The sequence below is a fragment of the Methylobacterium sp. WL120 genome (assembly GCF_008039465.1).
Lineage (GTDB): Bacteria > Pseudomonadota > Alphaproteobacteria > Rhizobiales > Beijerinckiaceae > Methylobacterium > Methylobacterium cerastii.
On the sequence record NZ_VRUT01000013.1, the window covers coordinates 1 to 49203 of the forward strand.

Consider the following 49203-nt stretch of genomic DNA (forward strand, 5'->3'; position numbering starts at 1 on the left):
TTCATGCCAGCCTTCTCCGCTTGGCCGGCTGCGCTCGCCAGACCAGCTCCGCCGGCCAAGCTACCCGTGGCGGAGCGGCCCACCGTGCACTAACTTTACCCTTGGACCACCTCGTGGGGGCCGATCAGTCGGATTTGCCGGCACCGCGAAGCAGGTGCGTCGCTGGTTATCCGAGCGGCGCGCAGGCTCGGCCGGAACGACCATCCGGTCGTCGCCAGCACCGGCTGACATCCGTGTTGCGATCTCCACCGCATCACCCCTGGCCTCATCCAAGCAACTGTCCTGGTATCTCTTGCGTGAGCCCGAAGACCTCGCCCCCGAGGCAGCCGCGGTCGTCGCGCGTGTCCTGCAGGATCCCGAGGCGGCCAAGGTCGTCGATCTCGGTCGCCGCTTCTGCCGGATCGTCCGGAGCCGCTGTCATACGCCGCCATCGGGAAGATCGGATGTCACGGCGTTCGATGAATGGCTGGGCGACGCCCAAAACTGCGGCGTCCGCATCGTCGAGAACTTCGCTGCCAGCCTCGGTCAGGACGGAGACGCCGTTCGGTCCGCGCTGACACTCCCTTGGAGCAGTGGACAGGCTGAAGGGCAGATCACGCGTCTCAAGCTCTTGAAGCGCGCCATGTACGGCCGCGCCATCTGATCCTCCCCCGGTTCCACGGACACCTCTGATACGCTCCTTGCGGGCGGGGAAGGTGTTTGATGGCCAAGACGAGACGCGAGTTCACCCCAGAGTTCAAACGCGAGGCGGTAGCGCTGCTGGAGAGCAGCGGCCGCCCGCAGATGCAGATCGCGGCCGAACTCGGGATCCAACCCTCGATGCTGAGGCAGTGGCGCACGGGGCTGATGGGTGGCTCCCTGCCGCCGCGGGCAGCAGGTTCACCAGGCGCCGCATCCGCGAGCCCGGTGGCTTCCCCCTCCGACCAAGCGGCCGAGATCGCCCGTCTGCGGCGTGAACTCGACCGGACGCGCATGGAGCGCGACGTCCTAAAAAAAGCGATCGGCATCTTCGCGGAGATGCCCAAGTGACGTTCGCCTTCATCGAGCAGCATGCGAGCACCTGGCCGGTGCGTCTCATGTGCCGCGTGCTCGAAGTCTCTCACAGCGGCGACTACGACTGGCGATCCCGTCCCGAGAGTGCGAGGTCGGCGTCCAACCGTCGCCTTCTCGACGACGTCCGCCGAATCCATGTCGGGCATCAGAAGCGCTACGGCTCGCCTCGGGTCCATGCCGTCCTGTGCGCAGAGGGGCGAACGACCAGTCGTGGGCGGGTGGAGCGCCTGATGCGCCGTCATGGCATCCGAGCCCTGGCAGGACGTCGATACCGGCCCTGCACGACCGACAGCCGTCACGATCTGCCGATCGCGCCCAACCTCCTGAAGCAGCAGTTCTCGGCCGCGCTACCCAACACGGTCTGGCTGGCGGACATCACCTACCTGCCGACCGGAGAGGGCTGGCTTTACCTGGCCGCCGTCCTCGATCTCGCCACCCGCAAGATCGTCGGCTGGTCCATGCGCGAGCACATGCGGACCGAGCTGACCTCGGCCGCCCTGATGATGGCCACCCAACGGCAGCGACCGGGGGCCGGCCTCATCTGTCACTCGGATCGCGGCAGCCAGTACGCCGCCGAGGCCTACAGAGCGCAGCTCGCCGACATGAAGGCGACGCCCTCCATGAGCCGGACAGGCTGCTGCTACGATAACGCCCCGATGGAGAGCTTCTTCCACACGCTCAAGGTCGAACTCGTCCACCAGAGACGATGGGCGACCCGGGACGAGGCCCGACGCGACTTGTTCGCCTACATCGAGGGCTACTACAATCGGCAGCGCATCCACTCGGCCCTCGGATACATCACACCCGAGCAAGCCGAACGGAACGCGAGCTAAACCCCGTGTCCGTGGAACCGGGGGAGGATCACGAAGCGATGGCTCTGCACCTCGAAGAGATCGCCCAGGCTGTCGCCCCCGGCGCGCATGCCGTCCTGCGGCTCGATCAAGCCGGCTGGCACACGACCACGAAGCTCGCTGTGCCCGCCAACATCACGCTGCTGCCGCTGCCCGCCCGCTCCCCCGAACTCAACCCCGAACTCAGCCCCGTGAAGAACCTGTGGCAGTTCATGCGTGACGACTGGCTCGGCAACCGCGTCTTCACATCCTACGCCGACATCCTCGACCACTGCTGCGACGCCTGGAATACCCTCATCGACCGCCCCTGGCGCATCATGTCGATCGGACTGCGCGCCTGGGCCCATGAGTTCTAATCAGTGAGGATTGGTATAACTTTACCCTTGGACCACCTCGTGGGGACCGATCACGGCCTACGACGGCAAAGCGATTCGGTTGCGGCAGAGCAAGACGAAGGTCCGGGTGGTGATTCCGGTCAGCGCCATCCTGAAGGCGGCCCTCGACGCGACGCCGCGGCACAGCCCAATCATCGTGCTGAACTCGGAAGGCCGTCCCTGGACCAGCGATGGATTCTAGTCGTCCTGGGGAAAGGCGGCCAGGAAGGTCGGAATCCAAGGCGTCACCTTCCACGACCTGCGCGGGACTGCCGTGACGCGATTGGCGCTGGCCGGTTGCACAGTGCCGGAAATCGCGACGCTGACCGGCCACAGCCTGTCGGATGTGCGCTCGATCCTCGACGCTCACTACTTCAACCGGGATCCGAAGCTCGCGCTCGCCGCGATCGAAAAGCTCGAAAGGAGAACACATTCTCCCGACCAAGCACCCGACCGTGCCGTTACGTTCTAGCGGCTAATTCGAAAAAGTTGAGTGTTACCAAGTGGCTGGGGGACCTGGATTCGAACCAGGACCAGAGGAGTCAGAGGCCTCTGTTGATCCCAATGATTTCAATGACTTAGGTCGAAAAAATGTGTCTGGGTGTCCACTGAACCTAAAGGGCTTTTTCCGCAAATGAGCTGGGAAATCAGCCCCTGTTATTCACGCCAACTCGGGCTCGGCCGTTTGCTTGGAACGACCTTTGCCCGATCCATGGAGATCCGCAAGCACTTTTGCATTCGAGCGCTTCATGTCGGCGGTGCGATGGTACGTCGGCGTAGCGTATGTGGTGCGCTGACCCAGGATGTCGGCGATCTCCCGATCGGTCTTTCCGATCTCACGAAGGTCGGTCGCAACCGAGTGTCGAAGGCCGTGAGCCGTGAGGCCCGGCTTCACCTTGCCGGCCAGCTCCAGCCTCGCGCGCAGCTTTCGGAACGAGGCGTTCCAGCCGCCTTCGGTCCAGGGACCATCGGTCGACACGAACATGAACTTCGGATGCGGAAGGCGCTGATCGAGGATCTCGGCCAGCGGCTCGGGGCAGGGCACCGTGACCTCGACGTCGCCCTTGCCGGTGACGAAGGAGATCATGCCATCCTCGTAGGATGAGTTCTCCATCCGCCGGACATCGCCCAGGCGGGCGCCGAGGTAGCGCATGAAGGCGAGAGGGGCCTTGAGCTGGATCGGAGCGGCTTCCAGCATCGCCTCGCGCTCTGCGGACGTCCAAGGCCGGTTGCGATGGCGCTCACCGGTCGGCTTGCGGATCTTGTCCACCGACGTCGCCGGGTTGATAGTGGTGAGCCCCAGGCCCTTGCCGACGTTGAACACGCGCGAGATCACCTGGACGACGTAGTTGGCGAACCGGCGCTTGTGCTCGTCGAAGGCTCGATTGCGCAGGCCGGTCACGAGGGCCGAGTCCATGCGCGCCGTCGGCATCGGCCGGAGGCGATGGCACCAGACCATGACGCGCTCGTAGTCCTCCTTCGTCACCGGCTTCAGGTTCTTGAACTCGGGCGTCTTGCGGTACTCGTCGAAGAGGTGACCGAGCGTGCCGCGAACCGAAGCCTTCGCCTTGTGGGCCTGATCGATCCTGTCGAACTCCAGAGCGAACTCTGCCGTGCCAAACGGCGCCAGGATCCTGATCCCGCTCTTGCGATGGTAGTTGTAGGTCACGCCGTCGCGCTTGTCGTGGAAGCGCTTCAGGCCTGCGATCTTCATCATCCGTCCATCTCCTTCAGCCAGTCCTTCTGGAAGGGATCGGATGCGACCCTCCCGCTGAGGAGGTCGATCCACCCGTTGAGCTGCACAACATCGTAGCGGTGCAGCCTTCGATCGTCGCGCCCAGGTGGCGCGAGAGAGATTGCCGGTATCGGGCATGTCCGCTCGAACACCTGGGCGGTCACGCCACAGTAGGACGCCGATTCCGCAAGCGTCAGCAGCCGACGAGCCGGCAGATTGAGTACAGCTTGGGCGCCCATCAGCCCCACCCCGTCACGTCGCCGCCGGCCGACGCCAGCACATCGTAGCCGGTGTCGGTGATGCGGAAGTCCGTCAGGAAGCGGACCGGATCGGCTTCGAGCCAACCCCGGCCGACGAGCCACTTCACAGCTCGGTGGCTTGCTGCATCCTGCGCTTCCGCTGGGATCGCCATCCACTCCCGGCTCTTGAACAGCCGGAGGACTTCGATGCGGTGTTCGGCGGCGTTGGTGGCCATCATCGCTTCCGTGAAAGACCGAGGACGCGGCGCCCGTATGCGCTGCACCGTCCTCGTGGGTTGCTGCCTTGGTTGAAGGCGGTTGCCGCTGCGCACCAGTTGCCATGGGCAGATGCGAGGGCTCGGCGAAGGACGCGCATGCCGGCTTCGATGCCGGTTGCGCAGCTGTGAAGGTTTCCGCCGACACCGACGCCACGGGCCGTCTGTGGCTTCACCTGCATGATCCCGCGAGCACCACCACCGGTGACATTGCAGCGGTAGCGGCTCTCCACCATCACCACGCCATGGGCGAGGGCAGGGGGAACGCCATGCGAGATCGCAGAGCGGGCAACAGCGGCTTCGAGGCCGTCGGCTTTGGCTTGGCTCACCGCCAGGAGGGCGATGAGGGCGAGGGTCAATTTCTTCATTTGCATTCCCCTGGTTGGGTTTCCAAAACCAGGGTTTGCATTATGAATTCGGTTTTTGCATGACTGCAAGTCAGGCGGCAGATTTCGCCTTCGCCTCGCAGCCGCAGGTGGTCACTTCGCGCCACCCGGCGATGTCGTCGAGGATCGGTCGGCCGGACCACTCGTGAACCCAGACGCCCCGGTGCTCACACCACCGAGCCAGCTGGATCTTCCAGGAGTTTCCGTCCCACTTCTCCAGGAGCACCTCGACGAGCTTATTGCTCGGCGGGCGCCCGTTGTGCCGAAAGGTTTCGAGGATCATGCCGCCTCCAGGATGCACTCGTTGGGTAGGAGCTTCCGAAGCTGACGCCAGCCGATGAGGTTGCCGTGCTCGCGCGGTCTCAGCCACTGGACACTGCCGATGGATCGGATGGTGAAGGTGTCGTCCGGCGTCGCCTGGTGCTCGGTCGGGCTGGCGTGGATCGGCGCAGACCCAACGAGAAGGTCGTAGCGCTCGATCTCCTTCTCGACCGACCCGTTGCCGTCGAACGGAGCGTATGAGATGCGAGCGCAACGGGCGACCGACAGCTTCTTCAGGACGTCGAGCGGGTAGAGGTTGCGCTCGAAGTCCTTGACGTAGGGCAGGTGCCACTCGCCGGGCTTGACCTCGTAGGGCGTCGAGTAGTCCGACACACGCCGGACCTCACGGGCCACAACCTGGATGTGAGGCTCGGCCGCGTGGTGATCCCGGAGCGCCAGGAAGTTCGCCCACTCGGTCCCCGACACCAGGGAGTCGACGAACATCCACGGCTCCAGCAGCCGGTTGATGATCTGCTTCGCGTAGCCGGCCTGGTGGAAGCCCTCGGCGAGCTTCACCATCAGATCGCGGCCAATGAGCCAGGCCTTCTCGTTCTCCACCGGGAACTCATGCGGAAAGCCGAACACCGGCCCGACATCGACGCGCTCGCTGGTTTCGTTGTAGGCCTGCATGCCCTTCTGGGCGGCACCCCAGTGAAGGGGGATGAACGGCTCTTCCATGACCTCCTTGATCATGGTCTCGACCGGCACCGCGCGAGACGATCGCGTGTTCTTGGACAGCTGCCGGTGGGTGTTCAGTTCGGCCAGAATGATGCGCGGAAGGCGCATCTTGATCGTCCGCATCCTCTTGCCGCTCGGGCTGATGCTGTCGGCGATCATGCTTGCGCTGATGTGGTTCAAAGCTGGTCCTCCGACTGAAGCATGGCGTTGAGCATCCCGGCCGCGACGAACAGCGCGAAGGTGATGCTGGTGAATTCGCGGACAGCTTCGAGGGCCAGGCTCACTTGATCACCTTCAGGTACGAGGGCAGCTCGCGCTTGGCAGGCTGCTGCGGGACCGGAACCGGGGCCGACGCCATCCGCTTGGCCGGAAGCATCGGAACGCCCGTGGTCGGGCTGTTGCTGGCGATCGTCTCGTCGGGCGACAACAAGTCGTCGAGGACGCGCGGATGGGCGCGGCGTGTGATCTCGAAGACGCGGTCCTCGGGGTCGGTGACACGCTCGTCGATCACCAGCATGCGGACTTGCGAGCCCATGACGTGGAAGATCGGGGTGGTCTGGCCCTTCGCGAAGTGAGCGATGACCAAGGGGCCGGCGTGCTCTCGGATGTCGTTCATCTCGATTCCTCGTTGGTTTGCATTGGTAGCATGGTGGCAGCGTAGAATGCAAACGAAAAGGGCCACCCGAAGGTGGCCCAGTTCGCATGCTTGCAAGCCCTAGAAGTAGCGCTCGTAGTAGTCGTCTTCCTCTGCCTTACCCCAGGTCTTGGTGACCCAGGCGGTGCCGAGGACGATCAGGACGCCGACGGCGCCGGCCAGGATGTGGCCGAGGTGCTCGTTGTAGCCGCTCATCAGCTTCAGCAGCGGGTCGCCAGCGATGATGCCGCCGGCCGCCCAGCCGAGAACCGCAGCGCCGAACCACTTCAGGACGGGGAAGCGCTCGATCATCGCCGAGATGCCGACGCTGAATGCGATGACCATGGGGATGGAGATCAGCACGCCGAGGGCGAGAAGGACCATGTGTCCGTGGGCGAGGGCGGCGATGGCCAGGATGTTGTCGAGGCTCATGCCGACGTCTGCCAGGGTGATCATCGCCACGGCGCCCCAGAAGGTCGTGGCCGCCTTCTTCTCGTCCGTCACGTCGTCACCGTGGGTGAGTAGGCTGATGGCCACGTAGAGCAGGTACAGGCCCGCTGCGATGCTCAGTCCGTAGATCGACATGAGCCAGGTGGCGATGAACGCCAGGCCGATGCGGAGTCCGACAGCAGCAGCGGTGCCGAAGACGATGACCTTGCGCTGCTGTTCCTTGGGGAGTTGCCGGCTGACCATTGCGATGACGATCGCGTTGTCGCCGGAGAGAAGAAGGTCGACCCAGATGATGCCGAACAAGGCGGCGAAGAATGTCGCGTCCATGATGCCCTCTCAGTAGCCGGAGACGTCGCGGAAACCGCGCACGATGGTGCCGAGCCAGCGGCCGTAGCCCTCCGGCCAGAAGAATGCGTAGAGGAAGAAGATCAGGCCGCCCGTGAAAGGCACGACTGTTCGCGCCTGCAACGTGTTGGTGATCTGGACTGCTTTCGATGCGATGTCCGTCATGGGATCCTCGATGTGAGAAGGGCGGCCCGAAGGCCGCCCCAGGAAGGTTCAGAGGGTGAGGGCGGTCAGCCCATCAGCGCCACGCCGTCGACCCCGAGCAGCTCGGCGCCCTTCATCAGCACCTTCTTCTCGTCGTCGCCGATGTCGCCGACGTCAGCGACGTCCACGCCGATCAGGAACACGTCCTCGCGGTCCTTCAGGTCGCGTGCCTGCATCGCCTCGATGAAGCGCTGGTTCTGCATCCGGCCGGACCGGGTCTCGCCGCGATCGAGCGCCTCGTTGATGGCCTTCTCGACCTCGAACGGCTGGTAGCTGGCCTTGATGATCGGGTTGGCCGAGATCACCTGCTTGGACTTCTTGATCTCCTTCTCCTCGACCTCGCCGTCGGCCCAGGTGACGTTGGCGGCGAGCGATGCGGCGGCAGCTAGGAACTCCTTGTCGCCAGCGTAGGTACGGATGGCCCGACCGGTGTCGCCCATCAGCTTCTCGAACATGCGTCCCAACATTTTCACTCCTGATTGATGCGACCGCTCATCCGGTCGCGAATTGCATACCTGCAAGCGCTGGGATCAGCGCTTGATCTTGCAGCCGGCGTTGCCCTTGTAGGAGCAGAGGATCTCCGTCATCTCCAGACGTCGACCCTGGTTCTCGACGCCGCCCGGAACCTGCGCGGTGCAGGACACGTAGCCGTCGCCGTCGGAGTCGGTGCCCGAGCAGCTGAGGAACTTGCCGCCCACCGAGTTGGCGAACTGCAGGCCGCCGTAGTTGGCGGTGTCCTTCTGCTTCGAGTCGAGTTCGGTCTTGCAGGCGCCGAGCGCCAGAGCCATGCCGACGACAGCGCCGACGGTCAGAAACTTGGTCATTGGATTTCTCCGGGGTGGCGGCAGACCCTCATCCGATCCGCCGTTGATTTGCATTAGCATCGCATTTGCATGCGTGCAAGCGAAAAGTTGAACTATCTGCGGCGACCTCGGCCGGTCAGACGGTTGAACAGGTTGATGAACTTCCACATGCCCATGCCCATCAGGCCGAGCACGGCGATCAGGCCGATGAACTGCAGGATGTCGGGGGTGCGTGCGATGAATGCCCAGATCATGTGATGCTCCTCAATCCGCGCCGCCACCGCCACCGCCGTCGCCACCGCCGGATCCTCCATCGGAGTAGCCGCCGTTGTCGTGGCTGGTGTGCGAGTGGCTGTGGCTGACCTCAGCCGCCGGCTTCGACGTGTGGCCGTAGTCGTAGGAGTGATCCTGGTGACGCGGCGGCGTGGGCTCGTGGTGCCGATCGTGACCGCCCGAGCTGTAGGTCTTGCTCGGGATGTTGTCGGCGTTCTGCATCAGGTAGATGGCCGATGCAGGGTTCGAGGGGCTGACGGCCCACTCCTCTTCCTCGCGACGTCGGCGGGCGCGATCCTCCTCGTCGCGCTGCCGGCGGCGAGTGGCGGCTTCCTCGGACCGACGCCGGTAAGCCAGGTCGCGGAGCCGCTGCTCCTCGCTCTGGTCGGCGTAGAGCAGGCGAACCTGCTCGATCGGCATCGACTTGAGGTCGGCGTTGGTCTTCAGCTTCGAGCGCTCGGTCTGCGCTTCGCGTCGCTCCTTGCGACGTCGTAACCAGTCGAACATGAAATCCTCCTATGCGGTTTGCATGCTTGCAGGCGTCAGAGGCCGACGGCCTGCTTGTAGAGTTCGAGGATGGCCTCCTCTTCGAGCCGCTGGTCGCGCTCCATCTTGCGCAGCCGGAGGATGGCGGTGAAGGCCTTGAGGTCGAAGCCCCGGCCCTTCAGCTCGTTGCGGAGATCCTTCATGGCACCGCGAGCGTCGTCGATCTCTTCCTGCACGCTCTCGGCGCGCTCGCAGAAGGTGACCAGCTCTGCGCCGGAGACGCTCGACTCGTTGTCGACCAATTCGGGGGTTTCGTCGGACATGGTGGATCCTCAGTGGCGGTTGCGGGGGAAGCAGCGATAACCGTCGATCCGTTCGCCCTCCCAGAGGGGCGCCTTCTCGGCGATCACTTCCTGGGCCTTCATGAAGCAGGCCTGGGGCGTGATGTTGTGGAGCGTGATCAGCTCCTCGCGGCAGTGGTCCTGGAACTGACTGCCGGCCAGTGCGAAGCAGACGTAGACGACGAGGTTCATCGGCGCCTCACGTCTTCCAAGACCGCTGCAGCGATCATGCAGATTGCGGAGGGGATCAGCAGAGCTGACCACCTGGGATCGGCGCTGATGTTCATCAGCATCGGGGCTGCGAGAGCGCCGGAGGCGAAGTACAGGGCGCCCATCAGAACGCCTTGCCGTTCGCCAGGAGCCGCGTCTCGACCTTGTGGTCCTCACGCACGGCGTTGAACGCCGCCTTCTCCGAGACCGCGCCCGGCAGATCGAGACCGTACTCGGCGGCCATCTCTGCGATCGAGCGAAGCACCATGGCGAAGGCCACGGCCTGTCGGGGAAGGGCAAGGATGAGCGCCAGAGCGGCGCCGGCTTCCTCGCTGAGACCCAGGGCTCCGGTGGTGTCAGTCACCCGAAGCACCGCGTCTGCCAGCTCGACCTCGACGCCGCCACGGTGGGTCAGCTTGTCGTCCATCAGGTTCTTGCGGTTCGCCTCCAGCGCCTCCGAAAGCTCGGAGTGGATGAGGGCGATCTTCTCGCTGATGATGGTCTTGGTCGGCAGCAGCGGCTCGCCGGTCACGATGTTGGTGTGCCATCCGGCCTTCACCATCGCACCGTGGCTCTGCTCGACCAGGACGCGCACCGCGTTTGCGATGGCATCGTAGTCCGGTTTGAATTCTTGCAAGTCAGACTGCATTCGATCCTCGCTCTATGGAATGAGATCAGGTATGACGCCAGTAACGGCCGTCCGCTTGGCGGTTGTGCTGAGCTTCTTGTGGTTCCAAGCGCGGACTACAAGCTCAAGGTACTCGTTGTATTCGTTGCGCTTCTTCTTGTTCTCCTGCATGAGCCGAGCGCGAAGGATGAAGATCGGATCCGACGAGGAAAGGTACTCTCCAGTCAGGAGAGATTTCATGAACTTCTCGACCTCGGGCTGGGTGCTCTTCTCGGCGATGATGTAGAAGATCGCTCCCATCACAGTCGGAGGCATCAGCAGCTTCGCGGAAGTAGAGTCGATTTGATCCATCACAAACCGAAGTGCATCCACGTTCTTGATCGTAAAGTCGCTGACCTTCTCTCTGTCAGGCGTTATGTTGTTAGACGGGAACCGGTCCTTCGCCTTGTACTGTAGAATGAGCGATGAAACCGACTTGAAGTTTGGCGGCACGTTGACATCGTGCATCTTGATAAGGTCTCCAGATGTCCTGGCGGCCTGCGCAGAGTCGACAGTCATACGGGTTTCGCGCTTGTATCCGAACGCAACATTTGCCGTGACAGACTTGCCGCTCTCAGAGATGGCAGTCAGTCTGTTTTGACCGTCGTTCAGCTTTCCATCATCGGATACGATGACTGTTTCGCCGTTCAGCCCCCACAATCCCGAGGCTATCGATTCCTTGATCGCCTTGATGATCGAGTTCTTCTTGGTGCGGTTCGACTCGTTGTTTGCCAGCAGCCAATCCGCGATCTCCTTCGTGATCGTGATTTCGCGGGTGAAGCGGTAAATCTTCCCGATCTCGACGATCGTGAGGAAGGTTGCAAGTGAGGGTTTCGCTTGATGCTTGTAGACCTCGCTGCTGATGAAGATTTCAGTCGGCGGCAAATTCAGCGCCAACCGCTTGATCTCACTCGGGGAAGTGGGGATGCGAACCTTGGAAAAAGTTGACATGGCGTTCTCCGAAGAACTGGGTCACAGGATACGATGCAATTTGCATGCTTGCAAGTGATTTCGGCCCCTCACTCCGAAAAATGAGGGGCCGTCTCAGCGACTACGAACAGCCGGTCGTGCTGCCGCAGCTGTCGCACTTCATGCAGGTGCCGTTGCGGACCAGCGTGAAGTTGGAGCACTCGGGGCAGGCGTCACCCGAGTATCCCCGTAAACGAGCCTCCGCTCGCTTGTCGGCCACCGCAGCGACGGCCGGCGTGGCGACTGGCGCAGCCTCTTCGACGACACCACCCACCGACTCGGGGGATGCCTGCTCCTCGACCTTGCCGACCGTGGTGCTCGACGCCTCGGGGGTGACGTGCGCCAGGTCGTTGCGGCCCAGGTAGGTGATCGCCAGGTCGCGGAACACGAAGTCGAGCACCGAGGTCGCCGACTTCACCCGATCGTGCCCCTGGACCATGCCGGAGGGCTCGAAGCGGAAGAAGGTGAAGGCCTCGACGAACTCTTCGAGCGGCACGCCGTACTGCAGGCCGACCGAGATCGAGATGGCCAGGGCGTTCATCACCGACCGGAAGGCTGCGCCCTCCTTGTGCATGTCGATGAAGATCTCGCCCAGGCGGCCATCGGGGTACTCGCCCGTCTTGACGTAGAGCTTGTGCCCGCCGACCACCGCCTTCTGGGTGTAGCCGGTGCGGCGGTTCGGCAGCTTCTCACGCTCCCGGATCCGCTTCTCGATGACCTTGACCACCTCCTGCACCTGGACCGTGGCCGATGCTGTGGCGATGGCCGGAACGTCGACCTCGTCGGACAGCAGAGCCGAGTTCAGCGGCTGGGAGAGCTTCGAGCCGTCGCGGTAGATCGCGTTGGCCTTCAGAGCCAGCTTCCACGACTTCAGGTAGGCCCGCTTCACATCCTCGACCGACGAGCGGTTGGGCATGTTGATCGTCTTCGAGATCGCACCGGAGATGAACGGCTGAACCGCCGCCAGCATGTCGATGTGACCGTCGACCACGATCTCGCGGGTTCCCTTCACGCCGCACTTCGAAGCGCAGTCGAACACGGCGTAGTGCTCCTGCTTCAGGTGCGGTGCGCCTTCCAGCGTACCGGTGCCGAGGGTGAACTCGTTCTCGGCCTCGATCTGCTCCTTCGTGAACCCCATGGACGTCCAGTCCGCGAGGTACTTCAGGTGGAAGGCGCCGGGGATCGAGTTGGCGATCCCAGCGTACTCCTCCTTCGACAGAGTCTCGCTGATGGCCGGCGAGAGCATCTGCGAGCCGGTGGCGTAGGCGACCACGTCGGCGATCTCGTTCGCCGTGTAGCCGAGGGCACGCAGGGCATCGGGAACGCCCTGGGTGATCATGCGGAAGCTGCCGCCGCCAGCGAGGTTCTTGAACTTCACCAGCGAGAAGTCCGGCTCGATCCCCGTGGTGTCGCAGTCCATCACGATGCCGATCGTGCCGGTGGGCGCGATCACCGTCGTCTGGGCGTTGCGGAACCCGTGCTTCTCGCCTTCATCGTAGGCCCTGTACCAGGCTCCGCGAGCAGCGTAGGCGATCTTCGACGAGACCGTCATGTCCGAGAGCGGCACCGGGGCGATCGACAGCCCGTTGTACGCACTGAGATCCGAGTGACCATCGGCAGCGGTCCGGTGGTTGGCGATCACCCGCAGCATCGACTTGGCGTTCGCCGGGTACTCCGGGAATGCCCCGAGTTCACGGGCCATCTCGGCCGACGTCTCGTAGGAGTGGCCGGTCATCAGCGCAGCCAGGGAGGCGGCGACCGAACGACCTTCTGCCGAGTCGTAGGGCAGGCCCATCTTCATGAGCAGCCCGCCGATGTTGGCGTAGCCGAGACCCAGCGTGCGGTAGTCCCACGACAGCTTGGCGATCTGCGGCGAGGGGAACTGCGCCATGGTCACCGAGATGTCGAGCACGGCGGTCCAGATGCGAACCGTGTGCTTGAAGCCCGCAACGTGGAAGCCCTTGATCGGGTCGTGGAACTTCACGAGGTTGATCGAGGCCAGGTTGCACGCCGTGTCGTCGAGGAAGAGGTACTCCGAGCACGGGTTGGACGCCCGGATCCGACCGCCGGCCGGGCAGGTGTGCCACTCGTTGATCGTGGTGCTGAAGTGCAGGCCGGGGTCAGCCGACTGCCAGGCAGCGTCCGCGATCTTCTCCCAGAGATCCGCAGCCAGAACCGAGCGAACGACCGTTCCGTCGGTGCGGGACACGAGGTTCCAGGTGTCGTTGTTCTCGACCGCCCGGAGGAAGTCGTCGGTCACCGACACGGTGTTGTTCGAGTTCTGGCCGGACACCGTCTCGTAAGCCGGGGACTGCCAGTCGATGTTGAACACCGGGAAGTCGATGTCGCGGTAGCCCTGCTCGACCATGTGCAGGACGCGCTGGATGTAGCTGTCCGGCACCATCGCGACGCGGGCGGCCGAGATCGCAGCGTGCAGCTCGGTGTTCACCGCCGGGTTGAGTAGCGACGGCGCATCCTCGGTCACGCCAGCCACCGACGCCAGGATCTGCTCCAGGTGGTGCTTGGTGATCTTGGACCCGGTCACCAGGGCGGCGACCTTCTGCTCTTCCTCGACCTTCCAGTCGATGAACGCCTCGACGTCGGGGTGATCGACATCGACGATGACCATCTTGGCCGCGCGCCGCGTCGTGCCGCCCGACTTGATCGCGCCGGCCGCCCGGTCGCCGATCTTGAGGAACGACATCATGCCGGAGGACGAACCGCCACCGGCCAGCTTCTCGCCGGCACCGCGCAGCGAGGAGAAGTTCGAGCCGGTGCCCGAGCCGTACTTGAACAGGCGTGCCTCGCGGACCCACAGGTCCATGATGCCGCCGTCGTTCACCAGGTCGTCGGCGACGGACTGGATGAAGCAGGCGTGCGGCTGCGGACGCTCGTAGGACGACTTCGACTCCACCACCTTGCCCTGCTCGGGGTCGAAGTAGTGGTGCCCCTGGGCCGGGCCGTCGATGCCGTAGGCCCAGTGCAGGCCGGTGTTGAACCACTGCGGCGAGTTCGGCGCCACCATCTGCATCGCCAGCATGTAGCGAAGCTCGTCGTAGAAGACGCGGGCGTTCTCTTCGGCGAGGCGTGCGGTGGCCTGCTCACCCCAGGCTTCCGATCCGAACTGCTCGATCGTCGGCTTGAAGTAGCCGCTCTTGAAAGCCCAGTACGTCCAGGTGCCGGCGAGGCGGTCGAACACCTGCTTGGCCGAGGTCTCGGGTCCGAAGGTCAGCGGCGGCTGGCCGAAGCTGCGAAGCCCCGTACCGATCGGCTCACGACGACGCAGCCAGTCCGGGACGCCGTCCTCGATCACGGGCATGCTGCGATCGGGAACGCCGGCCTTGCGGAAGTATTTCTGGGCGAGCACGTCGGCAGCAGTCTGCGACCAGCCCTGGGGAACCTCGACGCCCTCCATCAGGAACACCGACTTGCCGCCGGCAGTGCTGATCTTGCTCGTCGTCTTCCTGAAGGGGATCGAAGCGTAGGGCGACTGGCCTGCCTTCGTGTAGACTCTCTCGAACTTCACGTTGATCTTCTCCAGATTGGAAGGAACAGTTGAAAAAGGCCCCTGTGAAAGGGGCCTTGATCTCGATCAACCTTCGTCGAAGTTGATGACCTTGTAGTAGTGACCGCTTCGGGTCTTGAAGACGTTCTTCTCGGGCTCTTCCAGCACGTAGGTCGTGTGGATGTGCTCCCCGTCCGGCCAGCGCTCCAGCTTGTCGCCGATGACGTCGCCGGTCAGGAACCGACGGTCCTCGGTGCCGACGTTCCACTTGGCGTTGCGAAGGCTCGCGGTGATCTCGATCTTGTCCATGGCGTCCTCAGGCTGCGAGAGCGGGCTGGGCGGCTTCGATGTGCCGGGCGGCGCGGCGCTTGGCGGCACGCGCCAGCTCCTTCGCGCCACCGCCGGCCTTGCTGAAGGCCTTCATCTCCAGGGCGCCGTACCGGCCGTAGTCGACCAGCTCGGCGCGCTTGACCGGGACGAAGTTGACCGGCAGCTTGCGCAGATCGGTCACGAGCTTCTCGCGCTCGTCCTTGTCGGTCTCCAGGTTGATCCGCTCGATCAGCCCGTCGATCTTGGCGCGCAGCTCGGGTCCGACGCTGCGCTTGCCGTGAACGGCGGTGCCGAAGGGCATGTAGTGGTAGCGCGGGCGCTCCTTGCGCCTCTTCTCTTCGCGGTTGGACTGGCCGGCGACCATCACCATGGCCTTCACCAAGCCTTCGGTGATCTTGTTCCAGACACTCATGCTGCGATCTCCCTCAACTTACGCCGGACGCCCTGCCGAACGTAGTTATTCTGAAATACGGATCCGGGTGTTCCAGAGTAGATGACGTGATTCCAACGCCCTCGACTCTTGAACTCGACCCGCTTATGCTTGCCGCCGGTCGAGAACCTGAAGTCTTCGATCTCTTTGGACCTCACCAAACTTTCCAATTCGCGCTTTAGATCGCGACGCAGGTGCTGCACGTTTGCCTCCTGATGAGAATGGACGCTTCGGCCACCGACTTTTCTTCTTGTCGGGAGCGGCAACGACCTCTTCCTCATCACCCTTCGACAGGAGGCGACGCTGGAAAGCCTTGTGCTCTTCGGTGACGCGACGGAGTTTCGCGATCTCGGCTACATCCCCGTGGATCGCGTTCTTCTTGCTCTCACCCCGCCGACCAGTGGTCTTGGCGAGGTGGCAGTCCTTGTGCTTTGCGAAGAGCGCCTCGGGGTCGTTCGCCGGAGGGACGGTGTCCCGTGCTTCCAGGTCGAACGATCGCAACTGGAGGGCCGGCTCGTGATCGAACTGGGTCTCCTTCCACGTCCCGAGGCGCTCACCGCATGCGCTGCAACGACCTTCCTGCCTGATCACCACGTCGAACTTGACGCCGACGGGGATCTCCTTTCGGAAGCCCTTAGGCGGGGCATGGACCTCGTTTGCAGCCATGCCTCGTTGTATTTGCATGCTTGCACGGTGTCAACCATGCAAATGCAAATTTCATACCCGAGCGAGCTGGGCCTCTTCGAGATCGAGCCGGAGGGTCGCAAGCTCATCGACGGCGGTGTCGCGCTCCTCGACGAGTCGGGCGCTCTGGATCTCCAGGACCGCGACGCGACGGTTAGCATCACCGCCACAAAGAGCCTCTCTGCCGTAGAGGTGGACCACGTCTTCGACGTTCGGCTTGGCGATCATGCCGGTGAGCATGTTCCTGTGAACCGCGATCGGGTTGGCCAGGGCGGCCTCGATCGCTTCGACCTTCGACTCCATGTCCGCGATCCGCTCCACATCACTCTTGCCGAGGAAGTTCGAGAGGCTGCGGGCGAGATCGTGGGTCTCGGCCGTCATGTAGCTAAGGCCCATGCGCTTCTGGCGGGCATCCTGGCTCTGGACGTAGATCTCCTGCAACCAGGCCAAGATCTCTGCTTCGGTCTTCATGCTCGATCCTCTTCAGCGGTTGAAGCTCAGGATGCCGTCCTCGTGGCGCCAGAATTCGTTGGCCCAGCGCCATTCGAGCTTGCCGTCCTCGTTGGTGAAGTAGATGCCGGGCCAGCCCTCGGGGCGGGTCAGGTCGAGGTAGTCGTGCGGCCCACGGTGGCGGGACCGCTCGTCGCGAGACCCCATGCGCCCGACCACCATGCCCATGGCGATCACCTCGCGAGACATCGGACCCTTGAAGATCCGAAGGCTCTCACCGGGCATCGCGCGCCGGTACGGGTGGTCGTTGTCGAGGTGTACGAGGTAGTCCAGCCTCGGCGAGTTCGACCCGAACCGAAACCCCGGCGGGGGCTTCAGCGGGACTTCCGGGATCCGAGCCGGCGGTGGCATCAGATCGCCACCCATCAAGCGTCGGAACTTCTTGAACGGCCACATCATGCCGGGATCGCCTTGCGTGCGAGGAGCTTGGCTTGCCGAGCGACCTTCCAGGGAGCGTCCTTCTCCCAGTCGCCGGCCATGATCGAGCCGTAGGGGAGGATCTGATCCTCGACCTTGGCCAGGTCGTATTTCTCGATCTGCGACCGGACCGCCTTGGCGTTCTTGTAGGCAGACGGCAGCTCGGAGTGATCCGGGACACCGCAGTAGGAGCGAACGTCGAGACCGCCGGCTTGCAGCTCGGCCAGCTCGGTCTTCAGCGCATCGCCACCCTCACGCATGTGCTGCGTCCTGGAGGCGTTGCGGCCGGCGCCGTGCGGGGCGAACCCGAGCGAGCCCTTGTTGTCCCGGTGCGAGGTGACCAGGATCGGCTGGCTCATGTTCAGCGGGATCAGGGTGTAGCCGACGTCGTCGGGCGAGAAGCCCTTCCAGGACGGCGTCGCACCCTTGCCGTGGTAGTAGAGCCCGTCCGTCTTGCGGAAGACGAAGTTGTGCTCGTTCCAGAACCGGTCCGAGACGGCGTTCCCGAGCTTCTGGGAGGCCATGTCGTGGATCGCGTAGTGGCTGTCGCGGGTCCACTGCCGGACGAACTGCAGAGCGCTCCAGTAGGCGCGACCCTCGTCGGAGTCGGCCTCGATCCAGGCGTTGTGACCCGGAACCTTCGGAGCCTTGATCGCCGTGTGCCTCTTGGCCGCCGCGATGCCGCGCTTGTAGAGCTGGGCACCGAGACCGCGCGAGCCGTGGTGGGTGACGAGCGCCAGCTGCCCGGTCGATGCGAGCTTGCCGACATAGGCGAAGTGGTTGCCGTCACCCTGGGTGGCGAAGTGGAACTTTGCGAAGTCGCCGAGGCCCTTGAGGAAGGGGTTCTCGTCAGCCTCGGCCCAGTAGGCCGGGACCGCGACATCGGTCTTGCGCGGCGACTGCGGCGTGACCGGACCGAAGTGCGTCACCGCCTGCACCGCATCGAGCAGGCGCTTCGGATCATCCTCCCGCTTGAACAGCGACACCGCCATCGAGCAGCAGATGTCGGCCGAGTGGAAGCCGGGGTGGATCGCGTTCTTGGTCGCGACGACGCCGCCGACCGGGATCGTGCCGGCCTGCGAACCCGACGGGCAGGCATCCGGCATCACGGATCCGGCCAGGATCGTCGGAACCCGCATCAGGGCGTCCATGTGGGCGTTGACGCCAGCCAGATTGTCCCGCTCGGCCTGGGTCTCGGCATCGAGGAAGACGCCGTAGGGGATGTTGTTGGTCCGCATCGACAGCTCGGCCGGCACGAACTCCTGGATCTTCACGAAGATCGCATCGTCACCCACGCCTTCCTGGCGCATGCGATTGGCGGCTTCGATGGCGTTGGGGAACCAGCGACCCGGCTGGAAGCCCCATTCGATCAGCGTCTTGCCCGTGATTTGCATGCTTGCAATCTCCTAGCGAACACAGCGCCCGCGCTCGGCGCGGACGGCGGCGACAGCTCGCTTCAAGGCGGCGAGCATCGCGGTGACATTCTCCGGCTCCTGGCCCTTGAACGAGCCAGGTGTCGGCATGGACATCTTGCCGGACGCGATCCTCACCGCGTCCTGAATGAGTCCGTCGCGGACCGAGGGGATGCCGAGCAGCTTGGCATCCGTGCGGACAACAAGGGCTGCAGCTTGGATTTCACGATCACGCGGCGACATCGCGGGCGTCCAAGAGGTCGTCCTCGACGAGCATCATCGCCTGGGTCAGGTCGTCCATCTCGATGCGGAGCTTGCTGAAACGCGCCAAGAGGAGATCCCGGTTGGAGAGCGGTCCAAGGGGAGGGCGGGAGTCGATGCCGAAGCGACCGGCCTTGCCCAGCAGCTGCATGACATGGCCGGCTTCGATCATCACCTCGCCGATCTCTTCGCCGAGGCGGGCGCGGCGGCCGACAGGGTCGGTTGGCATGTACTTCGGGTTCATCACATCACTCCTTCGGCGTAGAGTTCGGCCCAGACCTCGTCGGGAAATTCGATCCCGAGGTAGCTCTCGATCGGCTGGCGCCCCCAGTGGCGTTCGGCGATCAGGGCTCGGATCAGAGCCAGTTGGGCGTCGATGCGCAGGGTGTTCTGCTGCACGCCCACGATGTTGCCCGGTCGCAATAAGAACCGGTGCAGGATGCTGTCTCGCAGGTAGGCCGCTTCCTCCAGCTCCAGGAAGGGATTGATGAGCTGCTGAAGCGCCTTGTCCGTGCGCCAGTTCGGGAACACGGTGTTGGCCGTATCATCGTCGGAGCGCCCCGTGACGACAGGATACGCTTCGTTCATGCGGCTTCTGGCCATTGGCACTCACTCTTCGCTTCGGTCATGAGGGACTTCAGGTCGACGCCGGGAAGGATGCTCTCGGAGACGATTTGTTGTGCGCGTTCGAAATACTTCGTGAACTCTTCGTCGCCCATCGCATCGAACGCGATCGACGAAGGCATGAGGCGCATCTCACCTTCGATGGTGATGTAGTTCTCGACGACGCCGCATGCGGTGAGCAGCATGTTGTGGAGCGGTCGCTCGTCGGTGAAGTGCTCGCTGTTGTCGACGACCTTCCTGATCCACGGCCAGTAGAGCCGCAGCTGCGGGAGGCTTCGGACCTGGGCTAAGGAGGCCCGGATCTGCTTGTTGCCGTGACGGTCGGCTTTGACCGTCTTGGTGCGATCCAGGAAGCGCTCCCGGTCGAACTTCGAATGTGGCTTCACGGTGCCGTCGGGCATCACGTCCAACAACACCCAGTGATCTCTGCTCTTCATGATCCCTCCGTTTGCATGACTGCAAGCGATCGGGCGGCGTGCGTCGCTCGATCAGGTCTTGTCGGCGGTGAGTGCCGCGATCCGATCCCGGCAGCGGGAGGCGAGATCCGCCTCCTGCTCCTGGGTCAGCTTGAACTGGTGGCGACGAACCGTCTCGTCGCGCCACCAGCCCCGAAGCTGCTGGCCGGTGACCGCCATCTCGATCGCGACATGCGCCAAGCGGCAGTACGCCTCGGCCTCAGTCATCATGCAGCCTTCTGTTCACCCTTGCCCGGCCAGCCCAGGGCTGTCAGTCGATCCCTGCCGGCGCCGCGCAGCTCCTTGTTCAGGGCCTCGGGAACCTTGGCGAGCAGCTCCTGGGTTGCAGGCTTGAGCATCAGCTCGGTGACCGCCTTGGTGGTGCGGCACTTGCGGATGCTCTCGCGGAGAGCCTTGACGTCGTCGGACTCGTCGCCCTGGGCCTCGCCAGCGCCCTCCTGGCGGCCTTCGTCGTCCTGGGACGTCTCCTTGTCCGGCTCGGGCTCCTGACGCCGCTCCTCGGGCTCCAGATCGAGGTGGCGACCCTTCGGCCGCTCGTCCTGGCGCTCGTCACGCTCGGGCTCGTCGCGATCGTCGGAACGAGAACTGCCGGATCCCTGGTTGCGAGCGGCGAAGTCCTCGGCCTCCTCTTCGGAGTAGGCGCCGTGCATGCCGGCCAGCTTGATGATGACGCGGTCCTTGGCGCGCTTCTCGGCCATCGCGAACGGGTAGCCGGGCTGCTTGCCCTTGATCAGGTAGTTCGCGCCGCCGCCGTCACCGTTGCCGATCTTCACCTCGCCGAACGACCACTCGGCGATGCCGTCCTTTCGGGTGGCTCGTGCCAGGACGACGACCTCGCCGTCGGTGATGCGGATCATGGTCGGCAGATCCCAGGTCAGCTGCAGCTTGGCGGCGAGACGCTCCAGCGCCGAGTGCAGGATGACCGGCTTGCCCTTGACGTCCCACACGTCCTTGCGGCCGAGCGGAACCTCGTGGGTCTTGAACAGGTCGCGGATTTCGTTGTTGTCCAAAGTAACCTCCTCAGGCGGCGATGTCCATCGGGACAGCAGGTGTGATCTCGTAGAGAGCACGACCGTCTTTCCCGCGTTTCATTTTGACTCCGTACCCGTGCGCGATCATCGCGTCTTCCGGGAATAGCTTCTTGATCTTGCGCTTGGCGCTGTCGTGCTTCTTCGTAGCCTCGACAGTCTCGGTGAGTGTCCCAGCAAGCACGGACCACTCGTTGTTGCCCTTCATGTCGACGATCTTGGTGCGCTCGACGACGATCGGGGTGTCGGCTGCCTTCGGGAAGTTCGGCAGGGTGCCCGACTGGACAGCCTCCCAGAATTCCCGCTCGGCCTCTTCCATCGCGACCTGATAGAAGAAGTCGGACTTGACCTCAGCCATCTTCCACATGCCGCCGCCAGTCAGAACTGAGAGATACGCAGTCTCCAGACCTGTGACCCACATGTTGTGCTGGAGCTGGCCGTAATACTTCTTGACGGCGTCTTCGAGAGACCAGTTGAACGGGAGCATGAACTTGGCCTCGAAGATGCCCTTCTCAGGGCAGTCGGGGCAGTTGCGAACCTTGCCGTCCAGCGTTGCGTGGGCATGCTCCCAGTCGGGATGACGAACCTTCTGCTGCATGTCCGTGACCCACAGGCCGGTCTCATGCTCGAAGACGTCCGCGTTGAACTCCTCGGTGATGTTGCCGAGCTGGATCAGGACGACCTCGGAGAAGTCGAGTTCGATGCTCTCGCCTCGCTTCTCCATCCAGATGTCCTCGACCGCGAACTGGTCGCCGGACATGATGATGCGGGCGTCGGATCCGCCGATCGAGGAGCGGCGAGCCAGCTTGTCGGCGTCGCTCATGCCGATGTGGCCAGTGCGACGGAACTTCGATGGGGATTGCATTTGCACTGACTCCGTCATTTGCATTACTGCCTGCGAACGCCGAGGTCAATGCGCTTTCGCGCGGGCCTCGTCGGAAATGTAGCGGTTCCAAAGGGCCTTGGCCCCGAGGTCGGTGATGAAGGCGGTGTGCGCCGCCGTCTCGTCGGGGGAGGCGCGCGAGATGAACCGCCGGCCCTGGTACTGGCCGGACGAGACCTCGATCACTTCGTCGACCTTCGCCGCGAGATCGATGCCGAACTGCCGGCCGCCGTTCAGGTGGAGGTACACCTCAGCCAGGATCTCGGAGTCGAGCAGCGCGCCGTGCTTCTCGCGCTTGGAGTTGTCGATGTTGAAGTGCCGGCACATGGCGTCGAGGTTGTGCTGGCCGCCGGGCTTGGCCCGCTTCGACATCGGCAGCGTGTCGATCATCTCGTTGCTGAGGACCGGCATCTCCAGGCGCTTCAGCTCGGCGTTCATCATCTTGACGTCGAAGGGGGCGTTGTGGGCCACCATCGGCGCGTCGCCGACGAACTCCAGAAACTTCGGCATCACCCGCTTTATCGTCGGGTGCTTCTTGAGGAAGTCGTAGGTCAGGCCGTGGATCTTCACGACCACGTCCGGCACGTCACGCTGCGGGTTGATGTAGGCGTGGAACGTGCGCCCGGTGGGGATAAAATCGATCAGCTCGACTGCTCCGACCTCCACGATCCGGTCGCTGTCGGCACTCAGGCCCGTCGTTTCCGTGTCCCATACAACGTGACGCATCGGGGTGTGCCTCTCTGATGATCCGCTTGGCGTACTCTCGATGGGTGCCGACCTTGCGGACGATGTGTTCGAGGGTCTCGCCTTGCGCGTGAAGCGCCAGGATCTTCGACTTGGACGAGACCCTGCTGGACGGCCGGAGCGGCATCTTCAGGTGCTGGGTCAGCCGGTAGATCCACTCGCGCGAGACCAGGAACTCGTCGGCGATGTCGTCGGGATGGCCGCCTTCGCAGCGCATCTTGATGATGGCCGCCTTGTCCTCGGCGGTCAGAAGTTCGTTCTTGCGCAACCCATGAGCTGCCATCAGGCGTCCTCCCCCTCCATTCCGGTCAATCGCATCATCAGGGTGTGGTGGTAGAGCCGGGCATCGAGCAGCGCCTCCAGGGCGCCAATCGCGCCCTGCCGGGCCATCTCCAGCTCGGCCGGCGCACCGACCAGCAGGGAGGCCTGGAAATCGCCCAGGCGGGAATCCAGGAAGATCTGGGCCGCCTGGAGCTTCAACCCGGCCTTGCCGACCTCCTGCTCAGTTGGTCTCGCCATGATGTGCCTCCACGAAGCCCTGTCCGTTGGGCGAGGGGATGATGCCGGCGTCCTCTCGGAGACCTTTGAGGATTCGACCGAGCGCTCTGGTTCGGATTTCGTAGGAGACCTGTCGGATCCGCGTCCGTCCGTGCTTGTTGAGCACCTTCGCCGCCTCGTCTTCGGCGCCCTTGGCGAGGAGAACGACAGCCTTCTGCAGGCTGTGGTCATCCTCTTTTGAGCACCAACGAAGCCATTCGAGCACGCCGACGGAGCGCTCGACGTCGTTCCGCTGCGGCATGTACCGGCTCTGCCCTTCGAACGGCTTCATCGCCGAGAGCACGCGAAGCCGCTCGATCTCGACCAGCTCGTGCTTGGTCATGCCGACCGCGTTCCAGCCGCCGGAGCGTGTCCCGGAGGACAGCCAGCGCTTCTCCTGGTCGGGCACCCGATCGAGGAGGTCGAGGGATTCGGTGATCAGGAGCCACAAGGCATGGCGGTAGTTGGAGCCGCCGCCGAACCTGTCCCGCGCCAGCCCGACACCGTGGTCGAGCCAGCGCAGGGCGCGCTCCCTGTCTTCAGGCAGGAACCGCAAGCGCATGTCGTGTCCTCTTGGTATCCAGGCTGCGCTCTTTCGGAAGGCGTCGCCGAGTGGCGCGGTATTCGTATCGGCTCTCGCCGAGCTTGCGCTGGTTCAGGATGAGGTAGCCTTCTCGGGCATCCTTCATCACGCGGGTGGCGATGCCTTCGATGACGCCGATGCTGTCGCGTTGCTCGGCATCCATTTCGGGGAAGTTCGTCGGATCACGATCGAACTGGAGATCACCCGTCCAGTAGACCAGGACGTCTCCGGTGCGAGCGTCCTTGAACCAGTCGTAGTATTCGGCGAGGGCACCGGCCCCCGCCTCCAGTTCGGTCAAGCGCATGGTGATCAGTTCCCGTAGACGTCTGTGGCGAGCCGGACGAGGTCGAGGTGGGCGTCCACCAGGGTCGCGTGGCTCTCGGCGAGCTGGTCGAGCAGGTTGCGGCGGTCGTCCTCGAAGTCCTTCTCGTCCTGATCCTCCTGCTGGTCGAAGCCGAGCAGGTTCGCGGACTTGCCGGACAGGTACGGCGGCAGAGTCGCCGAGTGGATGTCGCGGAAGACGTGCGGCTCACGCTGCATCTTCGGCGGCAGGGCCATCGACGCCTGCAGCTCCTTGACCATCGGAGCGATCACCGCGTCGAAGAAGTTCGTCGGCTTGGTGCCGAAGATCTCGTTCATGAACTCGGGCGGGAAGGAGAAGCTCTTGCCGTCGTCCGAGCCCTTCGGAGCGAAGTCGGGGAACACGTCGTGGCCGTAGTTGACGCCCTCCTCGATCTTCTCGGCGCCCACGAACCGGAACTGGATCGGCGAGTCGGGGCCGAGCGCCTCGGCGACGGCCTTGTCCAGCAGCGGGCCGAACTCGGGGTCGGTTGGCTTGAGGCCACCGGCAGCGACACTCTCGATCGCCTTCTGGATGATGGCGTCGATCTCCTGCGGATCCGGGAAGGCGGTGCCGATGGTGACCTGGCCGGGGGCCGGATCGTAGCTCACGCCCTCGGAAGCCGTGGCATCCGGGGTCTCGTTGGTGGCGTCACCCATGATCGCGGCACGCAAGGCGGCCTCGGCGTCGGCGCGGGTGGCCGGGGTGGCGGTCAGGGCAGGGCGGGTCATGAAATCAGCGACGTTCATCTTGCTCATCCTTGATGTCAGGCTTCGATTTGCATTCTTGCAAGCGTGTAGCCACGCAAGCGTTCCGATACCTGGGCCTTGAACCCAGGGTAGTTCAGGTTTTCCTTCTGCGTTCCCCAAATCAGGTTGCTCGGCCAGTTGTGCGAAGCATCCTCGTCGTCGTGCATGACGACAGCCTTCGGGAAAGGCTTGGGTCCGTTGAAGGCCTCACAGACCAGTTGGTGGACCTTGTAGGTCTTCCTCTTGAAGAGGAATGTGAAGCGCTTGGGCTTGTCGGTCCAGACGCCGTAGGTGGGCTCTCCGATGTACCAGCGGACGCCACCGTTCGGCATCGTGGACTGGTACGGTTCGATCCGAACTCGGCCCCACGAGGAGACCGAGAGACCGGGCAATCGAGAGTCCTTCCAGATCTCCGGTTCCGTCAACATAGGAAAATTACCGGAACTCAGGACCGAATGGGATATCATCGTCTAGGTCGTAGCCGCCACCACCCTTCGAGCTGGACGGGCGACCACCACCGCCACCGCTGTTGCCGCGACCGCTGTCACGACCACCGCGATCGTCACGACCGCCGTCACGGTCACCATCGTCGCGACTGCCGCCACCGCCGCCGCCGATCAGCGTGATCGAGCCGTTGAAGGGGCGCACCACGACCTCGGTGCTGTACATGTCGACGCCGTCCTTCTGCCACTTGCGGGTCTCCAGCTGGCCCTCGACGTAGACCTCGGATCCCTTGCGCAGGTACTGCTCGGCGATCTTGCCGACCGGCTCGTTGAAGATCACGACCGAGTGCCACTCGGTCTTCTCCTTGCGCTCGCCGGACGCCTTGTCCTTCCAGGTCTCGGAGGTGGCGAGGCGCAGGTTCACGACCCGGTTGCCGCTCGATCCGAGCGAACGGGACTCGGGATCGCGCCCGAGCCGTCCCACCAGGATCACCTTGTTCACACCGGCCATTTGCATCTCCTGTTCGCATTCGTTCTACACGTCCGTTTGCATGCCTGCAAGCGGAAAGTTACGCGGCGTTGGCGTTGGCCGCGATCTCGTCGAAGTCGGTGACCGGGATGTACCGCTCGGTCTCCAGGTCGAACTGCATGGGCGTGACGCCCTTTTTCCCGGCGGCCGAGAAGCGGACCTTCGGGATGATGATGTCGCGGTGCGTCTCGAACGGATCGTCGGAGTGGACGATCAGCGCGAGGTCGGGCTTGTTCGCCCAGTGCGCGGAATCCGCGATGTCGTACAGGCCCGGCTGGCCGTCGATCTTCTTCGGGTGCGCCACGACCATGACGCAGACGTCGTAAGACCGTCCGAAGCGCTTGAGCTTACGGATCGCCTCGCCGGTGTATTCGGTGGTGGAGAAGTGCTTGTCGCGGGCGTGCTCAAGCTCGTTCCACGGGTCGATGATCAGCAGCTTGGTGTTGTTTCGAAACACCGCCGTCGCCGCCTTGTCGAGCAGAAACTCGATGTCGATCTCTTCCTCGTCGTCGCGCGGATCGTTTGCGATGACCTGGAAGTATTTCTCCACGAAATCATCCGCCGACTCACGCTCCGACGGAGTCCAGAGCTTGCGGTGCTTCTTGAGGAACTTCGTTCTCAGCGAGTTGTGTAGGTACGGCTTGATCGGCTCCTCTCCGGCGAACATGACTGTGTGCCAGCCGTGGACACGCGCCATCTCGACCGAGATCTGCTTCGCCAGCTCGGACTTGCCCATGTTCGGGATGCCCGTGACGACGATGAAGGCTCCGGGATACGGCCGGAACAGCTCATCGAGACCCGGCGACAGGCCGGTGGCGTAGGTGATCGGCTCGCCCACGTCGGGGAAGTCGGAGAATTTGAACAGGCCCTTCACCGGCCAGGGCTTCACGTTCTCCAGGGTCTCGTTGACCTTGTCCTCGCCGAGGTACTGGAGCACCTCGTTGAGATCCTTCGGGCTGCGCATCTTGCCCGTCTTGGCGTCCTTGACGACCTCGTCCTTGGGGTAGTCGACCCAGTAGCAGCGGGCCGGCCCGAGGCGACGCACCAGCTCCTTCGCCAGCCGCTGACCCTGCTCGTCGGCATCGGTGGCGATGTAGAAGTTCTTCACCCGCTGCAGCCGGTCCATGTGCCGGCCGAGGTAGGCGTACTTGTCGTCGGTCAGCGGATCCAGATCGCGGGCGTCCGTCGGCACCGCGATCATGTTGCCGTGCTTGTCGCGAGCCGGGGGAGCGCCGTCCGGCACGCTGACGGTGTGGACCCAGCCACACTGGATCGCCGCAAGCGCGTCGAACTCACCCTCGGTGATCACCAGGGGCTGCGTTCCGGTCTCGAACTCCGTCATCATGTCGTCGTCGAAGAGGACTCTGGCGTTGAAGAACGTCTTCGGCGAATTCGGCTTCTGGCTGAACCGCTTCTTGCCGTCCTCGACCCAGCGGTACTTCGTGTTCACCTCGTCGGCCGGCTGCTCGAAATACGGAAAGCAGAGCGTGTTGCCGTTGTCATCCGGCTCGACGGATCCATCGCGTAAGCGCTGACCGCTGTAGAGCCCCATAGACGTCGCGAGGTCTACGTTGATCTTCCGGCTGGCGATGCCCCTCTGATGCGCTAAACTCAGCATTCCGTGCTCCTACTTCACCACAGTTTTTGCAGTTGAACGTTGCGCCTCTTTCGTCGATCTTGACGCTGAGGCACTTTAAGCTCTTGTTCGAGCCCTTCCTCTTGTGCGAACACCACGGGCAGGTGGAGTAGTGGTTGCCCTGGGCGTAGCTTCGGAGGTGGATCCCGAGTTCCGAGAGCGCTCCGGCCATGTCCATCAGTAGAGCCTCACCTTCTTGGGGGCCTGTCCGGCTACGACCGCTGCCTTGGCCTCTGCCTCGGCCTTGGCCTTCAGGATCTGGCCCCTGTCCTCAGCCTCCCGATCCTTCTTCGCCAGCGCCGCCCAGAGGATGTCCCACCAGGCCTCTGGCTTTCCGGCTCGCTTGTTCTCGTTGAACTTCCGCTCGACGAAGCTGGCCGTTCCACCCAGCTCACGGTCGAACTTGATGTGCGGGAAGGCGGCCTTCAGCTCGGCGTGCTGCGCCTCGGTGAGTTGGATCACTCCCCTCGAAAACACGAAGGCGTCGGAGTCGGCCTTCGGTCTGGCCTCGGCCTTGGATCTGGCCTCAGCCTCGGATGCCTCGATCTGGTCCCGAGCCTGACGAAACTCGTCCAGGAAATCGGGGATCTCGGCTTCGCCTCCGAGTCCGACTCCTTCTACGGAATCTGTCTTAGAAGAGTAGCTAGTAGAGAGTAGAGAGTAGAGAGTAGGATTTTGCTGACCCTCCTGCTCGGTCTCTGCTACCGTCTTTGCTATAGCATCTGCTGCACGCGATCCCTTATTTTTCAGTGAGTTAGCGGTCCCGCCAGCTTTCCCTGCAGCGCGCTTTTTATCGATCTTGCTGCGCGATTTTTCCAGCTCCTGCAGCAGCCGTTTTTGGGTGACGAAATCGCCGTCGACCACCAGTAAATTCATCACCTGCTGGCCGTACCGACGCCACTTGTCGAGGGTCAGGCCGGAGATCCTGGCGAGCAGTTTCTCGTCGTTCGGCAGCTTCCCGCCGGACCTCCACATCGACATCATGATGAGCAGGTACGCGCCGTGCTGGACGGTCGAGAGGTGCCGTGTGTCGGCGTGGTAGGCGTCGACCCAGACCGGCATGAAGAGGTTGTTGCCGGCCATCACATAGCCCCTCCCCATGCGGACAGGGCGCTCTCCACCTCTTCACGAGAGGAGACCGTCTTGGCGAAGGCTTCGATCACCTCCATCGAGACGCCGGAAAGGTGCGCCTGCTCGATCGCGTCGAAGCACTTGAAGGACTTGTCGCGCAGGCGATTTCGGATGACGCCCTGGGCGTAGAAGATCCGCCCGATGTACGGCCGGGTCTTCTCCTCGATCACCTGCCGGATGAAGCTGTCGACCTTGTGCAGACTCTTCAGGGCGCTGCCCCAGTCCGCGTCGCCATCAGCATCGTGCCGCAGGTGGACGGCGAAAGACGCCTCGATCCCGTTGAGGATGTCGTCGATGGGGAACTGCTGAAGCCATCGCTTGGCTTTGGCCATTGCGATCCCGTCTGGCTTCACAGATCCGCTCTCACCAAGGATGGCTTCGAGCTTCTGGGTGATCAGATCGAGGTCGGTAAGGCGCAGGTGTTCGGCTCCGGCTCTCGATGAGCCGGAGTGCTGCTCAATGTTCATAGCACCCTCGTGGGTAATTTGCATCAGGGGGGTCGAATGGTAATTTGCATTCCTGCAAGAGTCAATCGACGGTTTCGGCGGCGGTGAGGGTCAGGCGTGCTCCCATGGGCGCCTTGCCCCACTCGACCACCACGCGGTTCTGGAACTTGTCGTCCTCGATCAGGCCGGACTGCACGCAAAAATCCACGGCTGACTTTATGCGGTTGTCGAGATCCAGCTTGAACCGCTTCGCCTTGGTGATCACCAGGTGGACGTCGAAGGGTCCGACGATCTTCGCTGGCAGCTTCGGGTGCTGCGCCTTCAGGGCGGCCCCGGCCTTCATCTTCCAGGTCTGGTAGCTCTTCGAGAGGTAGGTCCAGGTGTTGCCGGTTCGCCGGCTGTGACCGCGCCGCCAGATGCGGTTGGTCGAGGTCGGCAGCGGCAGATCGATCTCGATGGAGGCCGGAGCCCCGTTGTGTCCGATCGGCGCCGGATCCTCTTGCACGGCCGGAGCTGGCTTGCTTGCTCGCTTGCGGACGGCTGGCGCTTTCATGCGTCCGCGCCTTCCTGCACGATGGGGCGCCAGAATTCCTGGTACAACTCGGCGCGTTGCTTCTCGTCGATGCCGGACCGGGCGAACAACAATTTCGCTGCCGCAAGCATCGAGTTGCCAAGGACCATGAGAGCCTCAGGGTTTCCTTTAGCTGAACGCTCCATCTGGTCCAGCAACGTGAAGGTTGCTGACTGCGCTTCGATCCCGTCGACGATGTCGTAAGTTTTTGCTGTCACGTTTTTCTCTTCTCTGGACCGCCTCGACTTCTTTCAGGAGGCGATCGAAGTGTTGTTCCGATCTGCGTATTTGCATTGGAGGAGAACGAAAGGAGAACACTGCGAGTTCGCATTGACAAACCTTGTATGCTTGCAACGCCAACGAGTTTGCGCTACCAAAACTCTCGGCCAGGGGGCCTTGATTTGACGCAAACCTCTTCGGAACGTCCTTTATGCAACTGGCATTATCGGAATGCAAATGCCAATGCAAACTGGATACCCCGATCCCCGGTAGGTGTCAAACAGAAGAGACGGATACGATGGACGATGTCATGACGGACCAGGAGAACGGCACCTCGTCGAGCAAGCTCGTGCGCAGCCAGGAGCAGCTGACGCAGACGCGCGCCGAGTTCATTCAGTGGATCGATCACATCCTGACGCGGAAGAAGTGGACCGGGACCGACCTGGCCAACCATTCCGGTATGGCGCCGTCCACGATACTCAGGATCATGAACAGCAAGGACCATTCGTTCAACATCTCGTTCAAGACCATCCGCAAGGTGTCGGAAGGCTCGGGCTTCCCGATTCCCCGCTCGCTGATGGAGGCGCACGACGTGAAGCATGTCGATGGTGTGCCGGACCTGACGCCGAAGGTGCGCCATACGCCCGCCCGTCAGACGGCCCCTCCGCAGGGTCAGCAGGCGGGCCGGACGATCCGGGTGAAGTACGTCTCGGCGCTGCCGTCGAGCCTCGTGCAGTCGCCCCGTGAAGACATGTACGAAGCGTGCCCGCCGCAGATGATGAACGACGAAACCGCGTTCGCCTTCCGCATGCCGGACGACGCGCTCGCTCCGCTGATCCGAGGCGGCATGATGATGTTCGCGACCAAGCGTCGTGATCCGTCGGCCGGCGAGATCGTGCTGATCGTCGACAACGCCGGACGCGCCAAGGTGCGCCTCGTGACCGATGTCAACGAGTCGGGCATCGGCGTCAGGAAGCTGTGCGACGAGGATGTCGAGACGATCCCCTTCGACGACGTGAAGGAGTTCGGTGTGGTCGACGGGATCTGGCGGCGATCGTGAGGGGAGGGGGCTGGCGCTTGGCGCCGGCCCCTCAGTTCACGGCGGTTGTGAGTTCACCACCCTTCACGAGGGTCACGTCCGTCGTATCGAGGACGTTGGGATCGTCATGCGAGTGGGCAAGTGAGACCCGGTAGTGGTTTCCCTGGTAGTTGATCACGCGTCGCATCAGGACCGGTGTCGAACCGGGCTCCCAAGGTCGCGATGTGAGGTAGTCGGCGATCTCTTGCCGAGAGACCAGTCCGTCGCCGTCGGTGTCGAGGCGCGCTCCGATCGTCGCCGACGTGCCGATGAGAGCGAGGGCCAACCCAACCACAGCAGGGGCACGCAAGAAGCTCGTGAGCGGTGGTAGGCCAGACATCTGCTTCGGCTTGGCCGGAGGATCCTCGACCGAGATGCGCCCGACGCATCCACCGGCCAACCACTTCTGGAACCAGACCGGCGTCGGCGCCATCTTCCCGACACTCTCGACCTGGCCGATCGCATCCCACATCTGATCGATGGCTGCGACCAAGGCATCCACCTTCCGGGATCCAAGCTCGAACACAACGTCGTCTGCGTCCATCGGCTCGGCGACGAACTCGTGCCCATCGGTGTAGATCACATAGCCACGGTAGTGCAGCTCGGTCGACATGCTTTCTGCGCCCTTCGCACCCAGACTGGATTGCATTTGCAGGTTGGTACAACGGTACAGATGTATCAGCAAGCGAAAATTAACCTAATTTTCGCCGGCCATGCAAAATTGTGAGCATTTGGTTTCAACCGCCTTGCATCGGCCGCAAGACGGTGAAAATTCAGGCGGCCTGGATGGAACGAAAACACCTGAACGATGATGCCTAAAACTTGGGCAGACGCTCTCGCTGGTAGGCGTTCAGCACCTCAAGGGCCTTCTGACGTAGTGCAGGGGCGGCCAGCCTGAGAAGCTCCCACAGGTCGGCCTTCTCGGCCATGTAGACCTTGGCGAAGCTCGGGTCGTGCGTCGTGATCGACTCGGCGTTGTCGATCAGATCCGCCATCTTGATCGATTGCCCGTCAGCGTCAGCCAACGCCAGGTGGTCTCGGTCAAGCGCCTTACGGTGCGCTCGGTTCCCAATTTGTCCGATGCTCACATCCGTCACCTGAGCCACGAGATCTGCAACACGATCACCGAATTCTCGACGAATGTCGTCGCTCGTGACCGACGTGTCCTCGACGGTGTCATGCAGCAGAGCGGCGGCTAGAATTTCATCAGCGAACCCAAGGTCTCGCAATCTCTCCGATACGGCGATGGGGTGAATTATGTATTCATCTGCTGTGTATTTTCGCATCTGACCCTTGTGGGCCTCCGTCGCGAAGACCAGGGCCTTTTCGATTATAGTCATTCATTCCTCATTTGCATAATTGCAAGTCTCAGGGTATTCGATCTCGGATCGTCTGCATCTCCGAGATGAAGGTCTCCAGGAATTTCTGGGAGGCTGGCAGATGATCAGACGACAGAGCTGATCGAAGCGCACGAAGTTCGCCGAGTCGAAGACGAGATTTATTCGCGTCTGCGATGCACGCCCACTCGGCCCGCTCAACCGCAAGTTCGGCCTTCGCGACCTCAAAGTCGAGAATGTCCATCACCTCGTCAACCAAAGGCTTTGCGTCGGTGACGATCCGCCGGATCCCGTCGACCGCCTTAGACAGGGTCTCGATGGTGCCAGGTAACAGGCTCGTGAGCCTGGGATTTACGATGAAGTCGTTGGAAGTACATTTCTTGTTCATTCTTCGCCTTTGTCCTTCGATTTCCGTATCTCCATACTACCTGCTCGACGCATTTCATCTTCGGTTGGTTCCCATGGTTGCAGGCAGTGTTCTATGGCTGATAAAGCCAGTGCTTGTGTCCGAGACAAGCCACTTCTGAGATACCAACGAACAGAACTCGTGGTTACACCGAGAAAATCTGCCGCATCGCTGATGGATAGATCTCTCGTCTTTAGCCAGGCAGCGAACTCATCGCCGGATAGATGCCTCGCTGCTGAGTTACGGGGTGAAACTGACACTCATCGAATTCCCGCTTGCCTTCAATCTCGGCTTCGTAACCGCCATTATACGTGGAAGCCACAGAAAGTTCCTCGTTAGAATCATTCCGAACACGGTGACGGTAGAGCTGCCGGTTCAGGACGGTGAGGGCATCGGCCGAGAGGTATCGATTGCGGTGGTCGAGCCCCAGGGGTCGCCGCACCGTCTGCACGGATCCGCAGCGACGCACGAAAGAGGCCAGCCGAACCACGGCAGACGCCTCGATGCACATTGAACGTTCGACTCCGTGATCTAGTCCGTAGATGTACGTCACGGTGGCAGGGAGCTTGGACATGTTGCTTCTCGCTCGTGGGCGCCGGCTGCGCGGGCCTCGTGAAAGGTGGCTGGTTCGGTGATCAGGATCTCGCCTTCGACCTCGGCCCAGGCCCGAGCCCCGCACTTCAGCGGCGGCATCGAACGCGGGTCGATGAAGCGGGTGCGTCCCAAGATCTCCACCGCTTGAGCGTAGACCGGCGCACCACCTGCGCGCCGGACGATGTACTGATGGCGCTGGCCACCGTCCTTCTGGTTCATCGCCATGTTCAGGCGGTTGACGTGGACGATTGCGATCTCAGCCATAGATCAGGTCGCCGAACAGGCAGCACTGGATGAACACGTCGGCGGTGTCCGAGTCGCCGTTCTCGTCGACCAGATCCCGGAAGTGGTCCTGGTACTTTTCGGACATCGTGTTGAGGCCGGACTGGACGTTCGCCGGGGTGAGGTATCGGTCGCGGCCCGCGCCAGCCTTGTGCTCCTCAAGCTCGGTGAACTTGATGCTGAATGGGCCGGCGTAGAGCTTCGGATCGGCGTACCAGGGCTTCTCCGTGAGCGTGGAGCGGTCGGGCTCCATCACATCGACAGCCTCGCACCAGTAGCCGATGCCGCCCTCGATCGCGGTGATCACCTGGTCGGCGATCTTGCTTGGCGAGAGCGTCTTGGTGATGGTGACACTGAACTCGTTCATGATGCGACCGTGAGCTTTCCGGCGCGCAGGAGCGCCACGACGTGTTTCTCGGCGGCGACCTTGGCGTACTCGTCGATCCGAGCCTGGGCCGCGTTCTCTTCGATGGTCAGCTGCCGGCGAGCTTCCTTGATCGCGGCGGCGACAGCGTCCTTGACCGTAGCTTGCGCGACCTTCTCGGCCTCGGCCTTGGCGTAGACCTTGATGGTCGAGAGTACCTCGTCCTTGAGGAAGTCTCGGATCACACCCTTGATCGCCTCGGGCATCCTCCAGCGGCTGGCCAGATCACTCTCCAGCCGGCCGATCGCCTTCTGGATCTGCTGGGTCCAGCTGCCCTCACGCTCCTCGATCTTCTTGCGCAGCGCCTCGGCGACCTGAGGCACGGTGGTGTGCAGCAGCTCGACCTCGATGTGAGGATGAGCCGCCAGGATCGCCTGGTAGGTTGGGGTGTCGATGAGGATGCGGTTCATGACCGGATCTCGGAGATGGTGGCGATGGCCGTCAGGGCGATGAAGGTGGTGCCACCCGCGTAGATCACCTGGATCACGTCAGGCGCATCCGAGAGCTGCTGCCAGGGGCCTTCGTAGATCTCCTGGTTCCGCAGGGAGAACCGGATCGTCGGGGTGCTTCCATCCTCGTCCGGCTCATTGCCGATGTTGCGCATGATGGCATCGAAACTGGCGCGCTGCATTGGATCCTCGCTTGCATGCTTGCTTGTGGGCGGGCGGCCGTAGCCGCCCGCTGTCAATGGGTGAGCGGAATCGCTCGGGACTTGCGACCCTCAGCCCACTGGGCGGCGACCGCTTTCACGGCCTCGTCACGCGGGACAGGGTCGGTCACCGGCTTCCACTTTGGGCCGGGACTTTGGAGTGAGTGGACGATGAACAGCTGTGTTTGCACGAGATCCTTCATTTGCAATCTTGCATGCCGGTGGACATGCTCCCTCAGACCCCTGCGGGCCTGATCCTGTTCATGACCGTGCGCAGATCGACCGCACGATCATGACCCGCAGCCTCGATGAGGCGCAGGATCCGGTTGAGATCCTTCCACTCGCGGACCGTGTCCTCGTCGGTCAGGTCTCGCGCCATGTGGAAGTCGAGCGCCTCCTGGAGAACCCAGAACAGCGCCTTGATCTGCTTCTTGGAAACCTTGGGGTTGGGGCGGCGCATCACGCCGCCCGCCGGATGAAGCGCCCGAAGTTGCGGTCGTCGGGCTGGGTGTAGGTGTCGAGGTCGAACTTCTCGACGAACTGCACCACGTTCTCGGTCATCTCCTCGCGGTTGGCGTGCGAGAGGACGTGCAGGGCGTCAGCGATGTCCTGGCTGACGTCCTTGATGGTGCCGGCGTCCACATCGACGAGGTAGAACTTGTCGAAGTAGCCGGTGTCGAACTGGCCCTGGGCCAGCATCTCGATCAGCTTCTCGCGGTTGTTGTCGTCGTCGATGTCCGTCTCGTGGATGAACGGCTTCGAGTTGAACAACGACTGGATCATGTAGAACGGCTTCATGGCATGCTCCTTCAGGCGAGTGCCGGGGTGGGAACGAAGTTGCGAGCGCCGGTCCCGTGAATGAGGATCGCGATGTCGGCTTTCGCGTTCTTGCGCTGGCCGCCGCAAAGCAGGCAGCTGTCGCAGCGGGTGGCCTTGCCCATCTCGACGGAGGCCGGGCAGTGGCCTTCGCCTTCGGCCAGGGGCTCGTCCTTGGCTCGGACGCGGAACGTCCTGAACCCGAGAGCCTTGGCGGCGTCACGGTCGGCCTGGCTGTCGCAGGACGCCATGCAGAACGCAGACAGGTAGGGGAACCGGCGCCACAGGTGGGTGTAGCCGGTCATCTCGCGCACCCGGCCCATCGCCTGGGTCAGGATGGCCTCAGGAATAGCGCCAGGATCGCCGTAGGCGCCCAATCTCACCTTGCGGCCACGAAGGGCCGTGCGAGCCTGGGCGGGCGTCAGCGGGTCGTATCTGCCGCGTCGCAGGGCCTCGTAGACCATTCGAGGACCATGAAGAATCGTGACGTAGCAGGATCGACCCTTGTTGCTTCGCAGGCCAGTCGAAGGATCGGTCTCGATCCGGCCGCGATGGATGCAGGTGCCGCAGATCGATGCGTCGGCCCCGGTGCTGACCGCCTCCATCGGATGGATGTCGGAGCGCAGGATGTAGATCTGCGCCATCGGTCCGGTCTTCTGGTTGCTGCTCGGTCGGCCGAGCCCGGTCACCACGGCAGCGATCGGCTGGCCGTCGAGGGCAGAAGGCCCCTGGTACAAGATGAATCCGTCCATTTGCTCTCCGTCATTTGCATTCTTGCAGGCGGGTGGGCAGCAGAACGCCGCCCACCCGTGTCGATCAGGCCGCCTTGGAGATGGCCGCCACGTTGTCGTTCCTCACCCAAACGGATCCGCGCGGGTTCACGACGCGGAGCCGCTTGTCCCAGCCGTTGGCAGCGTCGACCCGATCGACGACGTACTCGCCGGCGGTCTGGTTGCGGTCGCCGTTCAGCTGGATGGTGTCACCGACCTTGGCCTGCTTCCAGGCCGGTTCGGTGGACACGACCGGAGCCGCGTCGCCGGCCTTGCGGACGATCGCCTTGATCGCCGCCTTCTCGACCCAGAGGGTGATGCCGCCCTCCAGCTTGAGACCGTACTTCTCCGCACCACCGTATCCGGGAGTCAGCTCTCCCGGAGCAGGCAGACGCTTCACGACGTACTCGCCGGCCGTGAAGTAGCTGCTGCCTTCGACACGAACCGTGTCGCCGACCTCAGCCTGCTCGTAGGGCGTGCGGGTGTCAGCAGGAGCCACCGTCTTCACCAGAGCCAGGACACGTTCGTTCCTGACCCAAGTACCGCCGTTGTAGTCGACCTTCAGGCGCATCGAGTCGCCCTCGTCGATCCAGATGACCGTGTGGTCGCCATCCGGGATCGCGGCAGACCCCTTGATGGTCACAGTGTCACCCACGACCGCCTTGAGGTAGTCCTGGCTGGTGTCCACCACCGGAGCCGAAGCCGCTGCTGCCGCCGTACCCTTGGCGACCGCCTCGTCCACCTCGCGCTGGATCGACTTGATCACGCCGTTCTTGATGGTGAACGAGTCGTCGTGGACCTCGATCGTGACGATCGTGTCGTCCTCGCCGTCACCTTCCGACGTGTCGAACTCGATCGCCTTGTAGACGCCGTCACGCAGGAAGGAGTGACCTTCGATCGTGATCATGTCTTCCTCCTGGACCCGCATCCAGACCGGCGGCGGGCTCGTGAGAAGCTCGGTGACGTCGCTGTTGGAGACCCAGTCCTCGGAGTCGAACGACAGAACCTTCAGGCGGCTGTCGTCGACCGGGTGGACGTCACGCTCGTCGATCTCGGTGACGAGCTGCGGGTGGTCGCTGGAGTCGATGACGACCCAGTCGCCGACCTTGGCAGCGAACCAGGCCGGAACCTGATCCACAATCTTGACCACCGCGTCGTTGTCGGGCTGATCGACTTCGTCCTCGCCCGGCCCGGTCTTCACGTCGAGCCGGAATTCGTCCGACGTGTCGTGGTTGACCTTCATGACGAGGTATGTGCCGTCATCGAGCACGCTGTCGTTCTCGATGTAGATCCAGTCGCCGACCTTCGCCTGCGCGAACGGCTCAGTGGATGACGTAGTCGCCGGGGTCGTCGAGGAGGCGCCGTAGGTGTTGGTCGAGTTCTCGTACCCTCGCACGATCGTCGTGCTGGAGCTTAAAAGCTCGTCCACGTACTTCCGGTCGACCTCGTCGAGGACTTCGAGCTGCTCGACCCGCATCTTGCCGCCACGGTAGTCGGTCGGCACGGCAACCGAGTGACGCGGCCAGAAGGCAACGAGCAGCATGCGGCGGTCGGCGCCCCAACCGTAGCCCATCTCCTTGATGTAATCGATCGCACCAACGTGCAGGCCGGCGACGCAGGTCTGGTCGGGGTTGGCGTTGCAGGCCTCGCGCGGCATCGCCACGGTCTTGCCCACGGCGTAGTTGACCGTGTTCGAGTGGACGTCGTTGAAGTTCTCGCGGACGCCCTTGAACGCAGCGATGCGACCGTCGGGCAGGAAGCCGAGCTTGGACCGCTCGACGAAGATCGGAAGACGATCACGCGCCGACGGGGTCGGGTTGCGCTGGAGATCCTCCAGGGCGCGGAAGATCGGGTCGTACTGCTCGCCCGCGTCACGGAAGGCGAGGATCTTGTCGGCCCAGAGGTTGTGGAGGTTCTGGCCGGCGTAGACGAGCTGGCCGCCGATGAACTCCAGCTTGCCGTCGGAGGCGACGCGAACCTGCTCACGCGGATCGGCGAGAGCGATCAGCGAGTCGAGGTCTTCGGTGGTCCGCTCCTGCGCAGCCCAGCCGAGCAGAAGCGTGCGGACCGCGTCGAAGTGCCGGTGGCTCTTCTGGACCTCGTAGGGCCGACCACGCGCGAAGAACGTGATCGACAGGTCCGAGATGTTGTGTGGTACAGTGACAGACATGTCGCTTCCTTACTTCTGGTTTGCGAGGATGGAGAAGTAGTGCCGAAACTTCGCGGCACGTTCGTCGCCACGGTAACTTTCGTAGCTACCGGCGATGAGCTTGAAGAGCGGGTATTTGAGCATGAGACGCTCGAACTCGGCGTTCACGCGCTGCGACCCGCTGGGACCGGACGGCAGCGTCGGAAACGCCAGGCCCGGCTTGATCATCATCAGGACCGCAAAGGCCTTGTCGTTCTCGTTCTCGACGCGATCAGACTGCGCGTTGAGTTCGGCCTGGACCTTCATGAACATGGTCTTGAAGTCACGAAGGTCTTGAGGCGCTTCGTCCTTGATGAAGGCAGCGTGGGTGCGGACTTCGTGCCGGATGTCGCTGCTCCTGTCCTGCTCCTGGATCGGAGTGAGCTTCGAGAGATCGATGACGTCGTTCAGACGCATCTCGATCCAGTCGCCGAAATCGCTCCAGTCGTCGCTGAGTTCGTCGACGCCGGTATCGACCAGGATCGTGAGCTTCTCGGTGATGATCTTGCGACGAACGAGGCTCTCCATGAGGTGCTCGAACGTGCCGTCACGAAGGTTGGTGAACCCGTTGCCGAGGTCGATGCCATCCTTCTTGTTGCGGTGGTACATGTTGATCTTGCTGAGCTTGAGCCCTCCTTCGGCGAGATCGACCGTCTGAACACCTTCGGTGATGCGGACTATGGTGTAGTGGTGAGCCGGATCCGGCGTGATCGTCATCGTGCGACGACGACGAACCTGGTTGGCGCGGGTGCCGACCTGGGTGCTGGCCCGCTTGGCGATCGGCGCCTTGTCGAGGATGACGATGTCGTCCTCCTTCAGGGCACACATCGCCATGAAGCCCGGCAGCTCGCACTTCTTCACGCGCGCCCAGAGGATGTTCTGGCCAACGAGATCGAGAGCGATGAACCGGTCGAGCGAGGCGTAGGGCGAGTGCTCGACGACCACCTTCGGCTTGCCGATCGTGGACGGGTCGAGGGTCTGCCGAGAGAACCGGTCGAACGACGACCAGCCGGTCGAGAGGTGCTGGACCTTGGCGTCGATGCCGGCGCGCAGCGGCTGGCCGTTCCAGAACACGCGACCCCGCAGACCGCTGTAGCGGTTGGTGCCAAGGTGCGCGGTCTCGGTGCGGAAGGTCTGGCACGCCTCGAAGTAGCAGGAGGCGTTGTCGACCTTGGCCTGGATCTCGGTGATGAAGCTCTGCTCGTAGGCCGTGATCATGGCCGCGAGCGCCTTCTTCGTGCCCGAGGTGTACTGCAGCTGCTCACGCGAGGCAGTGGGCGAGACGCTGTCGGACTCGACATCGAAGATGATGCAGTCGTCCGGCTGCAGGAAGCCGATCGAGTCGCGGATCTCGCTCATGTCGATCGGGTACATGACCGGACCGACGCGAACCTGCGGACCCGAGAACGGCACCGTGGACGAGTTGAAGCTGATCCAACCGGTGCCCTTGCCGGTGACCCGAGGCTCGTCGAAGCCCAGGTCCGGCGTCACGACCGGGCGGGGCTCGAACGACCACAGGATCTCGCGGGCAGACTCCTCGAAGGCGTAGAAGTCGTCCTCACGGACCGCGAACGAAACCTCCAGGCCGTCGTCCTCGTCGGTCGGGACGTCCATGAAGTGCTTCACCTCGGGCATGCCGGAGGCCGAGAGCGATATGATGTAGTGGGCAGCGATGCCCTCACGGTACGAGATGACCGAGAACGAGCCGGACATCAGGTCTTCCATGAGGTAGGCGAGCGCCGACTTGGCGCCGAAGCCCCAGCCCGACACGCCGCCGACGCCGTTGCCGTCCTTGGTGGAGTCACCGAGGCGCGGGAAGCGGTGCATCATGAAGTGGTGCGACAGGCCGGGACCGTAGTCGCGAACGCGGAACTTCGGCGACCATCGATTGGGCAGATCGACCAGGAACGGCTTGCCGGGCGGTGTGACCTCCCAGGCGTTCTTGCAGTATTCCCGAACCGGGTAGGCGATCTTGTTCTTCACGATGCCGGTAAAAAGTGCGTATGCGATCTTCGCATCGTTCGCTAGGCGCGTGGTCTTCGAGGCAAGGGCGCCGTCGGAGATGTTGGTGTGCTGTCGCTGGGTCATGGCCATTTGCATGCTCCTTTCAGGATTTGCAGGCTTGCAAGGGATTGAGCACGGCTACGCCGCGCAGCAGTGACGGGCGCGGATCTCGCCCTCGGCCAGCTCGTGACGGTAGGTCTGAGGCTTCGGGGCCTCGTACCAGAAGATCACCCGAGGCGGCTCGTCGAAGGCGAAGACGACGACCGGGTCGGCGTAGGCGTACCTGCGCTCGGCCTTTCGCAGGGTTTGACCGGTCTCACGAGCGGTATCGACGATCAGCACGCGCCCGAGATGTGACGGGATCGGATGACCGTAGGGGATGAACGGCACGCCCAGCATGTGCGAGGCGTAGACCGCAGCCACCGCCCCGGATCGACCGGGACCGGTGACGGACCCGACTTGTGACAGGTCGGCGGCGTTCAGGCGCTGGCAGAAGCGGTCGCGGAACATCGGCTCGGAGATGCGTTGCGTTTGCATGCTTGCCTCCCTCAGGCCGCGAGGCGACGGTAGCAGCGGCCCTGGTAGACTAGGGGGTCGCACGCCTCGTCGATGCGGTGTGCGATGATCTTGCCGATCAGCACCAGGCGGCCGGCGAGGTACTGCCGGTCGAGCAGCTCGCAGTCGAGGCTCATGGCTGCGTTCTGCAGGGCAGGGCACCCGGTATCGAGGTGATCCCAGCTGCCGTGCTGGAAGCGATCGACGCCGCGCAGACCGGTCCGGCCGGCGAAGATGTCGGCGAGACCGTCGTCCTCGGCCTTCAGCATGTTGACGCAGAAGCTGTCGTTCTCCTTGAGCCGCTCGGCCGACGCGCTGTTCTCGGCGAACGACACGATGACGGAGGGCGGGGAGTCGGAGAACGACGCGACCGAGGAGGCGGTGACACCGATGCGGTCATTCTCCATGCCGGTCGTGATGATGTGGACGGCGGCCGGCATGAGGGACATGCAGGAGCGGAAGGCGTCGATGTTGATCATTGGTCAGTTTCCCTTCTGAAGCCGGATTCGATGTGGTTGGCGATTTCGTCGCGGAGCATTTCTTCAAGCTCCGCGTCGGTCGTGTCGTCTTCGACTTCCCACTCGCCAGAGTGACTGGCGGTGGGAAATCCGGTGTCGATCCACCACTGGACGACGATCATGCCGCGATGGCCTGACGGGAGGGCATGCGGAGCACGATTGGATCCTGGCCATCGACGTAGAGGGTCAGGTCGGCGTCGGTCTCCAGGAAGGCCACGCCGCGCCCGTTGGTGCCGGGGATCGGAGTGCTCGGCCGGTGAACCATGCGGGTCGGGCCGGACCACTCGACCTTGCGAGCGAAGACCACGTCGGTGGCCCAGTTCGTGAAGGCCTTGCGCACGGCGATGACCGGGTCGTTGCGCCCCTCCTGACGGTTCTTCATCAGGACCGGCGCCGCGATGTGAATGACGAAGCCGCCGAGGATCGGCTTGGTCATCGGGTTGACGACCTCGTCGGGCTTTGCCGTCATCACTTCGAGGCCGGTGTCGCGCCAACAGGTGACCGGCACGTCCGTCTCGACCCAGTTCTGGATGTCCGTCCCCTCGATCTTCATGAACTCGTGGTGGACGAACCGGGTCGGGCCGTCCCAGGCCAGCTCACGGGCAAGGTGAGCAGCGGTGGGATCGGACAGGCGACGAGTGACCGTCACCGCCTTGTGCTCACCGTTGCTGCGGTTCGACATGATCGAAGGCACGTCGACGTGGATCAGGAACTCGCCGCGCACCGGGAGGATGGCCGGCTTGCCCGTCACGATCGCCTCGACGTGGGTGTTTCTGATCCACCAGATCTTGCCGTTCCGGCCGCCGTAATCGACAGCCAGCCGCATCGCGCCGCTGGTCTTCGCCCTGGTGACGACGTACTCGCCAGCCGGGTGGTCAGCGCCCTTCTTGACGCGAACCGTGTCGCCGACCTTCACGAGATCCGAGACAGGTGTGACCGGAGCAGGCGCCGGAGCCGGTGCCGCGACAGCAGCCGGCGAGACGATGCGAACCAGACGGTCCTTCGGGATCCAGCCGTCGTGGGTCTGGAAGTCCAGATCGCTGACGGGCGGTCGCCGGGTGTCGACCTCGGTGACCTCGAAGATGCCGCCAGCACGGTTGACCCAGTGACCCGTCATCGTGCCGGGCTGCTGCGGTGTGACCTCGATCTTGTCGCCCTTCTTCACGAGGGTCCACAGCAGCGGATCGACAGCAGGCGCAGCGACAACGGCCGGCTGGTCGCCGTAGGGCTTCCCGTCACGCTCGACGATCCGCATCACGCCCTTGTTGAGGACGTAGCCTTCGTCATCGAGGCGAATTCCGTTGAGGTCGGCACCGCCGAACTGATCGTCATCGACGCTGTGAACGAGGTAGACGCCGTCATCCGTGTTGACGAGGCCGGCGATCTCGACCCGGTCACCAGACCGCACAAGCTCCCAGATCGGGCGATCCTTCAGGAAGGCGTCCACGTCAGCCTGGCTGGCCTGGAAGGGCTTGCCGTCGCGCCGGGTGATCTGCTTGACCGCGTGGTTGTAGATGATCTCGGTGTCGACAGTGTTCTTGCCGACCGAGATTGCGGCCCCCTCAGGGTCGATGTTGATCGAGCTGCTGACCGAACGGACGACGTGCGAACCGTCCTTCACGTCGCCGTCGCCCTGAACGAGGATGGTGTCGCCGACCTTCACGAGCATCCAGACCGGGCCGGTGAGCGGCTCGGGCTTGCGCTTCGGAGCGGAGGTGGCGGTGGCGGGCAAGACGCCGTGGCGGGAGAGGGTGTCTTCGATCGGGTTCATCACAAGGATCCTTCCTGATGGGTGATTTGCTGTGGTTGGTGCAAACTAGCATTCCTGCAAGTTTGCATGCAAGCAATTAGTGCTCGCAGTGGGACGTTTCGCAGGAGCCGCAGTCGTCCTCGTAGAAGGGGAGACCGAGGCTCTCGTCAGCCGGGGCGGCGTCCCGGTCGAACAGCAGGTAGTCGCATCCGTGCTCATGGGCCTTGCGCATGCAAGCCTGAAGGTCAGCCGGAAACTGCTTGAGGTCGGACTCCTCGTCGTGCGCCCACATGAACCACCCGAAGGGGGTGCAGGAGGCCCAGGCTGTGAGGTCGCCACGCTTCTGCTCCTCGCAGATGAGGTCGAGCATCATCCTGGTTTCGACGGTTAGGTGGCCCGTGGAGAGGTCGAGGAAGCGCCGAACAGGCGGGAGTGCCGGCGTCGGGACGGGTTCACCGACGAGGGTTGGCGTCTGCATGTTCATGACAGGTCTCTGAGGAGCTTGATGACTGCGGCGCGATCGGCCAGCGGGATGCGGATGGACGCGGCGGTCGACACCGCGCCCTTGCTCGTGATCGGCTCCAGGACGATGTTGTCGCCCAGGATCGTGGCGTAGAGGCCGGACTGGAGGATCCTCCCGTGCCGGCCCCAGGCGCCGAACTCCACCTCTCCGGTGAAGCGGACGGAGCCGTTTCTCATCGGCGGTCGAACCGACGGGACGAGCGGCTCAGCACCTCGTCGTTGTGGCGCTGACGGCTCTCGTCGCGATACCGGTCGCGCTCGATCCGCTCGATCTTGTCGAGGGTTCGAGCCTGATGTTCCTGGGCACGCGAGGACCGGAACGACGAGCTGAGCTGGCTCTCGTCGTAGTCGTCGTAGGCGACGGCCGGACCGGCAAGCAGGAGCAGGCTGATGCCGGCGATGAGGGAAAGACGCTTCATGATGTGGAGTCCTGTGCGATGAGCCGAACCATGTCGGCGAGGGTGAGAGGGTTGTTCGGAACGGCGTCGAGACGGTCGCCGATCCAGCGGATCTCATCGTGGGTCATGTAGATCATGGGGGCGAACCCCCCGGCGATCCGCATGACCTCTCGTGCGCGCTCCCGTGTCATCGGGGTGCGCCGAGCATGAGAAACAGGCCGATCAGAATGAGGACGTAGGCCAGGGTGGCGTAGGTCTCTCGCAGGAAGATCTGACGGCGGTAGCGGTTGCGCATGGTACGCATGGCCATTCCTCAGTCGCAGCCGAAGCCGCAGGTTTGACGGTCGATGAAGCGCCGCTCGTCGCGACGCTGCTTGCCCTTCACGGTCTTCGCGAAGGGACGCGGGTGCCGGCGCCAGGTGCGAGCGTTGAGCAGCTGACGCAGCGGCTCGACGTCGATCGACTGGCCACCCCTCATGAAGAAGGGATGGGACCACCGACGCAGGTTGCGGACTTGAAGGTCGATGGGGCGCACGGGAACCTCCTCGGTGACTTGCAGCAGCCTACGCGGGCTGGCTGACTTTGCAACGTGATAATTTGCATTCTTGCAAGACGCATGGTATGCGATTTGCATGGCAGAAGAGAACCTCAAGCACGACTTGGCATACGGGCTTCCCTTCTTTCGGAAGCAGTCTGACCTGAAGCTGTTCTCTCAGCTCGGGTTCGCATGCGTCTACGCGATCGGACCCGAAGGTGGTGGCCCGGTCAAAATTGGATGGACCGAGAACCCGAAGAACCGATACGCACAGCTCCAGAACGCACACTGGAAGAAGCTGGAGATCAGAGAGATCACCTGGACCGTTGGTAGGCCGCTTGCCATCCGGCTCGAAGGTGAGATCCACAAGATCCTGAAAGGCGCCGGCCGTCATCTGCGTGGTGAATGGTTCGATGTTCCGACGAACTTGGTTCTCGGTGCGTTTCAGGTTGCCACGGACCGTCACAACATACCGACATTCACCCATGACGGGATGATCGAACGGTTCATGGAGGCTCGCGACATGCGAGCCCAAGCGCTCGCCAAGCGAGTCCTTGGCGAAAGCCAGGCTGCTTGACGAAGGGGTGGGGGGTGTGCTAAAACAAATGCACACTCCCATTCTTGCAAGCACCTACGGGTGAGGCCGCAGACCGTCCGGCGTCTCGATGACGAGACCGTCCGAAAGCAGCGCCTCCTTCGCGTCGAGCCGGTCGAACGACACAACCAAAGGCCGGCTCCACGCAGCCGCTTCCTTGATGTCCTGGAGCAGATCGCGCTTGCGGCGCTCCATGTTCACGCGCTGCCGCTCGACAGCCTCACGGGCCGTCGGCGGGATGCAGCAGCTGTGACGGCAGGGATCGTGGGTCATCAGCTGTCTCCAGCCCGCAGGTTGCCGTTCTCGTCGTAGGCGTCGTCGTCTTCGTCGTCCTCGCCAGGTTTCTGGTAGCCGGGCGGGTAGGTGGTCTCGTCAAGCTCGAACCGACCTCCTTGAGGCATCTTCGCGATCCCCTCGCTCAGCGCATGGACGGCGGCCGAGAGGTTCGCGTTGGTCCCAAAGACCTCGATCAGGTTGCGAGCGGCATGCAGCAGCGGCTCGTAGGCCGAGGCATGCTCATCGGCCGCCGCATCATAGCCGGTGCAATAGTCGGCAGTCGTTCCGTAGTGGCTCATGATGGCCTCCTCGATCAGCCGGTGAACCCGAACTCGGCTCGCAGATCAGCGGCGAGTTCACAGGGCAGGTGCCGCAGGTACTCGGCGGCCACCTCGAAGGCATGATCACGGCCGGCACGCTTCTGAGCCGACAGGATCCGCCAGTAGTCGAGGTAGCGCCGAGCCTGCGCCTCGTTGGGGTAGAGCGGTGCCATCAGTATTCCGAAGGCAGCAGGATGACGCCGTCCGTCAGCCACATCGTGATGCCGGGCTCCGGGAAGTCGGTGAAGTCGATGTCCTGGGAGAACACCGCGTTGTCGTTGCCGTCCTCGCAGACGACCTTGCCCTTGCCGTCAGCGACCGTGAGCTTCCAGACCTGGAACTCCTCGCGCTTGACCTTGGGCTCCAGCTGATTGGTCGCGATGATGTCGACCAGCCAGTGTGCGCCAGCCTCGTCGGCGACGTACTTGACGCCATCCGTGTAGGTGATGCGCTGCACCAGGGCGTGGCGATACCAGTTCTCGCTGCCGGTGAAGTGGTCGAGCTTCGTGAGAGCGTTCATCCGAGTGGTCCTACTCTTTCGCCGATCATGCCCAGGCTGGGCATTGTGTTGATGAGGCGTACCGGACCGCTGTCGTTGCCGGACAAGCAGGGCCGAAACAGTTCGAATTCTGGCTTGGTGTCATCGACGCCGAGGTGGCGTCGGAAGTGGCGGTTGGCTTCGGCCTGGGTGGCCGCCTCGACCTCGCACTCAGCGAAGATCGTCAAGCTCGCGACGAAACGGGGCATGATCTGATCCTTTGCATGCTTGCAAGCGTCAGGCGTGGAATTCGAAGTCGTCCTGCGCACGACTCATCACCAGCGCCTCGCGGACATCGAGCGGCATACCCTCGTCGTCGCCGCTGACGTAGCCTGCTCTGCCACGGTACGGCTTGTCGAGCCACACACCCAACGGGTAGGTCGCGCGGCTGCTGTAGCAGTCCTTGCCGAACCCGTGGTGGCCGTCCTCGCCGGGGAACAGCGTGTTCTCGTACCACTCACGGTCGGAGGCGTACTGCGGGGCATAGAACCGGCCGTTGTGGTGCTTGAACGCCCAGTTCGGCACATGGTCGAGCGTGTAGCGCTGGCCGTACAATCGCTTGGCCTGCTCAAAGGTCAGCTTGCGGGTCACAAATTCTCTCCACGTCTCAGGGTTTGTCGTAGGGCTGGATGACCTCGATCAGGTCGTTCCAGTCGTTTCCGGTCATGCGGCGCCGGGTCCACTCGACGTCCTGTCTCCGAGCGAATTCGAGGATCCAGGCGAGGCGGGTGCGAACGCGGCGAAGCTCGGATCGAACCAGGCCGATCGTCAGGACGCCCCAGGTGATCGCCAGGATCAGGCCGGAGCCGAGGCCGACGAGGTAGGAGTTCACGTCGATCATCGCCGAGCCTCCCACCACTGCATGATCCCCATCATCGCGAAGGGCATCGGGATCAGGTTCATCAGGGCGTGCCAGGTCACGCGGATGCCGACAGCCGTCTCTTGGTCGAAGAGGAAGGCACCGCCGAACAGCGTGCTCATGCCGATCGGCTTGCCGACAGTGAAGACCGAGACCGTGAGCATGATGTGCTCGTAGAGGTGGAAGGTCTCGATCATGAGGCCCCACTTCACCCAACGGTTCGGGATCAGCAGCATCAGCGCGACCAGACCGGTGAGGAAGATCAGGTTGCCGACGATGTGCAGCACTTCCATGCTGCGGGCCATCTGGACCTTGTAGTCGAGCGCCGGCCACGCCCAGGCGCCGAACGACTCGACGACGTAGGTGACCCAGGGCGACATCCACGGCGTGTCACGTCCGCAGATGCCGGAGGTCCAGCCCATCAGCCAGATCACCCACTGCGCGACGTGCTCGTAGAAGTGGCCGACCTGGAAGACGAGGCAGGAGACGGCGATGCCGATGAGTAGGTGCTTCACTAAATAATCTCCTAGATTTTTAATAATCCCGCTCGTACTTCTGGCGAAGTTTATCTTTGTCATCCTTCCATAGGTAATTCAGATACAGGGATCCATAGGACCACTTGCCAGTCACGATGTAATCCTTGCTCATTCTAACGCTGTACCTGTACTTCCAGTCAACGCTCCACCACTGTAATTCCCTCCAGGTACGACCGCCCCAACCTTCTCCCGTCTGACACCCCATGATCTTCTCGACCTGATCGCGCGTCATTCCGTTCACGATCGTTTTGAAGACCTCAGGTGTCATGGCGCAGTACGGAGGCTCGTCGACCGGCGCCGGAGGCGCGCTGACGGTCTTCATGACCGGATTTGGCTGCTTCTCTGGATCGGGAGTCGGGCCGCTGCAGGCCTTAGCGCCGAGGATGATGGCGACGAGCACGAAGAAGCCGGTGCCAAATTCGTTCGATTTTCTCATGGCACTCAGCCTCCCGAAAATAGAAATTTGTATTCCTGCAAGTATTCAAGCAGGAAAGTGCTGATCGACAGTCTTCGGGTCGAGGCCGTAATCGGACGCCACGGTGAGGAATTCCCGGCGCATCAGCTCCCGGTTGGGTCCGACCGGCGTCCAGTAGTCCTGCTCGTCGTGGATCGACTGCATGTCGCCGATGAACTTCACGTTCTCGATGATGTAGTCCGGCAGCGGCTTGTTCTGAATTTGCTTCTCCCGCATGAGCGAGCGAATGCCGCCGATGAACGCCTGGCCGCTGCTGTAGGTCGCAGTTCCTGGAGGCAGGATCATGCCGGCAAAGCAGGCGTTGCCCTTGCCGTCGTCGTAGCCGCAGACGGTGCTTGCTTCGCCAGTCGGGTTGGGTTGCATGCAGCGGTGGGTCATGGTGGCGGCACGCTCGACGATGATGTCGAACAAGCCCTGGCGCACGGCGGTCTTCGGTGTGGTCATGACGTCTCTCTCGGATGAAGGGGAGGTAATTTGGGTTCCGCACTTTCGCAGCGGATGGCGACCTGGGTCTGACCAGGGAGCGGGCATTACCCGCACGAACAACAATTCATGAGCCTTGCGCAAAACATACAAGGCCGTAACCTTCAGATTTCTTAACAACAACCATCTCCTGTAGAAGCCTAACAAGGCTGAATAGTTGCACTGAACGTATAATCTCAAGTATTTTGTGTCTTCTGTCAATCGTAATGACGGGTCCATCACTTTCTCCCACTCTGGGTTGGCATGTTTGCAAGTCCTTAGCGGTCGCCCACCACAAGGATGGGCGACACAAAGGGCTCAGATCATGCTGAAGACGGGCTTGGTCCGGCCGAGCACCTTGACCAACAACACCTCGTGGTCCTCGCTGACGGCCATCGTCGCGCGGTTGCGACCAGCTTCCTTGTCGTAGTGCCGGCTGCTGACGCTGTAGGTCACGTCGCTGCCGCGCTTGCGCAGAACCATGAAATCCGGGTCGGTCGCGACGCTCGACTCCGGCGATCGGGCGGTGCCCGG

80 protein-coding genes and 2 pseudogenes (1 of these 82 only partly in view) are annotated in these 49203 nt (G+C 63.0%); 7 read left to right on the top strand and 75 right to left on the bottom strand.

Going from position 1 to position 49203, the window contains the following annotated elements:
* Window positions 1-130 precede the first annotated feature (130 nt).
* The 5 genes and pseudogenes from FV229_RS04415 to FV229_RS27235 all read left to right on the top strand — a co-directional run.
* A pseudogene (locus FV229_RS04415) lies at window positions 131-643 on the top strand (transposase); the annotation flags it as partial.
* Between the two features lie 59 nt (window positions 644-702).
* A protein-coding gene (locus FV229_RS04420) for an IS3 family transposase (RefSeq protein WP_147750792.1) occupies window positions 703-1886 on the top strand; the annotation gives its coding sequence in 2 pieces (ribosomal slippage) (window positions 703-1000 and window positions 1000-1886; 1185 coding nt in all).
* Between the two features lie 32 nt (window positions 1887-1918).
* Window positions 1919-2260: pseudogene (locus FV229_RS04425) on the top strand (transposase); the annotation flags it as partial.
* Window positions 2261-2339: 79 nt separating this feature from the next.
* Complete coding sequence (locus FV229_RS27230; protein WP_187275052.1) at window positions 2340-2480, top strand: hypothetical protein; 141 nt, start codon at window positions 2340-2342, stop codon at window positions 2478-2480.
* A gap of 72 nt (window positions 2481-2552) precedes the next feature.
* The gene (locus FV229_RS27235) at window positions 2553-2750 is read left to right on the top strand and encodes a hypothetical protein (protein WP_187275053.1); all 198 of its coding nucleotides are present in this window, start codon (window positions 2553-2555) and stop codon (window positions 2748-2750) included.
* A gap of 189 nt (window positions 2751-2939) precedes the next feature.
* On the opposite strand, the gene FV229_RS04435 is transcribed toward FV229_RS27235, so the two are convergent.
* From FV229_RS04435 to FV229_RS04635, 43 genes are all read right to left on the bottom strand, one after another.
* Window positions 2940-4151, bottom strand: a complete 1212-nt coding sequence (locus tag FV229_RS04435) for a tyrosine-type recombinase/integrase (protein ID WP_147750793.1) — start codon at window positions 4149-4151, stop codon at window positions 2940-2942.
* Window positions 4152-4251: 100 nt separating this feature from the next.
* A complete protein-coding gene (locus FV229_RS04440; RefSeq protein WP_147750794.1) occupies window positions 4252-4491 on the bottom strand; it encodes a hypothetical protein in 240 nt (79 codons plus the stop codon).
* A complete protein-coding gene (locus FV229_RS04445; RefSeq protein ID WP_187275054.1) occupies window positions 4488-4895 on the bottom strand; it encodes a lytic transglycosylase domain-containing protein in 408 nt (135 codons plus the stop codon). The genes FV229_RS04440 and FV229_RS04445 overlap by 4 nt, the downstream gene beginning before the upstream one ends.
* 70 nt (window positions 4896-4965) lie before the next feature.
* On the bottom strand, window positions 4966-5196 hold the full coding sequence (locus tag FV229_RS04450) for a hypothetical protein (protein ID WP_147750796.1): 231 nt from the start codon (window positions 5194-5196) through the stop codon (window positions 4966-4968).
* Entirely contained in the window at window positions 5193-6092 is a 900-nt protein-coding gene (locus FV229_RS04455) for a hypothetical protein (protein WP_210246583.1), read from the bottom strand. The genes FV229_RS04450 and FV229_RS04455 overlap by 4 nt, the downstream gene beginning before the upstream one ends.
* A gap of 100 nt (window positions 6093-6192) precedes the next feature.
* Window positions 6193-6528 (bottom strand): hypothetical protein, encoded by a 336-nt coding sequence (locus tag FV229_RS04460; RefSeq protein WP_147750797.1) that lies wholly within the window; start codon window positions 6526-6528, stop codon window positions 6193-6195.
* 99 nt (window positions 6529-6627) lie between these two features.
* The gene (locus FV229_RS04465; RefSeq protein WP_147750798.1) at window positions 6628-7323 is read right to left on the bottom strand and encodes a TerC family protein; all 696 of its coding nucleotides are present in this window, start codon (window positions 7321-7323) and stop codon (window positions 6628-6630) included.
* A 9-nt stretch (window positions 7324-7332) separates the two neighbouring features.
* Window positions 7333-7506 (bottom strand): hypothetical protein, encoded by a 174-nt coding sequence (locus FV229_RS27240; protein WP_187275055.1) that lies wholly within the window; start codon window positions 7504-7506, stop codon window positions 7333-7335.
* A gap of 65 nt (window positions 7507-7571) precedes the next feature.
* On the bottom strand, window positions 7572-8012 hold the full coding sequence (locus tag FV229_RS04470; RefSeq protein ID WP_246688048.1) for a TerB family tellurite resistance protein: 441 nt from the start codon (window positions 8010-8012) through the stop codon (window positions 7572-7574).
* Window positions 8013-8075: 63 nt separating this feature from the next.
* Complete coding sequence (locus FV229_RS04475) at window positions 8076-8369, bottom strand: hypothetical protein (protein ID WP_147750799.1); 294 nt, start codon at window positions 8367-8369, stop codon at window positions 8076-8078.
* A gap of 92 nt (window positions 8370-8461) precedes the next feature.
* The gene (locus FV229_RS04480; RefSeq protein ID WP_147750800.1) at window positions 8462-8647 is read right to left on the bottom strand and encodes a hypothetical protein; all 186 of its coding nucleotides are present in this window, start codon (window positions 8645-8647) and stop codon (window positions 8462-8464) included.
* Window positions 8613-9128, bottom strand: coding sequence for a hypothetical protein (locus FV229_RS04485; RefSeq protein WP_147750801.1), 516 nt, complete (start codon window positions 9126-9128; stop codon window positions 8613-8615). The genes FV229_RS04480 and FV229_RS04485 overlap by 35 nt, the downstream gene beginning before the upstream one ends.
* 35 nt (window positions 9129-9163) lie before the next feature.
* The gene (locus FV229_RS04490) at window positions 9164-9430 is read right to left on the bottom strand and encodes a GapR family DNA-binding domain-containing protein (protein WP_147750802.1); all 267 of its coding nucleotides are present in this window, start codon (window positions 9428-9430) and stop codon (window positions 9164-9166) included.
* A gap of 9 nt (window positions 9431-9439) precedes the next feature.
* Entirely contained in the window at window positions 9440-9640 is a 201-nt protein-coding gene (locus FV229_RS04495) for a hypothetical protein (protein WP_147750803.1), read from the bottom strand.
* Window positions 9641-9782: 142 nt separating this feature from the next.
* Window positions 9783-10295 (bottom strand): hypothetical protein, encoded by a 513-nt coding sequence (locus tag FV229_RS04500; protein WP_147750804.1) that lies wholly within the window; start codon window positions 10293-10295, stop codon window positions 9783-9785.
* A 24-nt stretch (window positions 10296-10319) separates the two neighbouring features.
* The gene (locus FV229_RS04505; RefSeq protein WP_147750805.1) at window positions 10320-11276 is read right to left on the bottom strand and encodes a hypothetical protein; all 957 of its coding nucleotides are present in this window, start codon (window positions 11274-11276) and stop codon (window positions 10320-10322) included.
* Window positions 11277-11376: 100 nt separating this feature from the next.
* Window positions 11377-14820 carry an adenosylcobalamin-dependent ribonucleoside-diphosphate reductase gene (locus FV229_RS04510; protein WP_147750806.1) on the bottom strand — a complete coding sequence of 1148 codons (3444 nt, stop codon included), beginning with the start codon at window positions 14818-14820 and terminating at the stop codon, window positions 11377-11379.
* Between the two features lie 66 nt (window positions 14821-14886).
* Window positions 14887-15108, bottom strand: a complete 222-nt coding sequence (locus tag FV229_RS04515; protein ID WP_147750807.1) for a hypothetical protein — start codon at window positions 15106-15108, stop codon at window positions 14887-14889.
* Window positions 15109-15115: 7 nt separating this feature from the next.
* Complete coding sequence (locus FV229_RS04520) at window positions 15116-15541, bottom strand: hypothetical protein (protein ID WP_147750808.1); 426 nt, start codon at window positions 15539-15541, stop codon at window positions 15116-15118.
* Window positions 15542-15664: 123 nt separating this feature from the next.
* Window positions 15665-16225 carry a hypothetical protein gene (locus FV229_RS04525; protein ID WP_147750809.1) on the bottom strand — a complete coding sequence of 187 codons (561 nt, stop codon included), beginning with the start codon at window positions 16223-16225 and terminating at the stop codon, window positions 15665-15667.
* 51 nt (window positions 16226-16276) lie between these two features.
* Window positions 16277-16714 carry a hypothetical protein gene (locus tag FV229_RS04530; protein ID WP_147750810.1) on the bottom strand — a complete coding sequence of 146 codons (438 nt, stop codon included), beginning with the start codon at window positions 16712-16714 and terminating at the stop codon, window positions 16277-16279.
* Between the two features lie 12 nt (window positions 16715-16726).
* The gene (locus FV229_RS04535; protein ID WP_147750811.1) at window positions 16727-17104 is read right to left on the bottom strand and encodes a hypothetical protein; all 378 of its coding nucleotides are present in this window, start codon (window positions 17102-17104) and stop codon (window positions 16727-16729) included.
* Between the two features lie 44 nt (window positions 17105-17148).
* Window positions 17149-18564, bottom strand: a complete 1416-nt coding sequence (locus tag FV229_RS04540; RefSeq protein WP_187275057.1) for an RtcB family protein — start codon at window positions 18562-18564, stop codon at window positions 17149-17151.
* A gap of 12 nt (window positions 18565-18576) precedes the next feature.
* Window positions 18577-18825 (bottom strand): hypothetical protein, encoded by a 249-nt coding sequence (locus tag FV229_RS04545; protein ID WP_147750812.1) that lies wholly within the window; start codon window positions 18823-18825, stop codon window positions 18577-18579.
* Complete coding sequence (locus FV229_RS04550) at window positions 18812-19087, bottom strand: hypothetical protein (RefSeq protein ID WP_147750813.1); 276 nt, start codon at window positions 19085-19087, stop codon at window positions 18812-18814. The genes FV229_RS04545 and FV229_RS04550 overlap by 14 nt, the downstream gene beginning before the upstream one ends.
* Window positions 19087-19431 (bottom strand): hypothetical protein, encoded by a 345-nt coding sequence (locus tag FV229_RS04555; protein WP_147750814.1) that lies wholly within the window; start codon window positions 19429-19431, stop codon window positions 19087-19089. The genes FV229_RS04550 and FV229_RS04555 overlap by 1 nt, the downstream gene beginning before the upstream one ends.
* Window positions 19428-19904: a hypothetical protein gene (locus tag FV229_RS04560; RefSeq protein WP_147750815.1), complete on the bottom strand. Its 477-nt coding sequence runs from the start codon at window positions 19902-19904 to the stop codon at window positions 19428-19430. Before FV229_RS04560 ends, FV229_RS04555 begins: the two co-directional genes overlap by 4 nt.
* Before the next feature lie 51 nt (window positions 19905-19955).
* A complete protein-coding gene (locus FV229_RS04565) occupies window positions 19956-20153 on the bottom strand; it encodes a hypothetical protein (RefSeq protein ID WP_147750816.1) in 198 nt (65 codons plus the stop codon).
* The gene (locus FV229_RS04570) at window positions 20150-20953 is read right to left on the bottom strand and encodes a hypothetical protein (protein ID WP_147750817.1); all 804 of its coding nucleotides are present in this window, start codon (window positions 20951-20953) and stop codon (window positions 20150-20152) included. Before FV229_RS04570 ends, FV229_RS04565 begins: the two co-directional genes overlap by 4 nt.
* Window positions 20954-20963: 10 nt before the next feature.
* On the bottom strand, window positions 20964-21794 hold the full coding sequence (locus tag FV229_RS04575) for a YqaJ viral recombinase family protein (RefSeq protein WP_187275058.1): 831 nt from the start codon (window positions 21792-21794) through the stop codon (window positions 20964-20966).
* 87 nt (window positions 21795-21881) lie between these two features.
* The gene (gene dnaQ, locus FV229_RS04580) at window positions 21882-22520 is read right to left on the bottom strand and encodes a DNA polymerase III subunit epsilon (RefSeq protein ID WP_246688049.1); all 639 of its coding nucleotides are present in this window, start codon (window positions 22518-22520) and stop codon (window positions 21882-21884) included.
* A complete protein-coding gene (locus tag FV229_RS27935) occupies window positions 22441-22881 on the bottom strand; it encodes a hypothetical protein (protein ID WP_246688050.1) in 441 nt (146 codons plus the stop codon). The genes dnaQ and FV229_RS27935 overlap by 80 nt, the downstream gene beginning before the upstream one ends.
* Window positions 22881-23117 (bottom strand): hypothetical protein, encoded by a 237-nt coding sequence (locus FV229_RS04585; protein ID WP_147750820.1) that lies wholly within the window; start codon window positions 23115-23117, stop codon window positions 22881-22883. The genes FV229_RS27935 and FV229_RS04585 overlap by 1 nt, the downstream gene beginning before the upstream one ends.
* Window positions 23101-23697, bottom strand: coding sequence for a hypothetical protein (locus FV229_RS04590; protein ID WP_147750821.1), 597 nt, complete (start codon window positions 23695-23697; stop codon window positions 23101-23103). Before FV229_RS04590 ends, FV229_RS04585 begins: the two co-directional genes overlap by 17 nt.
* Window positions 23675-24022, bottom strand: a complete 348-nt coding sequence (locus FV229_RS04595) for a hypothetical protein (protein WP_147750822.1) — start codon at window positions 24020-24022, stop codon at window positions 23675-23677. Before FV229_RS04595 ends, FV229_RS04590 begins: the two co-directional genes overlap by 23 nt.
* 5 nt (window positions 24023-24027) lie before the next feature.
* Window positions 24028-24807: a hypothetical protein gene (locus FV229_RS04600; RefSeq protein ID WP_147750823.1), complete on the bottom strand. Its 780-nt coding sequence runs from the start codon at window positions 24805-24807 to the stop codon at window positions 24028-24030.
* 17 nt (window positions 24808-24824) lie between these two features.
* Window positions 24825-25139 (bottom strand): HNH endonuclease, encoded by a 315-nt coding sequence (locus tag FV229_RS04605; RefSeq protein ID WP_210246584.1) that lies wholly within the window; start codon window positions 25137-25139, stop codon window positions 24825-24827.
* A 103-nt stretch (window positions 25140-25242) separates the two neighbouring features.
* Entirely contained in the window at window positions 25243-25761 is a 519-nt protein-coding gene (gene ssb, locus FV229_RS04610; RefSeq protein WP_147750825.1) for a single-stranded DNA-binding protein, read from the bottom strand.
* Between the two features lie 58 nt (window positions 25762-25819).
* The gene (locus FV229_RS04615) at window positions 25820-27397 is read right to left on the bottom strand and encodes a bifunctional DNA primase/helicase (protein ID WP_147750826.1); all 1578 of its coding nucleotides are present in this window, start codon (window positions 27395-27397) and stop codon (window positions 25820-25822) included.
* A gap of 195 nt (window positions 27398-27592) precedes the next feature.
* Entirely contained in the window at window positions 27593-28498 is a 906-nt protein-coding gene (locus FV229_RS04620) for a DUF1376 domain-containing protein (RefSeq protein ID WP_187275060.1), read from the bottom strand.
* A complete protein-coding gene (locus FV229_RS04625) occupies window positions 28498-29013 on the bottom strand; it encodes a hypothetical protein (RefSeq protein ID WP_147750828.1) in 516 nt (171 codons plus the stop codon). The genes FV229_RS04620 and FV229_RS04625 overlap by 1 nt, the downstream gene beginning before the upstream one ends.
* 61 nt (window positions 29014-29074) lie before the next feature.
* Complete coding sequence (locus FV229_RS04630; protein WP_147750829.1) at window positions 29075-29545, bottom strand: RusA family crossover junction endodeoxyribonuclease; 471 nt, start codon at window positions 29543-29545, stop codon at window positions 29075-29077.
* The gene (locus FV229_RS04635) at window positions 29542-29781 is read right to left on the bottom strand and encodes a hypothetical protein (protein ID WP_147750830.1); all 240 of its coding nucleotides are present in this window, start codon (window positions 29779-29781) and stop codon (window positions 29542-29544) included. Before FV229_RS04635 ends, FV229_RS04630 begins: the two co-directional genes overlap by 4 nt.
* Before the next feature lie 212 nt (window positions 29782-29993).
* On the opposite strand from FV229_RS04635, the gene FV229_RS04640 reads away from it, so the two are divergent.
* Window positions 29994-30842, top strand: coding sequence for a helix-turn-helix transcriptional regulator (locus FV229_RS04640; RefSeq protein ID WP_147750831.1), 849 nt, complete (start codon window positions 29994-29996; stop codon window positions 30840-30842).
* 31 nt (window positions 30843-30873) lie between these two features.
* Here FV229_RS04640 and FV229_RS04645 read toward each other — a convergent pair whose 3' ends face one another.
* The 21 genes from FV229_RS04645 to FV229_RS04740 all read right to left on the bottom strand — a co-directional run bounded on the left by FV229_RS04645 (window position 30874) and on the right by FV229_RS04740 (window position 44608).
* Window positions 30874-31473 (bottom strand): hypothetical protein, encoded by a 600-nt coding sequence (locus tag FV229_RS04645; protein WP_147750832.1) that lies wholly within the window; start codon window positions 31471-31473, stop codon window positions 30874-30876.
* 202 nt (window positions 31474-31675) lie between these two features.
* The gene (locus tag FV229_RS04650) at window positions 31676-32200 is read right to left on the bottom strand and encodes an HD domain-containing protein (RefSeq protein ID WP_147750833.1); all 525 of its coding nucleotides are present in this window, start codon (window positions 32198-32200) and stop codon (window positions 31676-31678) included.
* Window positions 32201-32228: 28 nt separating this feature from the next.
* The gene (locus tag FV229_RS04655) at window positions 32229-32585 is read right to left on the bottom strand and encodes a hypothetical protein (protein ID WP_147750834.1); all 357 of its coding nucleotides are present in this window, start codon (window positions 32583-32585) and stop codon (window positions 32229-32231) included.
* 211 nt (window positions 32586-32796) lie between these two features.
* Window positions 32797-33177: a hypothetical protein gene (locus FV229_RS04660; protein ID WP_147750835.1), complete on the bottom strand. Its 381-nt coding sequence runs from the start codon at window positions 33175-33177 to the stop codon at window positions 32797-32799.
* Entirely contained in the window at window positions 33153-33461 is a 309-nt protein-coding gene (locus FV229_RS04665; RefSeq protein ID WP_147750836.1) for a hypothetical protein, read from the bottom strand. Before FV229_RS04665 ends, FV229_RS04660 begins: the two co-directional genes overlap by 25 nt.
* On the bottom strand, window positions 33454-33846 hold the full coding sequence (locus FV229_RS04670) for a hypothetical protein (RefSeq protein ID WP_147750837.1): 393 nt from the start codon (window positions 33844-33846) through the stop codon (window positions 33454-33456). Before FV229_RS04670 ends, FV229_RS04665 begins: the two co-directional genes overlap by 8 nt.
* The gene (locus tag FV229_RS04675) at window positions 33843-34313 is read right to left on the bottom strand and encodes a hypothetical protein (protein WP_147750838.1); all 471 of its coding nucleotides are present in this window, start codon (window positions 34311-34313) and stop codon (window positions 33843-33845) included. The genes FV229_RS04670 and FV229_RS04675 overlap by 4 nt, the downstream gene beginning before the upstream one ends.
* Window positions 34310-34534, bottom strand: a complete 225-nt coding sequence (locus FV229_RS04680; protein WP_147750839.1) for a hypothetical protein — start codon at window positions 34532-34534, stop codon at window positions 34310-34312. Before FV229_RS04680 ends, FV229_RS04675 begins: the two co-directional genes overlap by 4 nt.
* A gap of 253 nt (window positions 34535-34787) precedes the next feature.
* Window positions 34788-35012 (bottom strand): hypothetical protein, encoded by a 225-nt coding sequence (locus FV229_RS04685; RefSeq protein ID WP_147750840.1) that lies wholly within the window; start codon window positions 35010-35012, stop codon window positions 34788-34790.
* On the bottom strand, window positions 35012-35350 hold the full coding sequence (locus FV229_RS04690) for a hypothetical protein (RefSeq protein ID WP_147750841.1): 339 nt from the start codon (window positions 35348-35350) through the stop codon (window positions 35012-35014). The genes FV229_RS04685 and FV229_RS04690 overlap by 1 nt, the downstream gene beginning before the upstream one ends.
* An 11-nt stretch (window positions 35351-35361) precedes the next feature.
* Window positions 35362-36120 (bottom strand): hypothetical protein, encoded by a 759-nt coding sequence (locus tag FV229_RS04695; protein ID WP_147750842.1) that lies wholly within the window; start codon window positions 36118-36120, stop codon window positions 35362-35364.
* A 64-nt stretch (window positions 36121-36184) separates the two neighbouring features.
* A complete protein-coding gene (locus FV229_RS04700; protein ID WP_147750843.1) occupies window positions 36185-38308 on the bottom strand; it encodes a hypothetical protein in 2124 nt (707 codons plus the stop codon).
* Between the two features lie 9 nt (window positions 38309-38317).
* The gene (locus tag FV229_RS04705; RefSeq protein ID WP_147750844.1) at window positions 38318-40420 is read right to left on the bottom strand and encodes a hypothetical protein; all 2103 of its coding nucleotides are present in this window, start codon (window positions 40418-40420) and stop codon (window positions 38318-38320) included.
* Between the two features lie 48 nt (window positions 40421-40468).
* Window positions 40469-40867, bottom strand: a complete 399-nt coding sequence (locus FV229_RS04710; RefSeq protein ID WP_147750845.1) for a hypothetical protein — start codon at window positions 40865-40867, stop codon at window positions 40469-40471.
* Window positions 40868-40878: 11 nt separating this feature from the next.
* On the bottom strand, window positions 40879-41364 hold the full coding sequence (locus FV229_RS04715; protein ID WP_147750846.1) for a flavin reductase family protein: 486 nt from the start codon (window positions 41362-41364) through the stop codon (window positions 40879-40881).
* Window positions 41361-41525, bottom strand: coding sequence for a hypothetical protein (locus FV229_RS27245; RefSeq protein WP_187275061.1), 165 nt, complete (start codon window positions 41523-41525; stop codon window positions 41361-41363). Before FV229_RS27245 ends, FV229_RS04715 begins: the two co-directional genes overlap by 4 nt.
* The gene (locus tag FV229_RS04720) at window positions 41522-43174 is read right to left on the bottom strand and encodes a hypothetical protein (RefSeq protein WP_147750847.1); all 1653 of its coding nucleotides are present in this window, start codon (window positions 43172-43174) and stop codon (window positions 41522-41524) included. Before FV229_RS04720 ends, FV229_RS27245 begins: the two co-directional genes overlap by 4 nt.
* 76 nt (window positions 43175-43250) lie before the next feature.
* The gene (locus tag FV229_RS04725) at window positions 43251-43637 is read right to left on the bottom strand and encodes a hypothetical protein (protein WP_147750848.1); all 387 of its coding nucleotides are present in this window, start codon (window positions 43635-43637) and stop codon (window positions 43251-43253) included.
* The gene (locus FV229_RS04730) at window positions 43634-43852 is read right to left on the bottom strand and encodes a hypothetical protein (protein ID WP_147750849.1); all 219 of its coding nucleotides are present in this window, start codon (window positions 43850-43852) and stop codon (window positions 43634-43636) included. Before FV229_RS04730 ends, FV229_RS04725 begins: the two co-directional genes overlap by 4 nt.
* A complete protein-coding gene (locus tag FV229_RS04735) occupies window positions 43849-44094 on the bottom strand; it encodes a hypothetical protein (protein WP_147750850.1) in 246 nt (81 codons plus the stop codon). Before FV229_RS04735 ends, FV229_RS04730 begins: the two co-directional genes overlap by 4 nt.
* A 292-nt stretch (window positions 44095-44386) precedes the next feature.
* Complete coding sequence (locus tag FV229_RS04740) at window positions 44387-44608, bottom strand: hypothetical protein (protein WP_147750851.1); 222 nt, start codon at window positions 44606-44608, stop codon at window positions 44387-44389.
* Between the two features lie 97 nt (window positions 44609-44705).
* Between FV229_RS04740 and FV229_RS04745 the strand changes: the two genes are divergently transcribed.
* Complete coding sequence (locus FV229_RS04745) at window positions 44706-45185, top strand: GIY-YIG nuclease family protein (RefSeq protein WP_147750852.1); 480 nt, start codon at window positions 44706-44708, stop codon at window positions 45183-45185.
* Between the two features lie 54 nt (window positions 45186-45239).
* On the opposite strand, the gene FV229_RS04750 is transcribed toward FV229_RS04745, so the two are convergent.
* From FV229_RS04750 to FV229_RS28545, 11 genes are all read right to left on the bottom strand, one after another.
* Window positions 45240-45476 carry a hypothetical protein gene (locus FV229_RS04750; protein ID WP_147750853.1) on the bottom strand — a complete coding sequence of 79 codons (237 nt, stop codon included), beginning with the start codon at window positions 45474-45476 and terminating at the stop codon, window positions 45240-45242.
* The gene (locus tag FV229_RS04755) at window positions 45476-45778 is read right to left on the bottom strand and encodes a hypothetical protein (RefSeq protein ID WP_147750854.1); all 303 of its coding nucleotides are present in this window, start codon (window positions 45776-45778) and stop codon (window positions 45476-45478) included. The genes FV229_RS04750 and FV229_RS04755 overlap by 1 nt, the downstream gene beginning before the upstream one ends.
* Window positions 45779-45792: 14 nt before the next feature.
* The gene (locus FV229_RS04760) at window positions 45793-45972 is read right to left on the bottom strand and encodes a hypothetical protein (RefSeq protein ID WP_147750855.1); all 180 of its coding nucleotides are present in this window, start codon (window positions 45970-45972) and stop codon (window positions 45793-45795) included.
* Window positions 45972-46319, bottom strand: coding sequence for a DUF6876 family protein (locus FV229_RS04765; protein WP_147750856.1), 348 nt, complete (start codon window positions 46317-46319; stop codon window positions 45972-45974). Before FV229_RS04765 ends, FV229_RS04760 begins: the two co-directional genes overlap by 1 nt.
* The gene (locus FV229_RS04770; RefSeq protein ID WP_147750857.1) at window positions 46316-46546 is read right to left on the bottom strand and encodes a hypothetical protein; all 231 of its coding nucleotides are present in this window, start codon (window positions 46544-46546) and stop codon (window positions 46316-46318) included. Before FV229_RS04770 ends, FV229_RS04765 begins: the two co-directional genes overlap by 4 nt.
* A gap of 28 nt (window positions 46547-46574) precedes the next feature.
* Window positions 46575-46928 (bottom strand): hypothetical protein, encoded by a 354-nt coding sequence (locus FV229_RS04775; RefSeq protein ID WP_147750858.1) that lies wholly within the window; start codon window positions 46926-46928, stop codon window positions 46575-46577.
* A 16-nt stretch (window positions 46929-46944) separates the two neighbouring features.
* Window positions 46945-47178: a hypothetical protein gene (locus FV229_RS04780; RefSeq protein ID WP_147750859.1), complete on the bottom strand. Its 234-nt coding sequence runs from the start codon at window positions 47176-47178 to the stop codon at window positions 46945-46947.
* A complete protein-coding gene (locus FV229_RS04785; RefSeq protein WP_147750860.1) occupies window positions 47175-47711 on the bottom strand; it encodes a DUF6008 family protein in 537 nt (178 codons plus the stop codon). Before FV229_RS04785 ends, FV229_RS04780 begins: the two co-directional genes overlap by 4 nt.
* Window positions 47712-47730: 19 nt before the next feature.
* On the bottom strand, window positions 47731-48168 hold the full coding sequence (locus tag FV229_RS04790) for a hypothetical protein (RefSeq protein ID WP_147750861.1): 438 nt from the start codon (window positions 48166-48168) through the stop codon (window positions 47731-47733).
* A 45-nt stretch (window positions 48169-48213) separates the two neighbouring features.
* Complete coding sequence (locus FV229_RS04795) at window positions 48214-48651, bottom strand: hypothetical protein (RefSeq protein ID WP_147750862.1); 438 nt, start codon at window positions 48649-48651, stop codon at window positions 48214-48216.
* 336 nt (window positions 48652-48987) lie between these two features.
* Window positions 48988-49203: the final stretch of a ribosomal protein L7/L12 gene (locus FV229_RS28545; RefSeq protein WP_147750863.1), read on the bottom strand. The gene runs 702 nt beyond the window's last position; only the last 216 of its 918 coding nucleotides appear in the window; its start codon lies off the right edge, out of view; the stop codon is at window positions 48988-48990.

What these genes read in the sequence shown, in the direction of transcription:
- FV229_RS04435 (WP_147750793.1), bottom strand. Translation starts at nt 4,151, where the DNA reads ATGCCCGATACCGGCAATCTCTCTCGCGCCACCTGGGCGCGACGATCG.
- FV229_RS04440 (WP_147750794.1), bottom strand. Translation starts at nt 4,491, where the DNA reads ATGATGGCCACCAACGCCGCCGAACACCGCATCGAAGTCCTCCGGCTG.
- FV229_RS04445 (WP_187275054.1), bottom strand. Translation starts at nt 4,895, where the DNA reads ATGAAGAAATTGACCCTCGCCCTCATCGCCCTCCTGGCGGTGAGCCAA.
- FV229_RS04450 (WP_147750796.1), bottom strand. Translation starts at nt 5,196, where the DNA reads ATGATCCTCGAAACCTTTCGGCACAACGGGCGCCCGCCGAGCAATAAG.
- FV229_RS04460 (WP_147750797.1), bottom strand. Translation starts at nt 6,528, where the DNA reads ATGAACGACATCCGAGAGCACGCCGGCCCCTTGGTCATCGCTCACTTC.
- FV229_RS04465 (WP_147750798.1), bottom strand. Translation starts at nt 7,323, where the DNA reads ATGGACGCGACATTCTTCGCCGCCTTGTTCGGCATCATCTGGGTCGAC.
- FV229_RS27240 (WP_187275055.1), bottom strand. Translation starts at nt 7,506, where the DNA reads ATGACGGACATCGCATCGAAAGCAGTCCAGATCACCAACACGTTGCAG.
- FV229_RS04470 (WP_246688048.1), bottom strand. Translation starts at nt 8,012, where the DNA reads ATGTTGGGACGCATGTTCGAGAAGCTGATGGGCGACACCGGTCGGGCC.
- FV229_RS04475 (WP_147750799.1), bottom strand. Translation starts at nt 8,369, where the DNA reads ATGACCAAGTTTCTGACCGTCGGCGCTGTCGTCGGCATGGCTCTGGCG.
- FV229_RS04485 (WP_147750801.1), bottom strand. Translation starts at nt 9,128, where the DNA reads ATGTTCGACTGGTTACGACGTCGCAAGGAGCGACGCGAAGCGCAGACC.
- FV229_RS04490 (WP_147750802.1), bottom strand. Translation starts at nt 9,430, where the DNA reads ATGTCCGACGAAACCCCCGAATTGGTCGACAACGAGTCGAGCGTCTCC.
- FV229_RS04495 (WP_147750803.1), bottom strand. Translation starts at nt 9,640, where the DNA reads ATGAACCTCGTCGTCTACGTCTGCTTCGCACTGGCCGGCAGTCAGTTC.
- FV229_RS04505 (WP_147750805.1), bottom strand. Translation starts at nt 11,276, where the DNA reads ATGTCAACTTTTTCCAAGGTTCGCATCCCCACTTCCCCGAGTGAGATC.
- FV229_RS04515 (WP_147750807.1), bottom strand. Translation starts at nt 15,108, where the DNA reads ATGGACAAGATCGAGATCACCGCGAGCCTTCGCAACGCCAAGTGGAAC.
- FV229_RS04520 (WP_147750808.1), bottom strand. Translation starts at nt 15,541, where the DNA reads ATGAGTGTCTGGAACAAGATCACCGAAGGCTTGGTGAAGGCCATGGTG.
- FV229_RS04525 (WP_147750809.1), bottom strand. Translation starts at nt 16,225, where the DNA reads ATGGCTGCAAACGAGGTCCATGCCCCGCCTAAGGGCTTCCGAAAGGAG.
- FV229_RS04530 (WP_147750810.1), bottom strand. Translation starts at nt 16,714, where the DNA reads ATGAAGACCGAAGCAGAGATCTTGGCCTGGTTGCAGGAGATCTACGTC.
- FV229_RS04535 (WP_147750811.1), bottom strand. Translation starts at nt 17,104, where the DNA reads ATGCCACCGCCGGCTCGGATCCCGGAAGTCCCGCTGAAGCCCCCGCCG.
- FV229_RS04540 (WP_187275057.1), bottom strand. Translation starts at nt 18,564, where the DNA reads ATGCAAATCACGGGCAAGACGCTGATCGAATGGGGCTTCCAGCCGGGT.
- FV229_RS04545 (WP_147750812.1), bottom strand. Translation starts at nt 18,825, where the DNA reads ATGTCGCCGCGTGATCGTGAAATCCAAGCTGCAGCCCTTGTTGTCCGC.
- FV229_RS04550 (WP_147750813.1), bottom strand. Translation starts at nt 19,087, where the DNA reads ATGAACCCGAAGTACATGCCAACCGACCCTGTCGGCCGCCGCGCCCGC.
- FV229_RS04555 (WP_147750814.1), bottom strand. Translation starts at nt 19,431, where the DNA reads ATGAACGAAGCGTATCCTGTCGTCACGGGGCGCTCCGACGATGATACG.
- FV229_RS04560 (WP_147750815.1), bottom strand. Translation starts at nt 19,904, where the DNA reads ATGAAGAGCAGAGATCACTGGGTGTTGTTGGACGTGATGCCCGACGGC.
- FV229_RS04565 (WP_147750816.1), bottom strand. Translation starts at nt 20,153, where the DNA reads ATGATGACTGAGGCCGAGGCGTACTGCCGCTTGGCGCATGTCGCGATC.
- FV229_RS04575 (WP_187275058.1), bottom strand. Translation starts at nt 21,794, where the DNA reads ATGAGCGACGCCGACAAGCTGGCTCGCCGCTCCTCGATCGGCGGATCC.
- FV229_RS27935 (WP_246688050.1), bottom strand. Translation starts at nt 22,881, where the DNA reads ATGGCAGCTCATGGGTTGCGCAAGAACGAACTTCTGACCGCCGAGGAC.
- FV229_RS04585 (WP_147750820.1), bottom strand. Translation starts at nt 23,117, where the DNA reads ATGGCGAGACCAACTGAGCAGGAGGTCGGCAAGGCCGGGTTGAAGCTC.
- FV229_RS04590 (WP_147750821.1), bottom strand. Translation starts at nt 23,697, where the DNA reads ATGCGCTTGCGGTTCCTGCCTGAAGACAGGGAGCGCGCCCTGCGCTGG.
- FV229_RS04595 (WP_147750822.1), bottom strand. Translation starts at nt 24,022, where the DNA reads ATGCGCTTGACCGAACTGGAGGCGGGGGCCGGTGCCCTCGCCGAATAC.
- FV229_RS04600 (WP_147750823.1), bottom strand. Translation starts at nt 24,807, where the DNA reads ATGAACGTCGCTGATTTCATGACCCGCCCTGCCCTGACCGCCACCCCG.
- FV229_RS04605 (WP_210246584.1), bottom strand. Translation starts at nt 25,139, where the DNA reads ATGCCGAACGGTGGCGTCCGCTGGTACATCGGAGAGCCCACCTACGGC.
- ssb (WP_147750825.1), bottom strand. Translation starts at nt 25,761, where the DNA reads ATGGCCGGTGTGAACAAGGTGATCCTGGTGGGACGGCTCGGGCGCGAT.
- FV229_RS04615 (WP_147750826.1), bottom strand. Translation starts at nt 27,397, where the DNA reads ATGCTGAGTTTAGCGCATCAGAGGGGCATCGCCAGCCGGAAGATCAAC.
- FV229_RS04620 (WP_187275060.1), bottom strand. Translation starts at nt 28,498, where the DNA reads ATGGCCGGCAACAACCTCTTCATGCCGGTCTGGGTCGACGCCTACCAC.
- FV229_RS04625 (WP_147750828.1), bottom strand. Translation starts at nt 29,013, where the DNA reads ATGAACATTGAGCAGCACTCCGGCTCATCGAGAGCCGGAGCCGAACAC.
- FV229_RS04630 (WP_147750829.1), bottom strand. Translation starts at nt 29,545, where the DNA reads ATGAAAGCGCCAGCCGTCCGCAAGCGAGCAAGCAAGCCAGCTCCGGCC.
- FV229_RS04640 (WP_147750831.1), top strand. Translation starts at nt 29,994, where the DNA reads ATGCAACTGGCATTATCGGAATGCAAATGCCAATGCAAACTGGATACC.
- FV229_RS04645 (WP_147750832.1), bottom strand. Translation starts at nt 31,473, where the DNA reads ATGTCGACCGAGCTGCACTACCGTGGCTATGTGATCTACACCGATGGG.
- FV229_RS04650 (WP_147750833.1), bottom strand. Translation starts at nt 32,200, where the DNA reads ATGACTATAATCGAAAAGGCCCTGGTCTTCGCGACGGAGGCCCACAAG.
- FV229_RS04655 (WP_147750834.1), bottom strand. Translation starts at nt 32,585, where the DNA reads ATGAACAAGAAATGTACTTCCAACGACTTCATCGTAAATCCCAGGCTC.
- FV229_RS04660 (WP_147750835.1), bottom strand. Translation starts at nt 33,177, where the DNA reads ATGTCCAAGCTCCCTGCCACCGTGACGTACATCTACGGACTAGATCAC.
- FV229_RS04665 (WP_147750836.1), bottom strand. Translation starts at nt 33,461, where the DNA reads ATGGCTGAGATCGCAATCGTCCACGTCAACCGCCTGAACATGGCGATG.
- FV229_RS04670 (WP_147750837.1), bottom strand. Translation starts at nt 33,846, where the DNA reads ATGAACGAGTTCAGTGTCACCATCACCAAGACGCTCTCGCCAAGCAAG.
- FV229_RS04675 (WP_147750838.1), bottom strand. Translation starts at nt 34,313, where the DNA reads ATGAACCGCATCCTCATCGACACCCCAACCTACCAGGCGATCCTGGCG.
- FV229_RS04680 (WP_147750839.1), bottom strand. Translation starts at nt 34,534, where the DNA reads ATGCAGCGCGCCAGTTTCGATGCCATCATGCGCAACATCGGCAATGAG.
- FV229_RS04685 (WP_147750840.1), bottom strand. Translation starts at nt 35,012, where the DNA reads ATGCGCCGCCCCAACCCCAAGGTTTCCAAGAAGCAGATCAAGGCGCTG.
- FV229_RS04690 (WP_147750841.1), bottom strand. Translation starts at nt 35,350, where the DNA reads ATGAAGCCGTTCTACATGATCCAGTCGTTGTTCAACTCGAAGCCGTTC.
- FV229_RS04695 (WP_147750842.1), bottom strand. Translation starts at nt 36,120, where the DNA reads ATGGACGGATTCATCTTGTACCAGGGGCCTTCTGCCCTCGACGGCCAG.
- FV229_RS04700 (WP_147750843.1), bottom strand. Translation starts at nt 38,308, where the DNA reads ATGTCTGTCACTGTACCACACAACATCTCGGACCTGTCGATCACGTTC.
- FV229_RS04705 (WP_147750844.1), bottom strand. Translation starts at nt 40,420, where the DNA reads ATGGCCATGACCCAGCGACAGCACACCAACATCTCCGACGGCGCCCTT.
- FV229_RS04710 (WP_147750845.1), bottom strand. Translation starts at nt 40,867, where the DNA reads ATGCAAACGCAACGCATCTCCGAGCCGATGTTCCGCGACCGCTTCTGC.
- FV229_RS04715 (WP_147750846.1), bottom strand. Translation starts at nt 41,364, where the DNA reads ATGATCAACATCGACGCCTTCCGCTCCTGCATGTCCCTCATGCCGGCC.
- FV229_RS27245 (WP_187275061.1), bottom strand. Translation starts at nt 41,525, where the DNA reads ATGATCGTCGTCCAGTGGTGGATCGACACCGGATTTCCCACCGCCAGT.
- FV229_RS04720 (WP_147750847.1), bottom strand. Translation starts at nt 43,174, where the DNA reads ATGAACCCGATCGAAGACACCCTCTCCCGCCACGGCGTCTTGCCCGCC.
- FV229_RS04725 (WP_147750848.1), bottom strand. Translation starts at nt 43,637, where the DNA reads ATGAACATGCAGACGCCAACCCTCGTCGGTGAACCCGTCCCGACGCCG.
- FV229_RS04730 (WP_147750849.1), bottom strand. Translation starts at nt 43,852, where the DNA reads ATGAGAAACGGCTCCGTCCGCTTCACCGGAGAGGTGGAGTTCGGCGCC.
- FV229_RS04735 (WP_147750850.1), bottom strand. Translation starts at nt 44,094, where the DNA reads ATGAAGCGTCTTTCCCTCATCGCCGGCATCAGCCTGCTCCTGCTTGCC.
- FV229_RS04745 (WP_147750852.1), top strand. Translation starts at nt 44,706, where the DNA reads ATGGCAGAAGAGAACCTCAAGCACGACTTGGCATACGGGCTTCCCTTC.
- FV229_RS04750 (WP_147750853.1), bottom strand. Translation starts at nt 45,476, where the DNA reads ATGACCCACGATCCCTGCCGTCACAGCTGCTGCATCCCGCCGACGGCC.
- FV229_RS04755 (WP_147750854.1), bottom strand. Translation starts at nt 45,778, where the DNA reads ATGAGCCACTACGGAACGACTGCCGACTATTGCACCGGCTATGATGCG.
- FV229_RS04760 (WP_147750855.1), bottom strand. Translation starts at nt 45,972, where the DNA reads ATGGCACCGCTCTACCCCAACGAGGCGCAGGCTCGGCGCTACCTCGAC.
- FV229_RS04765 (WP_147750856.1), bottom strand. Translation starts at nt 46,319, where the DNA reads ATGAACGCTCTCACGAAGCTCGACCACTTCACCGGCAGCGAGAACTGG.
- FV229_RS04770 (WP_147750857.1), bottom strand. Translation starts at nt 46,546, where the DNA reads ATGCCCCGTTTCGTCGCGAGCTTGACGATCTTCGCTGAGTGCGAGGTC.
- FV229_RS04780 (WP_147750859.1), bottom strand. Translation starts at nt 47,178, where the DNA reads ATGATCGACGTGAACTCCTACCTCGTCGGCCTCGGCTCCGGCCTGATC.
- FV229_RS04790 (WP_147750861.1), bottom strand. Translation starts at nt 48,168, where the DNA reads ATGAGAAAATCGAACGAATTTGGCACCGGCTTCTTCGTGCTCGTCGCC.
- FV229_RS04795 (WP_147750862.1), bottom strand. Translation starts at nt 48,651, where the DNA reads ATGACCACACCGAAGACCGCCGTGCGCCAGGGCTTGTTCGACATCATC.